Consider the following 56,061-nt stretch of genomic DNA (forward strand, 5'->3'; position numbering starts at 1 on the left):
GTGGAACTGCAGCAGGTCGTGCTTAACCTGATCATCAACGCGCTGGAGGCGATGAGCAGTGTCGAGGGGATACGGCACGTGCACATCAGCACGGGCGAGGCAGATGGTGCCTGCGTGCTTGTGAGCGTGCGCGACTCAGGACCGGGTTTTGGCCCGAACGGTGCCGAGCATGCATTCGACGCGTTCTATACCACGAAGCCCACGGGCCTGGGCATGGGGCTTTCCATTTGTCGCTCGATCATCGACGCGCATGGCGGCCGGCTGTGGGCGAGTGAATGCTCGCCGTGCGGCGCGGTCGTTCAGTTCACGGTTCCCCCAGCATTTTGCCGTTGAGCCGTGATGTCGGGCTTGGTAACTCGTCCACTCACCGCCTGACCAAAAAGCGATGGCTGAGGCCTCCGACGACCCTCGCATCGGGCTCATTCCATACTTTCCGCTGGCAGCGGGAGAGCTGACGCGCGCCGGCCCGGTGCTCGGCACTATCGCCGAAACAGTATCGCGCAAGTCTCTCTCAGATCGCGCTTGCCTGCGTCCTCCAGTTGAGCCCAGTGATGCTTCCCATACCGGCTCGTCGTGCAACAGGACTTGCAATCGCTTACGCGACGGGCGTCGCGCTCTTCGGCGGGACGGCCCTTTGATAGCTGCCGCGATAACTCGGTTGACCGGCTCAGGCATCGCGACAGCTTGGTACGTGATGTTCGCAGCTCTCGTTGCGCTTGTCTCACAAGCAAGCTTAGACCGGTCGCCCGACCGTGATGTTCGATGAAACAGAGGACGCAGACGCTATAAGTGGATGTGCGAGAAAGCGTGGCCGTGCGTCACTGATTGTCTGAAACAGGCAGCGTAAACGAAAAGCACGTTCCGACCTGCGGAGTGCTCTCCACCCATATTTTTCCGCCGTGAGATTCAATGATGGAGCGCGCGACGACCAGGCCCATTCCCATCCCGTTTGCCTTGGTCGTAAAGAAGGGCTGAAAAAGCGACTCCAGTATGTGTGCATCCATACCGACCCCGGTGTCTTTCACCTCAAAGAGCACCTCGCCGGTATCTACCCGCTTTGCTGAGATTGACAGATTACGTTGAGCGCCGTCGTTTGAGTCAATCGCATAGATACCGTTGAGCAGCATATTGGCCAACACCTGTTGAATCTGCACAGGATCGGCGAAGACGGACAGACCTGTGTCGACGTTCCTTTCAATATTGATTCCCCTGGAGCTGGCTTCTGGTGAAATCAGGAACAGCGCTGAATCGATCGTATCTTCAGCGGACGTCAGGACCGAATGGACAGGCACCTTTCCAAGGAAACCGCGCATCCTCCTGCAAATTTCTGTAGCGTCTCGTGCCCAACGAGCTGCGTCGCGCACGGATTCGACTGCTTCATCAATCTTTGGAACGTCATTTTCCAGACATCGTAGGGCTGCGTCCGCTGAAATGCGCGTGGCCGATAGGGGCTGGCTGATCTCGTGGAGAATTGAAGCAGCCACTTCGCCGAATAGCGAGACACGCGCAGAACGAGCCATTTCTGCGCGCATGGTCTGCATGCGGTCGTTGTATTCCCTTTGCTCGGTCACATCAAACGCATAAAAGCAAAGATGGCGATATCCATCCACGTAATCGGGTAGAGCGCATCGCCAGACGATTGGGACCTTCTTTCCAGAGAAGGTCACAAGAGTCCGCTCGCTTTGACACGCATTGTGGCCCTCGAGCATCGCACGATAAACCGCAACGTTACTGGTCCGATCGGCGGGCAAGAGTTGCCGGGCTCGATCAAAAAATGCCGCCTTTGTCCCTGCCTCGAAGAGTTCGATCACCGCATCGTTTGCGTCCACGAATGAGTGAAGCGCCCGAAGCTCTTCGATTGCGTCTGGATGAGCATCAAGCCACGCATCAATATCGATGACGCCACTCTTTCGAAGATCCAATATCGATGAATAGACGCGCGACCAGTCCTCGATCATGATCGGGATGGGTGCTGATAGAAAAAGCTGATTTTTAGAAAGGCCCACCGGAGCCAAAAGAGATCGGGATTGAGCCTCTGCAGGCTCGTGTCCAATTGGGACGAACGCTGAACTCATTTCTGATATCCGGCAACGGTTATTCTCCGTCCTTTGGGCTCGGTGGGCCTTTTGGCAACCCTCCACAATTCTATTATTGCGGACGTATTAATTATTTGACTTGATAGTAAGCAGATCATTGCCGACTACTTGGCCATCGGACCTCTGGCACGACGGGCGCCGGAATTCCAAGCGTCTCTGTTTTCCTTACAAGATCGGCAAGGGAGGACGCACTCATCTTTTTCATGGCGGCCGCGCGATGCAACTTCACAGTTATCACGCTGACTCCCAGCCACGCCGCGATCTGCTTGTTCAGCGCTCCACTTACGACGAATGCAAGTACCTCGCGTTCGCGACGCGTCAATTGCTCATATGCACTGGTAAGCACCGTCTGGTTCTGGATCCGCTCACGCCGCCTTTGATCAATGAGAAGAGCGCCATTCACCGCATCGATGACATCCTGGTCGGAAAATGGTTTCAGCAGAAAATCGACGGCGCCTCCTTTCATTGCCCGTTTGCAGATATCAACATCAGCAAAGCCGGTCATGAAAACAATAGGAATATCCGGTCGATCGGTAACTTGTTGTTGAAATGCGAGGCCATTCTCTCCCCGCAGCCTTATATCCAGCAAAAGACAGCATGGGGCATCGGCCAATGGGGCCGCGCGGAACTCCGCTGTGCTCGCGAATGACTGCACACTGAGGCCGACAGAGGGCATCAGATGTGAAAGCGAGCGTCGGATACGCTCGTCATCGTCGACGATATAGACGATCGAGACGTGTTCCAACACCGCGGGACCGGTTGCCATTGCACAACTCCACAGACGCATTCTTTGAATATCGCGGAACGCCGGCGCGAGACATTACGCAAGGATTAATGTGTTCCTGCGAAAACGCTTGAAACGTGCCAGCTCCACGGCCAGTCGATGGTACACGAATCATCATGTAGTCGGACTGTAGTCCAGGCGCGATTGCAGGACGAAAAGCGTCATGTTTCCGGTCGAGATTCGCACCGGCTGTCGTGAGCGGCATCCGATCCCAGCCCACGGGCTTACGTCGAACGTCGGACAAAGGAAGGGATGTCGTAATTCGATACACTGACTTCTCTCAAAAATTGACTTCGCTCGCGAGTATCATTTGATCCCAGTTCGCGGGCAAAGAATCCCCGCTTACCCGCGGGCGAAATACCTCATCGCCCTTGAAAATGGGTGCGCCAGTCAGCACACAGAATGCATCCCGCTTTGCGTAAACAAGGCGCCATGTCTGGTGACCGTAGTGCCCGGAGCATGCGTCACTCCATAGCACCGTCAGCGCTCGAGCAGAGGGTCTATCGAGCACAGCGACACGGCGCGGAGGCGACTGGGCTGGCGTGGCGGCGACCTGCCGTGAATCAACGTCGCGCCGCCGCAGACGTGTCTTGAGTTCACGGTTGTCGGCCTCGTTGGATGCCGTAACGACGACGGGCAATAACAGGCTCACCAATGCGCGCTGTACTATGTGTTCTTGAGGATCTTGCACCTTGTGCTCCTTAAAAGAGGCGACAACGTGGCGATGTTTGTGTCAGGCTACGATTTCACATTGAAGCCGCGAAGCGAGAGGATAGTGGGGGTGGTCAACTGATGCGATGTGACCCGCCTGCGGTTGAGATTCGTCACGACCGACCCGACACGATGCGATATTGCGAAGGTGCGTGTGGGACTTCAGACTCGCTGCCACCCAGTCCATAAAGGCGTACTGTGCCATCGACACGTGTCGCTGGTTCGCGTAGAGACACGAAATGGGCGATGCCATTGGACGACGATGCACGAGCACTTCGTCAAGAAGCCCTGAGCGCAAGTGCGGCAGCGCAATTGACTCGCAAAGCTGTGCCAGTCCTGCGCCGCTAAGCACACATTGCAAGACGGCCGCAGCATCGTTTAGGCAGAGTCTTTCAGGCGTTTTGACGGTCACATCGCCGCCACTATCCCCAGCAAACCTGAGATGCCTCGGATTGCCGAAGCGTCGGGGCGAGTAATGCACGATGACGTGATCTTTAAGCGCCTCTGGACTGGATGGGATGGAATGCTTTGCGAGGTAAGTTGGGCTGGCGACGGTCACTGTTCGCATCACGCCAAGGTGGCGACATTTGAACGATGAGTCGGAAAGGTTGCCTACGACGATTGCACAGTCGATTCCGTTGCTAATCAGTCCATCGGGTTCTCCTGCAACCGCGATCTTCAACTCAACATCGGGGTAAGCCGCGCTGAATTCGGATATCTTGGGAAGCAGGACGCAAGCTACTTCTTGATCGATATCGACACAAAGGCTCCCCTGCGCGACGTGGCGGGTGCTCCTCAGCGCATTAGTCATGTCGTCAATCTCGGCGAGGACCCTGATGCAATGTTCGTAATACTGCGCACCTTCCGTCGTTAGGCGCATCGCACGAGTTGAGCGGTGCAGTAACGCGACGTTGAGATAAGATTCGAGCTGACGGACGGTTGTGCTTGCTGACCCAGTGGCAATATCAAGCGCTTCCGCCGCGGAAGTGAAGCTGCCTAAGCGGGCGACATGCACGAAAACTGACATTGCGTGTAGGAAGCGATCCATTTTTAGCTCCGCCGAGGGTCAACGTAAATTTGGTTTGCTAATTCTATTGGGCGCATCTTTTGAATTCCATCGGACCGGAGGCAATGCCTGCATAAACTTTGGTATAGATGCTTGCCAATCAACAGGGCGTAATGAAACTGTAGCAACCACCTATACTTCTTACGCTGACCTGTAGCCCGCTGACGATAACCGTTCCGTCTCGCGCCTGCGAAGCAGCGCCAGCCAAGAGATCGAGCTCAGGTCGGGGTGATACATACCTCTGGACGCAAGGCCGTTGGCATCGTCTTGCCGCGGTGCATTTGGCCTTGCGCCCGTGCGGGAAAACACTATCCCAAGGTATAGTGATGGCAGTGTTCTGGTGCGGGTTATGATATTGCCCTTACTGGTATTTAATGGTGTCCAATTCAATCCGTTCCATCGCCGGATATTTTCTTAGTGGACGCCGAAAATGAATATTCCTCTCGCCCCCGATGATGAGCGTTTTGGGGAACACAGATCATCACAACCCGATCTATCCATCCACCAGCTTTTCGTCTCAGCACCCATTCCGATTATGGTTGAAGACTGGTCGCGTGTTTATAGGGCGATCATGGACCTGCGCCGGAATGGCATAACGAACCTCGATGCGTGGTTCGATTCGCATCCACAGGTTGTGGCCGAATTCAGATCACTGCGGTCTTTGGTTGAGGCCAATGACGCAGTCGTGGAATTATTCGAAGCAGGAACAAGAACGGCCTTTTTCGAACGCGTGAAGCAACTGCTTCCGGTTGACCAGGCGAGTAATACCGTCGTTTATCGAGCGATGTTAGAAGGGCGCGATGCGTGTCAAGGCGAGCGTACTCTGGTGACGTTTTCTGGCAAGCGGGTGCCAATCGTGTGGCGATGCTCGTTACCTAAGCATGAAGACGGCTATCGCCGGCTCTGCTTCTTTGGGTTTGACGTGACCGCACAAGAAGAGAATAACGATCGCCTCCAGACCATGCGGGCGGAAACGGCGCGCTCAGCGCGAGTCTCGCTTTTCGGCGAAGTAGCGGCCTCAATACTACATGAGATCAGCCAACCGCTTTCGGCGACACGCACGTCTGCCGACGCTGCGCTGCGATGGCTCAGAAAAGACATCCCAAATATCGGACAGGCCACCGAATCCATCCGGGATGCGGCACTTTGGGCGCGAGATGCGACCGAAATCTGCAAGAAGATCCGTGGCTTCCTAAGAAGGGTTCCGGTGCATCCAGTCCTGTCACAGGCGAGTCGCTCCATTGATGCCGCTTTTTTTCTGATTTCGCCAGAGGCGAATTCGAAAGCGGTCGTCATGGATAGACGCCTGGACGGGGACCTTTCGATCTTCGCCGATCCTCTCCAGATTCAGCAGGTTCTTGCGAATTTGCTGTTGAATGGAATTCATGCGATCGACGCCGCTGAAGGCGACGAACGCAGACTAACAGTCTTTGTTAGCAGAACCGGTTCTGACGAGGCGTTGTTTGAGGTGCGGGATTCGGGTGTCGGCATGACGGAGGAAACGCTTTCGTCGCTGTTCCAGCCGTTCTTTACGACGAAGGCGTCCGGCACGGGGATGGGGCTTGTCGTTGCGCGTTCCATCGTGGAAGCCCATGGGGGCCGTATTTGGGCAGAAAGCAAACCTGGATTCGGAACTAGTTTCTTCTTCACACTCCCCACATCCGAAATGCCAGGCACGACTGGTTAGCCGTTTGCCAACGCGTGCTTGCGATGTGTCTGGAACGCCGCTTTCTTCTATCGCGTCACGTGGTCGGAGTCCATCCTGGACAGCGTTGCGCGATCAGCGCAAGGATAGATCGGGATCTCACGTACCAGGTGGGTTCTGGGGCAAAGTTCGTTGCATGCACGATAGCTGCCGCGACTAAGGGTGTTGTTGCGCCGAACACTGCGATGCTGGTCGCTCACGAGAAGGCGAGACCTGTCGCCCTTTGTGTCTGGGTTACTTGCGATGGATGTACGCGAGGGCGGTGCCACCGCCGAGTGCCGACAAAGCCGGGACAGCTGAAATTGCGATCGCACGGATTCGAGGTAGAAGTTTTTAGATACCTGCAGGGCGCGGTTTCCCTTTCATGCTTCGGCTTCTCTCTGGATTTTTCGACGTCGTTCGAGTTTTCAAGGATCCTGAATTCTCTTTATGCTCGCGGCCCGTTGATCAGCGCCGTCATGGGCCAATACACTTCGACGTACCAGATAACAACGATATGCAGACACTGCGTCTTGCGTGCGCGGAGTTCGAACCCCGGCTCCTATGTAACGCATTTAAACCATCATGGGAAAAAAGTAATGACACAAGCACATCCAGGTACCGCGCTGATCACGGGCGCATCGTCGGGCATCGGCGCAGTTTATGCGGAACGTCTCGCGCGGCGCGGGTACGACCTGATCCTCGTGGCACGCAACAGCGACAAGCTCGATCTCCTCGCACAGCGCATCGGCAATGAAACAGGGCGGAAGATTCAGAAAATCGTGGCAGACCTCGTCGATCGCAACGCACTGGCGCTCATCGAGACAACGCTTCAAGAAGACGCGAACATCAACCTGCTCGTGAACAATGCTGGCGTTGGCACGCATAAGTCGCTGCTCGACAGCGACGTCGATGCCATGACGAAGATGATCGAGTTGAATGTGACCGCATTGACGCGTCTCACTTACGCCGCCGCTCCGCAGTTTGTGGCTCGTGGCACCGGCGCGATTATCAACATCGCATCGATTGCCGCCATCACCCCCGAACTGCTCAATGGCGTCTACGGCGGTAGCAAGGCGTTTGTGCTGGCACTCAGCCAGTCGCTGCATCACGAACTGGCCGGCAAAGGGATACGGGTTCAAGCAGTGTTGCCCGGTGCAACAGCAACGGAATTTTGGGAGATCGGCGGCCTTCCGTTGGAAAACCTTCCGAAGGAAATTGTCATGTCTGCATCCGATATGGTGGACGCGGCATTGAGGGGCTTCGATCTCGGCGAGGTTGTGACGATTCCCTCGCTGCATGCGATCGATGCGTGGGACCAATTCGAAGCATCTCGCGGCGCACTGGTCGCGCAATTTTCCAATAATACGCCTGCTCCACGATATGCGGTCGGGCAGTAATTCTCCGTGGCCTTGTTCCGGCGATCAGTTGTTACCGCCGGGGCGGCTGTGCAAGACCGAATTGAACTGAATGGCACGCGCGGCGCGAATGGCTGACACGATGCTCGCTTGCGAAAGAACAGTCTAGGTGCGCTCACCAAGCAGCTGTGCAGAGTAGACACGAGCGTCTAGAGTCGTGACCATCGTAGGCCTGGCTGATTGGGAAAGTCCCGAAGCGGTCATGTGCGGCAGCTCGTTCCCGAAGGAGATTGGGCGACGTGAGTCAAAATGAGTTCGTTGGGAACAGTATTTCGCGAGCGTTGCTCGAAGAGCTGACGCGGCATTTCATGGCGGTGAAGCGAAAGGCGCCCGGAAGACTCTCTCCGGACGTTGACACCTCCACGCTTAAGGTCCGCGCGCCCCTGGATTGGCTGGACGGACCTGAGGTCGAAGTTCGAGTTCATCGGCGCGGCAAGGGCAAACCGGCGCTTTCTCAGCGTTCTTGCTGCCTGTAATCCGGTCAATCTCAACAACGAATCCTATGCACAGACTCATCAGCGTTGCGTCATGTGGAATGCGAAGAACAATATAGACAACCTGAAGGGCAACGAGCGATTTTCCGTGGTAGTGTTTATGGTGTATCGCCTCGGGGTAGTGCAACAATATGGCATCAAGAAATGTCGTCTTGCCCATTCCGGTGATACCGAAGATACCGTAGCCCTTTGCCGACGACTTCCAGTTTGCCGGAAAGGGCACTCCGTCGTCACCCGCCGCAATTGCGTGTCGACGCTGCATGTCGACAGTAGTAACCGGATTCCGCGCGACATAGGATTCCCGAATCATGGTCGTTATTGCGAGAGCCGCCTTCGCGTAGTCGGTAAATGGATAGACCACATCACCTATCGTGCTGAGTTCCATCAGACGGACGATTTCAGGTGAGTTGCGGGTGGCACGTGTCGGTTTCGGTGGGTTGTTTTCCAACTTGGCGAGAAGGGCGTTGCGATCCGGGTCAAGGGGCGGGAGCGCCTCGATAAACGGATTGCCATCAAAGCGAACGACTCCCGTTTTGTGATACTTTGCGTCTACAATAACGGGCGGCCTGTCTCGGTCAGAGAGGAACTGGAATTTGTCTTCTGCGCGAACGGTCATTTGCGCCTCCTGCGCTCTTGAACCTTGGACAATAAAGCTTCCTTTTCCTGCTGCTCAATCTTTTTCCAGGCAGAATCCTTGCTTGTACTTGCGTGAATCGAAGCACCGGCATTTTGGGAGTATCGGCGCGTGAGCCGCCTCTTGACATCAGCGGAATCACTGGCGGCCGCCTGGCCGCCTTTCGCAGGTCTCCCGCCACGCTTCCTGCTCATCTGTTCGGCGACCGCGGCACCCACGCGTGATCGAGTTGCTTCATGCTCGGAAGATGCCCAAAGTTCTGACTCAATGCGCGACAGCGCCTCCTCCTCATCCAGTGCCAAACCACGTATTTCGTTTGCCGCACTAATTTTTATTCTGAATTTGGCCCATGGCTCCCGGCTCGAAGGAACAAACACCTCTCGAGGAAAGGTTTTGTCAACGCGAACAGAGACGGACTTGCCGCGTTTGGTTGAATTAAGAGCTATGACCTTTGCAGCAGTGTTGACAGGCTGATAGGACCTGTTTCGGTAACGGAGTTTTCGCTCCGTGATCGTGGCGGTATCGGTGCCGAGAAGGAGCCGCTGATAGTCCGCGTCGGGCAGGGGCGGAACCCGCATGCCCGTGATGTTTTCAAGCCCCCATAGATAGGCGGCCTGCGGCGTGGGCACGACGCCTGCTTGCGTGAGGTCCTTGTTGCGTCTCAGCGAGCGATGTGGTCTGTTATTGTGCTCGACTACAAGCTCAATCAGGATCCGGTAAGCATCCGACAGAGTGTAGATTGCAGCAGTTTCTGCCTTAAGCGCCGCAGCTTTGGTCTCTCGATCTATTGGTCGATTGGCGTAGGCCCCCTGGTTGCTGGCCATCCTTTTTTTGAGTGTCCTGATAAGGCGCTCAACGATGGCTTTTCCGTCTGGGCACCGCGGTGGAAGAATCTGCAGTTCGATCCGGAGGTCATCTGCAATCGCCTGCTTGGCGGAGGCGCAGACCTGGTCGGGTCCTCGATCTTCGCAGATACACGCGCTCATTCGTCCGCGAGGCCAGCGTCGCTCGTCGACGTCGACATCAAGATCCGAAAAGCGCGATTCCCTGTCAGTGAACATAATAAGCAACAGGTAGCGCAACTCTTCATAGGAAGGGGGGCGTAGCGAAAGATAAACTGCGGGTATGTATCGGCTCCATCTGTCGATTGCCAGATAGATTGTCGGTTTACCGACGCAAACAGTTGGGGACTTTCTTGAGACAAGATGAATCCGTCCGCGCGTTGAGTCGATTTCGGTTATTTCGCCAGGACCGATCGCGACCAGTCCGCTCTCATAATTCCGCCCGTCCTCAACTGAGCCAGCCGCGAGATCACGTATAAACTGAAACGCCTCGTCTGTGTAATAGCGGAGTTGCCTGAGGGTCACTGGTACCTGTCTCAATTTTTCAACATATTCCGCCATGATATGCGGGTTTCGGGCACGGAACTCATTTGCAAGGTAATCGACGTGAATCTTGGAGAGGCTATGCCCATCCCGATTTTTTTCCAGCGCGAACCTGTGGAGCATGTCCGCAATATCGTCACTGGATACTACGAAGTCGTTTACGCCAAGGGTCGACGTGTTCGCCGATTTTCTGCCTCTCCTGGCCGGTTTTTTTGCGAGGGACGAGGTGGTAGCGGCGTTGTCGGACTGCCTTTCATAGAGCGGCGATGGTCCATACGGTAAGGGGAGCAGTGCAGATTTGATGCTGCCAAAATAATAGTAGCGAAGCAGGAGTTTTCTGAGCGTTACTTCGCTCATTTGTATCAGCTCTGCACGACGGCTGATGTGTCGAGTGAAAAAGTACCTGTTAAGGTTCTTTTCCTGTTTGAAGGCGCAAACCAAGGGCTCGATAATGGCCCAAGAGTGCTCCAGTTCACGGTCCTTTTCGGAGTCTTTCGCGGGAGTGTCGCTGAGTGCGGCAGGTAGAGCGACACGTCCCCAGCAGGAGTTGGCTTCGCCGGCAAGTTTCTCGATATCGGCACGGTCGACTCGCCGCGGTCGACGCGCGGTCCGGACCTCTACAGGCTCGCCGATGCGCATCACGTAAACGCAAGTCCGGAATACATGAGTGACTCGGAGGTACTGAAATTCAGGTGCAGTCCCGCTACGCAACACAAGTCCAGCGGCAAGCGCCGGATTCCGTTCGACTTTGAAGTCAATCATGAGCTCTCTGTCGCAGTACGAGTGGGAGATTGCGAGCCATGCGGTGCGTTAGGGAAACCGGAATTTGGTCTGCCCACGCGCAGTACCGGAAAGTGTCAAGCCTTGCTTCCGGGCGCAGTCCCAGCGCTCGACCTGTTTTTTCGACCAGGTCTTCAAGCAGGACGTTCGTGGCGTACTCCTTTAGAAAGCGTTCAGAAAAACGCTTCGCGATCGCAGCATTCGGTGTGTAGCGGTGGACGTACCATGTTCGTACGAATCGAAGTGTATCGACGACGGTTTGTGAGATTGCGGAGCTGTCGACCAATGCCCACACAACTCCTCTTTCGTTGCACCACGCCTGTCTGATCATCAGCAGGCTCTGCTCTCGTACGTCGAGGCTCTTCTCAGCGTGCAATAGGTTGACCGCTTTGTATGCCTTCTCAGAACGCTGTTCCGTTATCAGGAAGTCGAAAGTGAGTGGTTCAGGTACACCGCGTCGGCATGGGTGAGCGACGCCGAACTGATACGCGAGCTGCAGCGTCCGGCTGAGATCGAGAATCGGCCACCGCTCCCTGATGTCTTTGATGGTTCGCTGGCGCTCTAGCAGATAGAAAAGTGTGACTGATGCAGCGTCAGTCAATTCATAGTTGCGGCTGACACGAATCCCATGCACTACCCTTCCCGTGCCACTTGTCGGCAAGTCTTGAAGCTCACGCCACGCCCTGTAGTTCGCGCCTTCCCCAATGCCCATCCCCTTGCGAATGCAGGAACGGATATAAGGCGGATATAGGGCCGGGTCATTCGGCCAGTCCATAATGCATACAGCATAGTTGTTTTGACGAAAATATCCACGACTTTAGGAAACCAGCGCCCGCGCCGCGCCTCGGCTGGACGACCGTGCTGCCCGCCGCGAGCGAATGCCTGATCAACGTCGCGCTCGGGGTTTATCAAGCGTTTCCGAAGCCCGCGGCCAATCCATACCTGACTCGATCCGCGTGATGAACAACGCGCCCAAAGGACTATCGATGAATCTTCGTTCTATCGTTTCCACGGTTGCGGCCGTCGCGCTGCTGTCCGCCTGCGGCGCATGGCAATCCATGTCGGACGCGTCGTCGAGCGCGTATCACGCGGTGTTTTTCAAGCGGATCAAGGTGCTCGACGTCGATCTGTCCGCGCGCGAAGCGCTGAACCCCGACGACGCCGGCCGCGCGACATCGGTCGCGGTGCGCGTGTATCAGTTGAAGGACCGCAAGGTGTTCGATGGCGCGTCGTACGAGGATCTGCTGAAGAACGACCGCACGCTGCTCGCGCAGGATTTGCAGGCGAGCATGGCATCGGTGCTGAATCCAGGGGCGTCGGCGAGCCTGTCGCAACCGATGCAGGCCGATACGAATTATGTGGCGATCGTCGCGTTTTATCGCAATCCCGGTAGCGGGGATGGCTGGAAGTATGTGATCGAGAAGAAAAAGCTCGACGCGGACAAGCCGTTGAAGATCTCGTTGATGGATCAGTTTCTGGTGACGGCGGGCAATGTGGCCCACGATTGAGTGAGCCACCGGCTCAATCCTTTCGACCGAGATAGCCCGGCAGTCCCAGTGCCCGGTCGCTCTTTGCCAGCTTCAAGGCTTCCTTGAGCAAAGCCGAGAACTTTTCGTCGTTATCGGGCCGCGGCAACATCGCGCGAAAGAAGTCGGACCAGCGAAATTCTTCCAACGGGACATTGGTTTTTTCATAGCCGCCGGCATCGCGGACCGCCGCCGCGAGGCTTCGGTATTCATCGTCCTTCATCTCCCACACGTGCTTGGCCAATTCGGCAAACGGCCGGCGCACCCCTTGCGCGTCGTACGGAAAGGTCCATCGCTCGTTTTCCATGCTGAGCCAGAACGATGCCCACGTGTACGAGGAAAGATCCCGCACCAGCACGACCGGAACCGACCGCACGCCAACCTGCCACAGCGCCGCCGCCACATGGTGATGATCGATCGCGAACGGTATGCCGTTCGGTCCGCAGACGACCGGTATCGGCTTTTCGGCAATGGCCATTTGCAGGTCATGGGCGCTCAGCGATCGGTATTGGCGGGCCTTTTCTCTGACCTCGCGCGCGCCGTGGGTTATCTGCGTCGGACGCAGATCTTCGATTTGCCGCGTGTCCATGTCGGTCTCCGTGTCGGGATGCGATCACGCGGATTCCGCAAAATTCATGCCGCCGCACGAAGCGTCGCTCGCGTTCCGCCAGACTTCTACGGCGCATCGTCCACGCACAGCACCGGATCGCTGACCAGACAATCCGCATCGGTCGTCTATCTCGCGTTCGATCCGCACCTCGAAAGACCTGTGGCGCTGAACGCCGTGCGCCGCGAACCGGCCATCGGAAATCGTCTCCGCGCTGCCCCTTGCGATCGACGCGATGCTCGCCAAGGCACTTGCGAGGCGGCCAGAAGACCGCTTCGGTTCGGCCGCGGAATGGCTCGCGAGCTTGATGTCGTTGGCCGTCTCACCCGCCGCGGCCGACGATGACCGGACTATCGTGACGCCCTCCGCGGATTGGTCCGCGTCCGCTTCCTCGCCTGCGCGTGCGACGGGCGGCGGCAACCCGCCGATGCCTGTGCCTTCGGCGCCGCGCAACTGGCCGCCTGAGATGCTCGCGCGCATCGAACGCCAACTCGCGATCCACATGGGCCCGTTCGCGAGCCTGCTGGTGCGACGCGCGGCCACCCGGGCGAACGACCTGCCAGCGCTCGGCGCGCAACTGGCGGCGGTGTTGCCCGACACGGCGCGGCTCGAATTCGGGCAGGCCTTCGCGCGGCTGACGGCGGGTTCGCCCGATATGTCGATGGTCGCGTCGTCATCGCCGGGCTCAGGCGTCGCGGTGGCTGCGGCGAAGGTATCGGCTGGATCGCCCGCGAGCGCCGCAGGCACGTCACCGGGCAGTGCGATCGAGCAGGCCAGCATCGATGCCGTCGCCATTAAGCTGGCCGCCTATGTGGGGCCGATCGCAAAGATGATCGCCAGTCGCGAGGCGCGGCATGCCGCAAGTTTCGACGAATTCGTTCAACGGGTCGAAGCTTGCATCGGCGACGCCGCGCAGCGGCGCCGGTTCCGGTACGATCTCGATTCATCGGGTTAGCTTCACGAATCGAACGCTGCTACATCGAATTCAAAAGGGGGATGAAGTTGAACCACAGTCTGCAGATGTTCGACCTGAGCGGGCGTCGCGCGCTCGTCACCGGATCGAGTACCGGTATCGGTTATGCGTTGGCACAAGGGCTGGCAGGCGCTGGTGCGGAAGTCGTGCTGAACGGCCGCAATGAAGCGAGGCTGGCGGAAGCGGTCAGCCGCCTGCGCGACGCAGGCGCGATCGTGCATGGGCGATGTTTCGACGTGACTGCTCCGGAAGCGGTGGAAGCGGCGGTGGCGCAGATCGAAAGCGAGATCGGCGCGATCGATATTCTCGTGAACAACGCCGGCATGCAGCGGCGGGCGCCGCTCGAGCAGTTCTCGCACGCGCAATGGGAACAGCTGATGAAGACCAATGTGGACAGCGTGTTTTTGGTCGGGCAGGCGGTCGCGCGCTACATGATCGCGCGCAAGCGCGGCAAGATCATCAACATCTGCTCGGTGCAAAGCGAACTCGGCCGGCCCAATATCGCCGCCTATACCGCGAGCAAAGGCGCCGTGAAAATGTTGACGAAAGGCATGGCGATCGATTGGGGCCAGTATGGCATTCAGGTCAATGGCCTCGGCCCCGGCTACATCAGGACGGAACTGACCGACGCGCTCGTCAACGATGAAGCGTTCAGCAACTGGCTGGTCAATCGCACGCCTTCGCGACGTTGGGGCGAGGTGCAGGATCTGGTCGGCGCGGCGATCTTTCTCGCGAGCGGCGCGTCGGACTTCGTCAACGGTCATGTTCTTTATGTCGATGGTGGGGTGACGGCGACGCTTTGACTGGCTCTCAGGCCGCCGCCGCAGGGGCCTGCAAGCCTCCCCGGCACCGCCTTCACTGCATGCAGGTCGGATAGGTGGTGTCGGGCGATGTCGCGCGCAACGCGTGATGGGGCGATGATGCGGCGAATCGAATCGGGAATAAGCACCGCATCTTGGTGGTCTTGCAGGTAAGACTGACATCGGATGGGTGATCAAATGAACCTGATCGACGAGGCGGCGTTTGCCCCGCACTTGACATACGACCTCAACGGGACGTTCGCATGACGTTGCGGATGCAAGCCGCTCTGCGACGATTGCAACTCGGCTCCGGCGTGGTGTTGCTGGTCTATCTCTTTCTCCATCTGCTCAATCACGCGCTCGGAATCTGGTCGCTCGAACTCGCCGGACGCGGGCTGGTTCTGGCGCTGCGGCTCTGGCGCAGCGCACCTGGAACGATCGCGTTATATGGAGCGGCTGCGCTGCACTTCGTGCTGGCGATGCGAACGATTTATGCGCGCCGTCACTGGGCGTTGCCTCCGGCGGAGTGGGTGCGTCTGTGGGCAGGACTCAGCCTGCCGCTGCTTTTGATCCGTCATGCGGTGACGACCCGGCTCGCATCCACGCTCTATGGCTTCGAACCGGACTATGAGCGTGTCGTGATCCAGTTGCTGACGACCGGTACGCAGGGTTTGCAGCTTGCGCTGCTCGCGCCCGGATGGATACACGGGTGCCTTGGATTATGGTTTCGCTTGCGTCACATGCGATGGGCGCTTCGCATGAAGCCCGTGCTGTTGACATGGGTCATCGCGCTGCCACTGTTGTCCGCGGCAGGCTTTGTCAGGATGATGCGAGCCGTCGAAGCGAAGCGGGCAATCCTTCCAACTCCCGATCCAAAGCTGATTGCGCATCAGCTTGCATTGAACGCATGGCGTCACGATCTCGTGGCCTTGTATCTGTCTCTGATCGTCGGCGCGTTCGTCGCAGGTCAATTGCGCAATGGGATCGAACGTCGAAGATTGCGTGGTAGTTCTATTTAGAAAAGACCGGGAATATCCAACGAGAAAACTCCGTCTACCGGATGTGCATCGCGTAACACTCACGATCTGAGGAGACGGTCCGAAGTGAATGCAGATGCGCGAATACATTCTCAGGTCAAAAGGAGCACATCATGAAATCGGAGTCGTTGAGTCAATACGCCGTTTGCTCGCTACTGAGCTGCGTGTTCGCCGGTGTGATGTTGATGGCGGGCTGCACAAGTGCGGATGCGCAAACTGTATCGGAGCCCGAGCCTCATCAACTCACGCGCGCGGAGGTCATGCACGAACTCGAGGAGCTGGAAGCGGCGGGATACAACCCGTCGATGGGCGATGATGATTCGTATCCCGCCGATATTCAGGCCGCGGAAGCGAAGGTGGCCGCGATGCATCGAGCGGATAGAGCCGCGGCGATGAACGCGGGACAGAGCGGTCAGATGGTGCGCACGCATTGAGGGGAAAGACTGGAACGTTGATCCACCCCAGTCGGCATAATGTAACATTAAAATTTTCAATGACCCTATTGCGTTCATTGCATTGCCAGCATGAGGTAGGAATCGTATCTTCGTCTCCAAATCACGGAGACATCTATGAAGATCGCATTCCTGGGAGCCGGCGCGTTGGGTTGCGCGATCGGCTCCGCGCTGACTGAAGGCGGCCATCAGACGTGGCTGGTCGACCGCTTCGCGGCGCACGTCGAGGCTATGCGCCGCGACGGCCTGCTAGTCGACGATGCCAACGGCTCACGCCGCGTAAAAGTCCACGCGACGATGAACCCCGCCGAAGTCGGGCCGGTGGACCTCGTCATCGTGCTGGTCAAGTCCTTCCACACCGATTCGGCAATGCGCGGCGCGCTCGATCTCGTCGGACCCGACACGCTCGTGTTGTCGCTCCAAAACGGCCTCGGCCATGAAGACGTGCTCGGCGAAATCGTCGGCCGGGAGCGCGTGCTGGCGGGCAAGACCTATGTGGGCGGCGTGCTGAAGGCGCCCGGGCACATCCAGTCGGGCGTAAACGGAAAGCTGACCATCGTCGGCGAGCTCGATGGCCGGGTCACCGACCGGGCCCGCGCCATCGCCGACGCGTTCAACAGTGTGGGTCTGACGACCACGATCAGCGACAACATCCTCGGCACCATGTGGGACAAGTTGCTGATCAACGTCGCGACGGGCGCGATCACCGGCATCACCGGTCTGACGTATGGGCAACTGTACGAAGAGCCCGTTCTGAAAGCCACCGCGTTGGCGGCGATCGAAGAGGCGATGGCAGCCGCGAAGGCCGCCGGCATCCGTCTTTCGATGACGAAAGCGGAACAAGCCTGGACGCTCGCGGCCGAAGGACTTTCCCCCGCGTTCAAGACCTCGATGCTGCAGAGCCTCGAAAAAGGCTCGGTCACGGAAATCGACTTCATCAACGGAGCGGTCGTGCGGTGGGGCGAGCGCCTCGGCGTGCCGACGCCGGTCAATTCGACGCTGGTCGCGTGCATCAAGGGCATCGAGCGCGCGATGACCGACCGTCAGCGAGAAGGAGCGACGGCATGAGCGGCGCGAAAGCCTATCTGGAGCACGTCGCCATCTGGGTGACGGACATCCACTGGCATATCCGCTTCTTCGAACGAGTCTTCGGCATGACCATGCGCGAGGTGGATGGCACGCGCGACGAGCCGCGTCAGTACTGGACGCTCGGCGGACTGCAGTTCATCAGTGATCCGCGCTATGAAGGTCCCGAGGGCCGGCTCGCGCATCTCGGCGTGATGTGCGAGGACCTCGAGGCTTCGCTCGCCGCGGCGCAAGCGTTCGGCGTCAGTGAAATGCCGCAAGGGCGCAACTGGCTGCGCCTGCCGGATGGACTCGCGGTCGAACTGATTCAGGCCAAACCCGCCACCTGCGTTGCGCAGGCGCTGGCGATCAATCCACGCGCGGAGGCGTAAAGCATGAGCACGATCATCGAAAAGTACTGGGACGACGCGAACGAAGGCGACGAGTGCGTGAGCCCGACCTATACCGTCACCAAAGAACGCATTCTCGCTTACGCCGATCTGACCGGCGATCACACGCCCGTGCATGTCGACGAGGAATATGCGAACGCGAGCCACTTCGGTTCGATCGTCGCGCACGGGCTGTTCGGCCTGTCGATCGCCGATGGCCTGAAGACGCAGAGCGACTATCGCTTCCTGCACGGCATGTCGCTCGGCTGGACGTGGGATTTCCTGCTGCCGATCAAGGTCAACGACGTGCTTCACGTCAAGTTCCGCGTCGGCAACATGCGCGCGAGCAACAGCCGTCCGGACTGGGGCATCGTCGTGCTGCCGTCCGAGCTGATCAATCAGGACGGCCAGGTCGTCCAGCGCGGCGAACATCGGCTGATGGTGCCGCGCCGTCCGGGAGCGAACTGATGCAAGCCCGCCCCCTCGAAGGTATTCGCGTCGTCGACTACAGCCACTTTCTTGCCGGTCCGTACGTGGGCCGCTGCCTCGCGGCGCTCGGCGCCGAAGTGATCAAGGTGGAGCGTCCCGGCAGCGGCGATGCCGGCCGGCAGCACGCGACCATCCTCGACGACCAGCAAAGCGCCTACTTCCTGCAATTGAACATGGGCAAGCGCGGCGTCAGCGTCGACATGAAAGACCCGCGCGGCAAGGAGTTCATGCGGCGTCTGTGCGATTCGGCCGATGTGTTCATCGAAAACTATCGGCCGGGTGCGCTCGACAAGCTGGGCCTCGGCTATGCCGCGTTGTCCGAACGCAATCCGGGTCTCGTGTACTGCTCGATTTCGGCGTACGGCCACACCGGGCCCGACGCGCATCGCGCGGGCTTCGGTCTGATCGCCGAGGCGAAGAGCGGCATCATGCAGATGGTCGGCAATCCCGGCGAACCGCCACCGCTGATGCGCATTTCGCTCGGCGATATGTACACGGGCATTCACGCGGTCGCCGCGATCAACGCCGCCTTGCTCGGCCGCGTGAAGAGCGGTCGCGGCCAGCATATCGACATGGCGTTGTACGACACGCTGGTGTCGATGCACGAATACGCGGTGCAGTGCTACACGATGCAAGGCGTGCTGCCCGAGCAGACGGGGCACGACATGCCGACGTCGACGCTGTACGGCGTGTTCCGCGCGGCCGACGGCGATCTCGTGATCGCCGCGCAGGTCGACGATGCGTGGAAGCGGTTTGCTTCGCTCGTCGAACAGCACGGCGGTCCGGCCGGCTTCGGCACCGATGCGAGGTTCCACAGCCTGAACGGACGCAACTCGCATCGCGACGAAATCCTCGCGGTCGTGAAGCCGTGGGTTGCGGCGCGGCCGGTCGCCGGCGTGCTGGCGCTGCTCGATGGCGTCGACGTGCCTTGCGCAAAAGTGCAGCGCATCGATGAAGTGGTCAACGATCCGCAGATCGTCGCGCGTGGCATGGTGATCGAGCAGGACCATCCGCGCTTCGGAAAGCTGCGCCTGCCTAACCTGCCGTTCCGCTTCTCTGACTGCGACACGTCGATCCGCGAAGTCGGCCCGGATCTCGGTCAGCACAACGCGGAAGTCGCGCAGTCGTTGGGCTTCAGCGCCGCAGAAATCGACGCGATGCAGACCCAGGGCGTGCTGTTTTCGAAGAGGAGTGCGTGATGAGCGACCAATACGCGGTGATCGGCAATCCGATCGGCCACACGAAATCTCCGCTGATTCACGGTCTGTTTGCGCAGGCGACCGGACAGGACATCAGCTACTCGGCGATCCAGGGTCCGATCGAGCCCGCCGATGCTTTCGCCGAGACCGTCAAGACGTTCATCGCCGCGGGCGGCAGAGGCATGAACGTCACCGCGCCGTTCAAGATGCAGGCTTTCGCGATTGCCGACGAGCGCAGCGAACGGGCCACGCTCGCCGGCGCCGTGAACGCGCTGAAGTTCGAAAACGGCCGGATCGTTGCCGAGAACTTCGACGGCGTCGGTCTCGTGCGCGATATCGAAGTGAACCTCGCTCAGCCGATGGCGGGCAAGCGCGTGCTCGTGCTGGGTGCGGGCGGAGCGGTGCGCGGCGCGCTGCTGCCGTTCATCGCGGCGCGTCCGGCGCAACTGGTCGTCGTGAATCGGGATGTGCGCAAGGCCGAGGCGTTGGTCGCGCAAGTCGCGAGCAGCTGCCCATTGATCGCATGCGGCTACCGGGAACTCGACGGGATGGGGCAGTTCGACCTCGTCGTGAACGCGACATCGGCGAGCCTGACCGGTCAGTTGCCTGCGGTTCCCCCGGACGTGTTCAGCCGAGCAGGAACCGCGTACGAACTCGCGTATGGAAAGGGGCTCACGCCGTTCCTGCGGCTCGCGCGAAATGCGGGCGTGAAGGGCATCGCCGACGGCGTCGGCATGCTCGTCGAGCAGGCTGCCGAAGCGTTCGAGTGGTGGCGCGGCGTTCGACCGCAGACGCAAGCGATCATCGACCGGCTGAGCGTTCCGCTCATTTGACGCATGCGGTGGGGCGAGGAGGCTCAGGTTACGGACGCCCGTTCATGGGCCTAGCGCAATGGATACAATGTCGATATTGCAAATGACAATACCGCCATGAGTACCACTGAGCTTCCGGACCTCAAGCTGCTTCAGCTTTTCGACCTGCTTTACGACGTGCGAAGTGTCACGCGCGCCGCTGAGCAACTCGGGCAAAGTCAGCCGACGGTCAGCATCTGGTTGGGTCGCTTGCGCGAGCATTTGCAGGACCCGTTATTCGTTCGCACGCCGGGCGGTATGACGCCCACTCCGCAGGCTGACGCGTTGATCGGACCGTGCAGGGAAATTCTCGAGTCGCTGCGCCGGTTCGCTGCGTGGGAGATATCGTTCGATCCCGCCACGGCCAAACGACGGTTTCGAATCTGCATGACGGACGCGAGCCACATTACGCTGCTGCCGCGAATGTTGGCGCATTTGCGGGCGCAGGCGCCAGGCGTTCGGCTCGAAGCGGCAAGGATCGACGGCAATACGGAGCGGGCGCTCGAATCCGGCGAGGCGGATCTTGCGATCGGGCACGTGCCCTGGCTGGGGGGCGGTATGTACCAGCAACAGCTTTATATGCAGGACTGGGTATGCCTTGCCAACCGCAATCATCCTCGCGTGGGTGCGCGGTTGAGTCTGAAGCAATACCGCAGCGAGGGGCATGTCGTCATTGCGGCTGGCACGGGCGGGCAACTGCTCGAACAGGCGTTATTGCGCGAGAACATCGAACGCGACGTCGTGCTCGAATTGCCCGGCTTCCTCGGACTAGGATCGATCATCAAGTCGACCGATCTGATTGCTACCTTGCCCCGACACATTGGCGAGACGCTGGCGCGGGCGAATGAGGTCGTGGTCCATTCGTGTCCTTTCCCGGTGGACAGGTTCGCGGTGCGCCAGCACTGGCACGCGAAATACCATCACGAAGCCGGCAACCGCTGGCTGCGCTCGGTCGTCGCGGATCTGTTTCTCAGTGGGAGCAGAAGCTAGGGTCTGTTGATAATCTCAAACCAGCATATGAACGAGGCGGCCACTGCGACGAATGCGGCGAAGCGTTCGGACAGCTTGTCGTATCGAGTGGCGATGCGACGGAACTGTTTGATGCGGGCAAAGAACCGTTCGACCAGATTGCGCGACCGATAAAGCCGCTTATCCAGCGGGCGCTGTTCACGCTGATTTGCACGGCTTGGAATGACCGCCTGCACGTCAAGCGCACGCAGGTGTGCAATGATCGCGTCCGTATCGTAGGCCTTGTCGGCCGCGACGCTGCCTGGCCTTAGTTCGCCCAGCAACGGCAATGCCTCAGGACTGTCGCCGGCTTGCCCGCCCGTGAGGCCGAATTTAGCCAGCATGCCCAGCCCGTCAACCAGTGCGTGAATCTTCGTGCTCAAGCCACCGCGAGACCGACCCAGCGATTGGTCACCTTTTTTGGGACCGCCAGCAGCGCGCTGGTGCGCCCGGACAATGGTGCTATCGATGAAAACTTCCTCGAAATCCGCATCGCCTGCCAGCGCGACAAACACGCCGTGCCATATGCCGGCCTGGGACCATCGTGCGAACCGCTTGTACACGCTGTTCCAGCACCCGAATTCCTCCGGAAGGTCGCGCCATGGAGTGCCAGTGCGAGCAATCCAAAGAACGGCTTCGACAAACTCACGGTATTCCGGCAACGTCAACGCTTCTTCCCAATCGGGCGTTGATCCGATGCGAGGCTTGTCTTCGGTGCAAAGCACGAGGCACCCGTTCGTTCAATTCCTGAGGCTCATCCGCTCATGTCCAGAAAATCGATACTCACGGTGTCAATCATCGCTGTGGTCGGCCTTTCGGCCTGCGTCGCTCAACCAGCGAACCATTACGCTGGCGCAGACCGGCAACACGCTCCGGTGGCCGTGCAAGCCCCATCCGATATCGAAGCGAAGCCGTTCGCACATCCTGGGCTGCTGCACAGCGAGCGGGACTTCGAGCGCATGCGAGTCAACGTGGCGGAGGGCAAACAGCCTTGGCTACAAGGGTGGCAACGCTTGATCGCCAACCGCCATGCGTCGCTGGACTGGACGCCACGCCCGCAGGATGCCATCTATCGCGGCAAGAACCCTGAGCATGCCGAAAACTATTCGCTGCTGTTCAACGACGCGGCAGCGGCCTATGCGCTCGCACTGCGCTGGAAAGTCTCTGGTGACGACGCCTACGCCGGCAAGGCCATCGACATCCTGAACGCGTGGTCGGCCAATCTGAAGATGATCGATGGGAGTTCGGACAAGTTCCTCGCCTCGGGCATCTACGGCTACGAACTGGCGAATGCGGCGGAAATCCTGCGCACGTCGCCGCAATGGAAGGCGGCGGATTTCCGGCGCTTCCAGTCGATGATGCTCACCGTGTTCTACACGATGAATCACGACTTCCTGACCCGGCACAACGGCACTAAGGTTGATCACTACTGGGCAAACTGGGATCTCGCCAACATGGCGTCGATGCTGGCGATTGGCGTGCTGACCGACCGTCGGGACATTTATGCGGAAGCGGTCGAGTATTTCAAGCACGGCGCGGGCAATGGCTCGATCGAACACCTCGTCTGGAAGCTGTATCCGAACGGGCTCGGTCAAGTCCAGGAAAGCGGCCGCGACCAAGGGCACACCATGCTCGACTTCGCGCTGGCGGGTGCGTTTTGCCAGATGGCCTGGAATCAGGGAGACGACCTGTTCGGATACGACGACAACCGTCTGCTCAAGGGTGCCGAATACGCCGCGCAATACAACCTCGGCCACGACGTGCCCTACACCTTGTATTCCGATAGCCTCGCGACGCAGCCGAGTATTTCGCCGGGATCGAGAGGCGATATGCGGCCAATCTGGGAATTGCTCTACAACCACTACGTCGTGCTGAAGAAACTCAAGGCGCCGGGCGCGACCGCATATGCCCAGCGTGTGCGCCCCGAAGGTGGCGGCGGTGATTATGGACCGAATAGCGGCGGCTTCGACCAACTTGGGTATGACACGTTGACGTACACCCTCAAGTAACGGATCCGCTTGGGTGCGAGACTTGTCGTCGGTAGAGGTGATCGAAGATGGTCGGGGCAGAAGGGGGCGTATCTGTCCCGGCCAATAGGCGAGGAACAGTGCGCCTCGCATTGGATGGTCCTGCGTTGACCATACCGCGACAGGAAATAGGAAAGAAACTGCTGGTTGCGGCCTGACCAGCCATTCACGTGTGCGTCGCTATCGACCCGGGACTCAATCGGGTTGGGTTTTGTAGGGCACGAGGCCGCTTTGAATCTCACGCTGTTCTCCGACTACCGGGTTGAGCGACGGCTCGAACGCTGCGAGCCGCCTCACTTTTACGATTTCGGTAGATCTTCGCGAATCTTTAATGCGGGAAAACCAGCGGGAGCCGCGGATCGCATCGGATCGAGGCGAGTTGCGCACCTGTCAGTCTTCGCGAGGCTGGACCCGCGCGAATTGACGAATGTGCTCGGCAAGAGCGGGTATGCCCGAGTCGCGAGCGACATAGTGCGCGACCTGCCGGGTGGCCAGATCGATGGTCACCTGATCGTCGGGGGTTTTCGTGTTGGGTCCGTCGACCGCGGGATGGTATTCGATGCGCAACTGCCTCGCGTTGGCGACGAGCCGCAAATAGCCGAAGTTGCGGTCGTCGTAGCTCTCGAGGACGACCGCATCGGTGTCTTTCGACGCGGCCTGGATCAGCTGCGGCGCGCGAAGGGGCGGCTGTCCGTTGGTGGTGAGCTGCTGCACCGCGTGACCGCCGTTGCCACAAACGATGTAAGGGATGTGGGTGCCATCGGAACGGGTTCGTGTAAAGCGCTGATAGTTGTGCGCGTGTCCCGCGAGGTCCGCATGCGGCCAGATACCGACCTCATCGCAAACCGTGTCGATCTGCTGTTGCATTTCCACGCTCCAGCCGTGACGCCCGCGCGCCACATACGGCGGATGGTGATGCGCGAACAGCAGCGCGCCTCGATAGTTCTCTTTCTTCACCCGCAATAACGCCGCTTTCAGGAACTTCAGCTGACTGTTGCCGATGTCACGGTCCGCGATCACACCGGGGTCCTCGAGCGTATTGCTGTACAACGCGATGATGCGCACGAACGGCGCCTCGAACGTGAAGAAAACGCCTGGCTGAATTTGCGCGGTCCGTGAAAGGTGGCCCGCGTCGGGAGAGACCTGGAAGCAGTCGGAGCAGAAGTTCCTCAGAAACGCCTGCAGGCTTTTCTCATGCTTCAACGGCGAAACCATTCCGTCGTGGTTGCCGGCAGCGGCGAGAATCGGCGCATGGTAGTTGCGGTACGGTTCATAGAACTGATCGTAGTAGTACTGCGCCTCGCCAAAGCTGTAGACGATGTCGCCCAGCAGAAAGTTGAATTGCGGCACCTCGGCGGGATCGGCTTCGTCGAAGTCGCTGACCATCTTGTCCGCGACTTCGTTCTGGGTGGCCGGACCCTTCGTACTGCCGCAATCGCCGGTGGCGTGAAAGACGATCTGTCCACTCTGGCTAATCGTATCGATGAGCTGCTGGTTGTTGTTCACCACCTCCGCAAACGTCAGCCGGGGCTCGGTGCCGCCACGCGGCGGCGGAAACGGCAGCGCCTTCAGCTTGTGCTCGCGGTTCAGTTCGTCGATGACCTTGTAGGCCGCGGTATCGGATGCGTGCCTGACCACGAAGGTTTGCGGGTCCGGCGTGGGCTGCGGCTGCGAGAAAACCGGCGCGGCGAGAATCCTGCCACTGCGGTTGCCGCGCGAGGGCGACGATTCGTCTGAACGCTTCTTCGGCATGTGCAATCCTCCTTGGTCGTCGATCGGGAGCGGCCACGCGGTTGTCGGCAAACCGTCAGCATGTGACGGCACTGTCGATGGCCAGATGCACCGTTCAGACGAACGTATAACCAGGAAGTTCAGATGCGGTTGCCCTTGCGCAACCCGTACGGCGCGAATTGCTAAGCATGGTTTTCCCGTACGAAAGCCGGGTTCGTGGTGAACACGCGTCTGGTTACGACGGCACGAACACGCCAACCGCCGCCAGCGCCATCGCGAGCGTTGCGAGCCATCCTCCCCACGCCAGCACGCCCTTGACGGCGAACTGTCCCATCACCCGGCGACTTCGCGCCATCAGCATCATGACGACCATGATCGGCACCGCGGTAACGCCATTGATGACCGCGCTCCAGTACAGCGCGCGGATCGGGTCGAAATGCATGAAGGTGATAGCCACACCGCCGACGATGGCCAGTGCGATCACCGCATAAAATTCGCGCGCGAGCGTCAGATGCAACCCCAGACTGCTGCGCCAGCGAAAGCTGCCCGCGGCGGCGTAGGCGGCCGAGCCGGCGAGAACCGGCAGTGCGAGCAGCCCGGTGCCGATGATGCCGAGCGCAAACAGGACGTAAGCAAAACGCCCGGCAAACGGCTCGAGCGCTCGCGCGGCATCGGCCGAGGTTTTTACTTCGATGTGGTGCAGATGCAGGGTAGCCGCCGCAGTCAACATGATGAAAAATGCAACGAAGTTCGACACCCCCATGCCGACCCACGTATCGAAGCGGATTCTTCGCAACTGCGCCGGCGCCTGGTGCGGCACGCGGCGCAGCGGCGCCTGTTCAGGTGCCGAGCGCATTTCTTCGACTTCCTGCGACGCCTGCCAGAAGAATAGATACGGACTGATCGTCGTACCCAGCACCGCGACGATCATGGTCAGATAGTCCGACGTCAGCGAGATGCGCGGCAACACAATCGCGCGCGCGACTTCGCCCCAAGGGATCGGCACGATGAGAGCGACCGCGACGTACGCAAGAAGCGATACGGCGGTCCACTTCAGAATCCGCGCATAGCTCTCGTATGGGACAAAAATCTGCAGGATGACCGAGAACGCCCCGAGGCCGACGACGTAAAGGTGCTGCGGACCTGGCAGCAGTAGCCCGGCCGCGGCGCCCATCGCCGACAGGTCAGCGGCGATGTTGATCACGTTTGCCACGACGAGCAGGGCGACCGCGCCGTACAGCAGCCACGCCGGATAATGCGCGCGGATGTTCGACGCGAGGCCCTTGCCGGTCACCCGGCCAATCTGCGCGCTCACCAGCTGGATCGCGGTCATCAGCGGATACGTGATCAGGATCACCCACAGAAGGTTGAACCCGAACTGCGCGCCGGCCTGCGAATAAGTGCCGATGCCGGATGGATCGTCGTCGGCCGCGCCGGTGATCAGGCCGGGGCCCAGGCGTCTGATCCAGGATCGCTCGACGGGATCGCGTACGGCGGATTCCGGCTCGATCAATTTATCGTCGTTCATATATATGTCACCTCGCCGCCACATTTAGCAAATTGCGGGCCCGGGGTGTTCGGGGCGGCGTTGCGCGGCTTCGGCGAGCAGAAGCGAAGCGCGGCTTCGGTGCAAATAGGCGGAAATAGGGGCTTCTGGAGGGGAGGAACGAACTTTGGGCCGTGCCGGCGGACGCCTGTCACCCGTGATGCGCTGGAGCCTTCGTCTGCAACTGGATCAAGTCGATTGCATAAAGCAATTCTTCGAGCACGATGGGCTTGGCAACGACGGCATCGACCTTGCCAGCGAAACTGGCCGCGTCTTCGGGCCGCGCCAGCGCGATGATGCGCGGTTTATCGATGCATGTATCGAAGCTCTCCACGAACCACAACGCTGTCGTAATCGAATTGACGGGAACGTCGAGAATGATCAATTGGCGCGACGGCTCGAGCCATATTTCATGCCAATGGTCGAAACCGAGCGCTTTGGAGCGCCCATATCCCTTTACATTGAGCAGAACCCGCAGAGAATCCCGGACCGCCTTGTCGTGCCCAACGATGACGACCGCGCCGATGCATTGTGATGGTCTCTTCACTGCGTGGGCCGTCGCGGCCCGCAGTTGCCACTGACAGCGCTGCCATTGCACCCGGGACAATTCGTAGTCGCGCTGCGCTTTCGACAGCGCATTCAGCGATGTTGCCGGGTTGCTTCTCAACTGTTGCAGATCGCGAGTCGCCTGGTCCAGTGCGGTGCAGGCGACGCAGAAGGCGAGCTTGTCTTCTGCGGTCGGTCCCGGATTCGAAGATGACACGCCGCGTTTCTCCCGAGCCGGTATGCACGTTTTGTGCCGTAGACCTTGCTCATTCCCGCAGCATAGGGCGGCAGGGCGCAAAATGCCAGGCGCGGCTCAGTCCATTCGCGGCTTGAACGCATACTGCTCGATCTCGCCGCCGCGTGCGACCACCGCCGTGCTCTCGGGAATTTCCTCCCAGATGCCCGGCAAGTCCGAGAGCGGCTCGGACAGCACGAGGAACGCATTCTCGCCGGCCGCCCTGATGCGCTCGTCGTCGGGATACAACTCGCGCAGATGGCGGAACGACGTGCTGTGAAACAGCGAGCGCGACTGGCCTTCGCTCGAATAACGGACCGCGATGATCTGCTCGCCGTCGGTCGCGCACACGGTCATGTTCAGCGGTTCATCGACGCCATGCCGGCGGCCGGCGGCTTCGACGAAGCCGACCATCCGCTCGAGCGCGGTGACGGGCGTGAGCTCCAGCCCGAAAGTCAGCGCCAGAAAAAACAGCACCTCGGAATCCGTCGAGCCCTCGATGGACGGGAACAGATCGGGGTCGATCTGCACCATCAGATCACGGCGCACCTTCGGGTAGTTGCGCACCAGCCCGTTGTGCGCGAACAGCCAGCGGCCGTGGCGGAACGGATGACAGTTGGTTTCCTGCGACGGCGTGTCGGTCGCCGCGCGTATATGAGCAACGAATAGCGGCGAATGGATCGCCCGGGCGGCCTCGCGTAGATTGCGGTCGCTCCATGCGGGCTGAATGCAGCGGTAGCGAAACGGAATGTCGGTGGGATGGCCATACCAGCCGATCCCGAAGCCGTCGCCATTGGTGGTGGTGGCGCCGAGCCGCGAATGCATGCTCTGATCGATCAGCGAATGCCGGGCGTTGAACAGCACGGTTTCGAGCTGAAGCGGATTGCCGGTATAAGCGAGCCAGCGGCACATGATTGGTCTCCTGTCGGTTGCGCATGACAAACCTACACCACCGCACGGGCGGCGTTTGTAGGACCAAAGTCCGATTGAGGGAGGCTTGATGCATGTCACCATAGACAAAGACGTTGCGCGCTAAGGTGCGTCCGTGCCGGGCATCAAGGCAGCCCTCCATGCACGAAGCGGACGTCATCCGCAGTTTGTCCGTTTCAAATCCCTTTCGCGACCTCGCGCCGACCTAATCCGATAGAGGCAGGACGCACATGAGCCATTTCCTGGACAGGTTACGTTACTTTACGGCCCCCCGTCCGCAGTTTTCGGATGGTCACGGTGCAGTCACAGATGAAGACCCGGCAATGGGATGACGCTTACCGCAAACGCTGGCAGCACGACAAGATAGTTCGTTCCACTCATGGAGTGAACTGCACGGGGTCCTGCTCATGGAAGATCTATGTGAAGGGCGGCATCGTCACGTGGGAAACGCAGCAGACGGACTATCCGCGCACCGCCAACGCGCAGCACTGAGATTCGCGCAGGCTGCAGGCTCTGCCAGCCAGCCTGCTTTTTTGCTGATGGAGGTGCCCGATGAAACGCCGTGAACTGTTGGTTGCGCTGGCCGCAGGCGCGCTCGCCGAGGGTTCTACCAGCCTGGCGCAGGGCGCCCAGGCGAAATTCACCGATCAGATCGAGTTGCCCAAGCCCAACCTCACAGGCACGGTGTCCCTCGAGGAAGCCATCGCGAAGCGCAGGTCCGTGCGCCGATTCGCGTCGAAGCCGCTGCCCGTCGAAGTTATCGGCCAATTGATGTGGGCGGGGCAGGGCATCACCAGCTCGGACGGTAAGCGCGCGGCTCCGGCGGCCGGCGCTTTGTATGCGCTCGAACTTTACGTGGTGACCGCCACGGAGGTGATGCACTATCTGCCGGAAGGCCATCGGGCCGAGAAGCGCGCCAGCCACGACCTGCGCCCCGAACTGCGAGCGCTTGCGGTCAACCAGGCGTCGGTCGAGGCGGCCCCGGCCTTGCTCGTGGTGGCCGCCGACCCCAGCAGGCTCACCGCGAGATATGGCGGGAGAGCCAATCTGTATGCCGATCTCGAGGTCGGGCATTCGACCCAGAACATGCTGCTGCAGATCGTCACGCTGGGGCTAGTCGCCGTGCCCGTGGGCGCCGTCGACGGGGCTCCGGCGGCGCGCAAGCTCGGGCTGCCTCACGGCCAGACCGTCCTCTATCTGATCCCGGTAGGCTATCCGGCCTGAGTCGTTCGGAGAGGCACGATCAGTTCGATCAAACCTTCGCGAGTTTTACGGTCTCCAGCGTCGGGCGCTAATCGGCCAACGCCTGGGGCTGCACTCGCTTTGTTGCACGACCGGCAGTAGCGTATCGACACAGTCCAGCGCGTCCGTCAATCGCCCGAGCACGATCAGCGAGCGCGCCGCATCGAGACGACCGTGAAACATCGCGTCGCGCGGTCCAGCCCGTTCCACCATGTCGATGAGCTGCCCCATCTCGGCCTTGACGCGCGCGCGGTCGATAGGCCAGTGGCGGTCAATCCAGTTCCGAAGTGCGCGAACCAGCACCACGCAATCGTCGTACTCACACTGCAAGCTATCCATTGCCACCCTCAGCCGTATCCCGGGTCGGCCTGATCGAGCCGTTCATTGGGGGAACAAACCCTCCCCATCTCGCCCGCATCTAAATATCAAGCAAGCGGCGCGCCACGTGTCGCCGGTGCTGTGCATCGTTGCTAGAGCGGGGCTCGGCCATGTTCTCGCAATTCGGGCTCGAAGAATATCCATCGAGCGGTTGGAAAGCGCTCCTTCAATTCGTGCTCGATGCGGTCGATCGTGCGCACCATCTCGTTTGCATTGTCGTGCGGTTCGAGTTCGGCCTGAATCGCAATCACCAGATCCTCCGACCACTTCAAGGCAATCAGACTGACGATGCGACGGACTTCGCGGCGCTCGCTGAGCCACGCGCGCATCTCCTGGCGTATGCGCTGGTGCGCCGATTCACCCACGAGAAGCGATTGGATCTCGCGCATCGAGAACAGCGCCGTGGCCATGAGCACGATGCCGACGCCGACACTGCCGAGCGCATCGTAAAGCGGATTGCCGGTGAGAACCGTAATGCCGATCGCGATGAGGGAGACGAGCACGCCCGTCACCGCGGCGGCATCCTCGCTGACCGAGAGCATCACGGACGGCCTGCCGCTTTCCCTGAACCAGTTCAGTAGCCCGCCGGCGCGATGCCGGGGCTCGATCGTGCGAATGGAGGCTCTGAGAGCGACTGCCTCGATCACGCCGGACACGCACAACACGCCGATCGCGAGCAAGGGCTGTTCGAGCCGTGAGTGATGGATTGCTCGAAAGCCGCCGATCACCATCGACACAACGCCGCCGAAGATGAAAAGCTGCATCGCCACCAGCATTGCGTAGACATAGGTCGCGCGACCGAAGCCGAGTGGATGTTGCTCGTCGGGCTCGGCTCGCGCGGCGCGGTGACCGACGAGCAGCGCAATCTGGTTCAGACAGTCGGCGCTGGAGTGTACGGCTTCGGCGAGTGCGGACCCCGAGTTGGTGTAGAACGCGACGGCGAACTTGCACACGGCGACGGCGATATTCGATGCGAGGGCGTAGTAGACCGCCCGTGGCGCAGATATGTGCCGCCCGGACCTGGCCCTCATGACCCTATCTCCTTGTTCAAATCGAACACGGGCGATTCCCGAGCTTGGAGATTGAACAGCAAAAAGCAGACCTCGAGACGCGAGACGCCTGTCGACTACAGCAGAGTCCAACCGATCTGGCGTCCGTTGCAGTGTGCGAGCTGGAACATTCTCATCGGCCCTCTGTCACCTCTGTCGAGGAACCATACGAATGGAGACACAACATGACTTCCCACGCGACGACTGCCGGCGATCAACCGAACCGGCCGACACTGAGTGCCGACGAATCAGCAACACGGCAGGCAAGCGACGCGGTCGCCCGCTTGGTCGAGGAACTCCAGGCCGGCTGGGACCAGCATGACGCGGACCTGTCGAACCGCCACTTTGCCGCGGACATCATCTGGGGCAGCCCGTTCGGTGCATCTGTTCGTGGCTACGCGGAACTGCATCCGATCCATGCGCGATTGAAGCGATCGGGAAAGGGTGGCAATGCTTCCCGCTTCGAGATCGTCGGTGTTCTTGCGCCGGCTCCGGACGTGGCGGTCGCGCAAGTTCGGCGCGTAGCGCTCCGCCCGGACGGAGAGGTGGCGGAACCGTCCCATGACCTCGCGGCGCCGTTCTCCGAGATGGCCCTTTACGTACTGGTGCGCCGGGACGGAGTGTGGTGGGTCGCGGCGGGGCAGAACACGCCCATTCGGCCCGCTCCATAGCGTGACGACGGGCCGCTTGCGGGCTTCATATCGGCCTTCCGGTGGCTTTGTCGCCTTACATTCCCCTTTTCCTGGATGCAGGTTTTGTCCTGCTAAATAGAGGGTCTGTCCGTTGAGCATGTGACAATTTGGCCCTAGAGTGCGTCTACTAAAAACAGCCTGACCGTTCGGTTCAGCACACGGAGCGCACTATGGTCTATCAGATCACCCTCAATTTTGAAGACGGCGTAACTCGGCTTATCGACTGCGAAGACGGCGAGCGCATTACCGACGCCGCGATTCGCGCCAAACTCAATATTCCCCTCGATTGCCGTGACGGCGTGTGCGGTACCTGCAAGGCCGTATGCGAATCCGGCGAATACACGACGGGTGACTGCACGGATGAAGCCATCAGCGCGGAAGAGCTGGCCCAGCGCAAAGTCCTGACCTGCCAGATGAGCCCGAAGTCGGACTGCGTGATCCAGATCGCGTCGAGCTCGACGGGCAAGAGCGCTCGCATGCACCAAGGCCGTCTGACGTCGATCGAGCGCGTTTCGGAAAGCACCATTGCATTCGCCGCCAAACTCGAAGACCGTGTTGGTCTCGAATTCAAGGCCGGTCAATACGTGAACGTGACGGTTCCAGGCACGGATCAGACGCGCAGCTACTCATTCTCCTCGGGGACCCAAGACCGTGACGTCTCGTTCCTGGTGCGCAATGTGCCGCAAGGCCTGATGTCCACGTGGCTGGCCGAGAAGGCGAAGGTCGGTGCTGCGATCGAGTTCAAGGGTCCCTACGGCGGTTTCTATCTGCGTGAAATCGGGCGTCCGGTTCTGATGCTGGCCGGTGGCACGGGGCTCGCACCATTCCTGTCGATGCTTGACGAGGTCCTGAAGAGCGGCGGCAGTAAGTATCCGATTCACCTGATTCTGGGCGTGAATACGGACAACGATCTGGTGTGCGTTGATCAACTCGAAAGATACGCGAAGCTGATCCCCGGTTTCACGTACGCAACGGTTATCGCGGACAAGACGAGTGCTCACCCGCGTAAGGGTTGGGTCACCGATCACATCGAGGCCGCTCACCTCAATGACGGCGAAGTTGACATCTACCTGTGCGGGCCGCCCGCGATGGTCGATGCAGTAAGCAAGTATCTCAAGGACCAGAACGTGAATCCGACGAGTTTCCATTATGAAAAATTCGCTACGGCGGCGCCTGCACAAGCTGCTGCTCCGGCTGCGGCTTCTGTAGTCGTATCGCAAGTGGTGGATGCGCCCGTTTCGGCCTCGGACGCGGCCAGGGCTCTCGAACTGGGCTTGCTGCTCGGTCGCCTGAACGCAGATCAGATCCAGAAGTTCGGGGCCTTCGCTGCGGCACGGAAGGCGCTGGTTCAAGCAACGGGCGATGATCAACTGGTCAAGCTGTACGCAGAATTCGCACAAGACGATTTCGTGATGAAGGCGCTGGCCAAACACGTGAAGCATGATTCCGGGGCTATGTCGGCTCTGGCCGAAGAAGCCAAGGCCGGTGGTTGCCCGTTCCACGCGATGATCGACCAGGCGCCGGCGACCGCGCTCCCCCCATACTCGCATGAATTGAAGTGGCCCGAGGGTATGGAGCCGTTCAAGGTCGTCGACGACGGTTCGCAGGGCGACCCCTACGCTCACTACGAGTGGATGCGTGAAAACGCACCGGTTCTGCGCTGCCAGTCCACGACGTCCGACGTCTGGTTCCTGTCGCGTTACGAAGACGTGTTCAAGGCAGTCCGTAACACGAAGCTGTTCTCGTCGGAAGTGGTGAAGCCGGTGCCGCTCACGTTCCTCACGCTGTTTGACGGTGAAGCACACTCGCGTCTGCGCACGATTCTGCAACCGTCGTTTACGCCGCTGGCAATCGATCCGTTTGTTGAAGCGGTGACCGCACGTGCCAACGAACTGCTGGATGCGATGATCGCCAAGGGCGGTGGCGACGTGGTTCAGGACTTCTCGATTCCGCTGTCGATTCGCACGATTTCGGCCATGCTGGAAATTCCGGCAGAAGACGAAGAGAAGATGAAGTTCTGGTCGGACGAAACCTTCTCGTACTTCGGACGTATTGCACGTAACGCGCTGGGCACCGGTACCGATGAGCAGAGTGCTAACGATTTTTGGGAATACCTTCGCGTCCAAATGCTGAAGCTCATGAACACGGACAGCCAGTCGATTGGCGCGCACATCGCACGCATGTGGAAGGACGGGCTGCTCAGCGAGAAAGAGGCAAAGGAGCTGTGCTCGTTCGTGTTCATCGCCGGTCACGACACGACGACTATCCTGGTGGCCAACGCGTTCCGTATGATGGCCGAGCAGCCGCACCACCTCGAACGACTGCGCGCCAACATGGACGACTGCGAGAAGTTCGTGGAAGAGACGGCACGCTATCGTGGCACCGTCCAACGCGTGTCCCGCGTGACGACGGCTGATACGACAGTCGCCGGCGTTCACATCCCGAAGGGTTCGATCATCCGACTGCTGCTGTCCTCGGCCAACCGTGACTCGCGCAAGTTCCCGGACGGTGAGACGTTCAACATCGACCGCGATAACGAAGCACACATGGGCTTCGGAAATGGGATGCACAAATGCTTGGGTATGCCGCTGGCGAAGCTGGAGACGCTGCTGTCGGTGCGTGCGCTGGCACAGAAAGTGGGTTCGATCTCGCTCGATGCCACGAAGGAAATCAAGTACGTGCGTGGCAACAACTTGACGAACTCGGGACCGGAGCAGTTGTTTGTCAAGCTCACGGGCGCTAACCCAGCAGGAATCGCTCTTGGGCAGTAGAACGATACTCGGTTGGCCGTTCTCCCACTTGTTTGCGGAAGAAACGGCCGAAGTAGGCTTCATCCTGGAATCCTAGTTCGTTGGCGATTTGCTTCACGCTCATCGTTGAATAGCCGAGTAGTCGTTTTGCTTCATGGATAGAACGTGCGTCGATAGCCTCGATCGCTGAAGTACCAAATGCAGCATGGCAGATTCGGGAAAGTTGGCCGGTGGTTACGCCCATGTCTTTGGCGTACTCACCGACTGCCCGACGTTCCCGACAGTGCTTGTCGAGTAGGGCGCGGAATTTTTCAATTCTATCGGCCAGTGTTCGTTGCTCGGGATTCGCAGCCAGTTTCGCACTTTCGCTAAGACGTCCAACCTTAACTAATAAAGCGATCATCCGTGCAGCACCCGCAGCGAGTTGCCAACGCGCGTCTACCAGCGTCTCTTGTCGGATCGATTGAAAAACGGTCTCTAGCGGGGTCCCCTTGTCAAGGTTGAGTATTCCCGACAGAACTGCCGGAGTTCGAACGAATTCCAGTAGATCTGGGGCCAAGGCCATGATCACGGATTCGAGTGCTGGCTGAGCCGCCGTAACAACGTGTCCGTCAATGTCGTTCGCGAAGTGGAAGTTATGCACTGATTGTGCAGGGACCGTGATGAGGCAGGGGGCCTGAAATGTCCAGGTCCTGCCGTCAATCGAGGTCTCTCCACCACCGTGGGTGATGTATAGAACCTGGATGAGGGCACGGTGGACGTGAGGCTTGATTTCGAAGTCGAAAAGACTGGCACGTAGTGAGATAGGCTCGTAATGAACCATATCGTCATGAGGGGCATTGCTCTCCGCTCCGTAGAGCACGAAGTTCGAAATCGCATTTTGCTCCTGTTTCACGGTTTGTCCTGTTATTTGAGTGGTTTGTCCATTGTCACATAGTTGGCCTGCGTGTCAAATGGCGGAGCGATTCTCTATAGAAGTAACCTTTCCAAATAGTTGGGTATCCATATGAGTCAAGAAATCCAGAATCCGGTGCAGCCTGGGCTGCACCTGAATGGCAAGATTGTTGTCGTGACGGGCGCAGGCTCGGGTATCGGTGCCGGCATCGCACAGGCGTTCGCGCGCGTGGGGGCCCACGTTGCTCTCGTGGATAAAAACTTCGAAGGTGCGAAGGCCGTAGCCTCGTCGTTGCGTGATGAGGGTCTGCTTGCATTGCCGTTCGCTTGCGACGTATCGGATGAGAAGTCGGTAGCCGCTGCCGCTGACGATGTGCGTGCCACGATGGGTCCGGTCAACGCCCTGATCAACAATGCGGGCTTGCTCCGCGCAGGTTCGCTGGAAACGGTTTCCATCGAGGACTGGAATCTCTCACTGTCCGTGAACCTGACGGGCTACCTGCTGTGCGCTCGTTCGTTCGGCAAGGATATGCTGACCGCAGGCAAGGGCAGCATCGTTCACGTGGCTTCGATCGCAGCACTCAATCCGCAAACGAATAGCGGCTCCTATTCGCCGGGTAAGGCAGGTGTGCTCCTGCTCTCGCGTCAACTGGCAGCAGAGTGGGGCCCCCGTGGTGTGCGCTCGAACTGCGTGCTCCCGGGCATGATCCGTACCGCACTGTCGGCCAAGTTCTATGAAGAGCCGGGTTTCGAAGAGCGTCGTGCGCAAGTCGTGGCCTCGCGTCGTATCGGTGAACCGGAAGATCTGGCAGGACCCGCACTGTTCCTGGCCTCGGACCTCGCGGCCTACGTCAACGGCGCAGAGATTCTCACCGATGGCGGTCTGAACTGCATGCTCATGGACCAGGTTCCACGTCCTGGTTTCAACGCAGTGCCTGCAAAGTAATCAACAACAACAAGGAAGTCAGACATGACGAAGATAACTTGCGATTTGGTGGTCGTTGGTTCCGGTGCAGCCGGACTTGCTACGGCAATCACTGCAAAGAAGCGCGGCCTCAATGTTGTGGTCGTGGAAAAGGAAGCAGTGTTCGGTGGCACAACCGCGCTGTCAGGCGGCGTTCTCTGGATTCCGCTCTCCCACTATGGCCGTAAGCAGAATCGGGCAGACTCGGTAGAGAAGGTCAAGCAGTACCTGCAGGAAGAAGCGGGCAAGAATTACGACGACGCTGCTGTCTCGTGCTTTATCGAGAACGGCGCGAAGATGGTGGACTTCTTCGAGAAGGAAACCGAAACGAAGTTCGTACCCACGATGTATCCCGATTACAACCCGCATAAGCCAGGTGGACAGGATATCGGCCGCTCGATTTTGGCCGCACCGTACGACATTCGTGGCCTCGGCAAGGACATGAATCGTCTGAAGCCGCCGCTCGAAACGATCACGTTCATCGGCATGATGTTCAATTCGAGCAATGCCGACCTCAAGCATTTCTTTCAGGCAACGAAGAGCTTCAAGTCATTCTGCTACGTGGCAAAGCGTCTGGCCACACACGTCAAGGAACTGACGCTCTATCGTCGCGGCATCAACGTCACGAGTGGTAATGCGCTGGCCGCACGGCTCGCGGCCTCGGCGCTGAAGCTCGGTATTCCGATCATGACCTCGACGCCGGTTCGTGGTTTGCTGACCGAAAATGGCAAGGTCACGGGCGTGCGCGCTGTGGGCCCGGACGGTGAAGTCCAGATCGTGGCGAAGCACGGTGTCGTGCTCGCAGCAGGCGGCTTCCCTCACGACCTCAAGCGACTGGCCCAAGTCTACCCGCACGTCAAGAATGGGGGCACCCACTTGAGCCCGACGCCGGAAAGCAATACCGGTGACGGCGTCAACATGGCCGAGAAGGCTGGTGCAGCACTGGGTATGGGCTATGCCGACGCCAGCGCATGGATGCCGGTGTCGAAGGTGCCGCTCAGTGGTGGTCGTACCGGCGTGTTCCCGCACCTGCTGGACCGCTATAAGCCTGGCATTATCGGTGTGCTGTCCAATGGCAAGCGCTTCACCAACGAATCAAATTCGTACCACGACGTTGGTGCAGCACTGATGCGTGTATGCGAAGGCAAGCGTGAAACCGCGATGTGGCTCATCTGCGACAAGGATGCGCTGGCGAAATACGGTCTGGGCTACGTCAAGCCTGCACCGATGCCGACCGGTGGTCTGATCAAGAAGGGCTACCTGATCAAGGGCAAGACCCTGCGTGATCTGGCGAAACAGTGTGGTATCACCGCGGACACGCTGGAAAAGACGGTCGCTGAATACAACAAGGGCGCGGTCGTCGGCCAGGATATGCAATACGGTCGCGGCACGACGGCGTTCAACCGCTATCTTGCTGACCCGGAAAACAAGCCGAATCCGTGTGTCGCACCGGTCCAAAACGGTCCGTTCTACGCGGTCAAGGTGCTGATGGGCGACCTCGGTACGTTCGACGGTATCGAAACTGCGGTCACGGGCGAAGTGCTGCGTAAGGATGGTTCGCAGATCGAAGGTCTGTACGCAGTGGGTAACGACCGCAAATCAATGATGGGCGGTGCTTATCCGGGCGCTGGTATTACCCACGGTCCGAACATGACGTTTGGCTACGTCACGGGCAACACGATTGCAGACAAGGTGAATGGGAAGGGCGCATGGTAAATCTCGCAAAGCCGCTGGTCGATCACCGGACGTACACGATCGCACTTCGCAAGATGCCGGAGTTTCTGGAGGTGTTCAATCGATTGGCCATGCCGATTCTGCTCGAAACGCTGGGCCATCCTTTGGGTTTCTGGACCTCGATGGTTGGGCCACAGAATCAGTTCACCCATTTGTGGGGCTATGAGGATCTGGCCGACTACGAGCGCCGTTGTCGAGCCCGTGACACACACCCGGACTTCCCCAAGTATCTGGCGGCGTCGGGCCATCTGATTACCGCGCAAACGACCCAGCTTATTCGCGCTGCATCGATGCCCGGCGTCGCGAAATAACAGCATTGCAGCTGGGGCCTGGTGAAGCAATAAGGTATACGACTTATTAATGGACGAGTCCAGGCTGGGCCCCGGTATAACTTAGGTGAAGTGCAGGTTCCACTGACCGTGATTGACAGAAAACGCTGCCTTATACGAGTGCCATAAAACGCCGGAGAAGACTCGTCGGTAAGCAGTTGACCTTCGAAGTGTTCGGCGGTGCCAACAGGTGCAAAGCGCGTGGTTTGCACGTTCGATCTGCGGTCGCATAGCGGTGAACATCCGTACAGGTCGGGTGATCGTACACGGAGACGGCAAGCACTGTCCTGTCCGCAATTGCACACTGGGCGAAAGGGGCGGTTACCTGCTTTGAGAAAAACGGCCGGGACACTATCAACTCAGCCCTGATCGACAGCTTGCTCGACGGTGGGCAATGGACGGGTAGCGATCTTTTCCGGCTCCGCGCGCTTCACTCCGAGCGTTTGCAGCAACATTGGGCCGTGCGCTCGGGAAAATGCTCGCCGCTACAGCCCAGTTCTGTCAGCACGCCCGCCGCGCTCGCGCCCGGCACGACGAAGTTGAGCTCGGCGGCGATGGCACACAAACCGTGCCGCCCACTGCGAGAAATCCGATAAAGGGTCCGCCACCACGAACCGCTTCGCCGCAATCCCGTTGCCGATGTCGCGCAGCACTCGCTGATCGAGTCCGCGGCTCATTGCGCGTGCAGAAAACCCTTCAAGTATCAGAAAACGTCCCCACACGGGATCATGCGCGCTCGAAGGACCGTATGGCGCACCTAGACGGCGACTACTTCTGCGGGGTCGGAAACGCCGCCTGTAAGGCGAGCCGAAGCCCACGCCGGCGGCCTTCGTGATTTCGTTGATCGCCACGCCCTCCATGCCCTTTTCAGCCATCAGCCTGAGAGCAGCGTCGAGCAGGCGGGCTCGCGTCTCACGCTTGCGGCGCGCACCCCGCGGCTCCCGTTCTTCGGCAACGGGAGCGGTGGCGACGGACGCCGCAACGGTGGAACGCTTGCCTGCCCGGCGATTTGTCGTGTTGGTCATCGTGATTCCCGATCTGGACATACCGCGCAGTAGATTCGAATCTCTATATTGACAAAAACATCACCGATGAGTTTAATGTCATCAACGGCTTCGATCAACCGATTCGACAGAACCGATGGAGTGACCATGGAGACAGCAGCCAAAAACGGCGGGATCGCGCGCGCCCCGCATTGTCCTGCCCGCCCGCCGATGCGGGCATGCCGCCAGTAAGGCGTCTTTCGAAGCCGAATCGGCCATCGCGACCCCCTGTTCAGATTCCGACATGAAACTGACTACTGCACAGCCCGCTCGTCATCCCCATCCAACTGCAAAAGCGACCGCATTGGCCTATCTGGTATTCGAGCGACCGGACCTCGAACAAGCGGAGCGTTTTCTCAACGACTTTGGGCTTCGAACGGTATCGCGGGACGAGGCACTGCTCCTTCTGCGCGGGACAGACACTTCGCATTTTTGTTATGTAGTGCGTAGGGCGTCGAAAGCGCGGTTTGTGGGGTTCGGCCTGCAAGTTGGCAGCCGCGAGGAGCTTGATGCGCTGGCGAAGCTGCCGGGCGCGTCCGATGTTGAAAACTCCGCGCTAGCGGCCGGCGGCTACGTGGTGCGGCTGACAGACCCTTCCGGTTTCGCTATCGATGCGATATGGGGCCAGGCACCCGCGTCAGCATTGCCGCACCGCCTTCCGTTGCCATTCAATTCCGTCGATGCCACAGTTCGCGTCAACGATACGCAGCGACCGCCCGAGCGCGCTCCAGAGGTCATCCGGCTAGGGCATGTCGTACTCGAAGTCGCCGACTTTCAGGAAACCTGTGCCTGGTACACGCGGCACTTCGGGTTTATCCCTAGCGACGTGCAGGTGCTTCCCGACGGCTCGCCGGCGGTCGCGTTCATGCGTCTCGATCTTGGCGTCAATCCGGCCGATCATCACACGCTCGCTCTCGCTCAGGGATTCGCCGCGACCTACAGCCATAGCGCTTACGAGCTCATCGACGCGGACGCGGTCGGTATGGGCCAGCGCGTTTTGCGCGACAGTGGCTGGACGCACGCGTGGGGGATCGGCCGACATATCCTGGGCAGCCAGATTTTCGACTACTGGCAGGACCCGTGGGGCGACAAGCACGAACACTATTGCGACGGCGACCTGTTCACGTCAGGAGAGCCGACGGGGATCCATGCCGTGAGTCGGGAGGCAATGGCTCAGTGGGGGCCGACCATGCCGCGCAGCTTCACGAAGCCCAGATTCACGCCGACGAGCGTTGTGGTGCTTTTCAGAAACCTGCGTAACAGCCCTGACCTGACTCTGAGCAAGCTGCGAACGCTGGCAAAGATTTTCGCCTGAATCCAGGCATCCCTACTGATCCGGAGAATTGAACAATGGCACTTCACGTCCTGCATTATCTTCATCACGGCCGTGCCCAGTGGGGCGTGGTCGCGGAGGGCGCCATCACGCCGATTCCAGGCGAGTACGAGTCGACCGCCGCGTTCATCGAGGCCAATCCGGTGGAGCGGCTCATGATACTCAGCGGTCCATCGATTCCCGAATCGGAGGTGCAGTGGCTGTCGCCCATTACCGCCGACCAGCAGTTCATCTGCCAGGGCGCGAATTACCGCCAGCATATGATCGAGTCCGGCATGGACCCAGACGTCAAGAAATTCAACATGATTTTCACGAAGGCACCGAGCTGCATCGTTGCGGCGGACTCGGCCATCGTGAAACCACGCGCGGTGCGATTTCTCGACTATGAGATCGAACTCGGTCTCGTGCTCAAACGCGATATCACCTCGGCTGAAACTGTCACCGAGGAAAACCTGCACGAGTACATCGCGGGCGTTGTGATCGTCAACGATTATTCAGCGCGTGATATCCAGATTCCGCAGATGCAGTTTTACAAGGGCAAAAGCTTTCGGACATTTGGCCCTGTCGGCCCTTATCTTTGCCTGCTCGAGAAGCATGACATTCCGAAACTGAAAGAGCTCGTGCTGACGCTGACGGTCAACGGAACCGTCCGCCAGAACGACACTACTGCTGGCCTTGTCTATGGCCCGGCGGAGACTCTGACTGAGCTTTCCCGTGTGCACGACCTGCGCACAGGTGACCTGCTCGCAACCGGCACACCATCGGGATGTGCGCTGAGCATTCCTTCGCCGGAGAAGCAGCGCGCTGCGGCGCAGTTGCCCGAGGAGGATAAATGGCGGCTTTTCCTGAAGATGCAGGAGGACAGGCCTCAGTATCTTCAGGTGGGAGACGTTGTCGAGGCATGGATTGTCAGCCTCGATCGCTCAATCAACCTGGGCGTGCAGCAAAACGTCGTCGTTGAAGAGGCAGTATGAAAGACGCCGCAAAAGGACAGGATGTACTCGCTATCGAAGCATCGGGACAACTGCCGGAGCTTCCGTCGAGCACCTACGAAATGATCTGCAGGGGCGCTGCCATCAATCCATCGGCGCCCGCGCTTTCCTTCTTTCGAACAGCCGAGGACTATGCCAGCCCGGAGTGCTGGACGTACAGCGACCTGTTGCGTGATATCACGCGCACCGCAAACATGCTTTCGCGGCTGGGCGTGGAAAGGAACACCGTCATCGCCTATATGCTGCCGAATCTGCCAGAGACACACTTCGTGATCTGGGGAGGCGAAGCGGTGGGAATTGTCTGCGCTATCAATCCACTGCTTGAAAGCGAAGCCATCGGCGAATTGCTCAAGGCATCGGGTGCCAGCGTGCTCGTAACGCTCGCGCCGTTCCCCGGGACTGAACTATGGAAAAAAACGCAAGCGGTGTTGCATCATGTTCCCGCCATAAAAGATCTGGTGCTCGTTAATTTGGCCGACCGGATACCGGGGGAAAAAGGATTGGCAGCTCGGATACTGCAACGTGGCGAAACCGCAAGTCTGCATGGTAAAGGCGGCGTGCGCAGCGCGGTTCCCGCGCAGATCCGGATCCATGATTTTGGCACCGCAATAGCGAACGAGTCAGGAATATCGCTCGACGACTCGCCCTCGGCGCGGATCGACGATATCTCGTCCTGCTTCTGCACGGGCGGCACCACGGGACTGCCGAAGATCGCGATGCGCCGGCACCGTAATGAGGTTGCCAATGCGTGGAACGCCGGTCGGTTTCTCGGCGAAAGCATCGGTCCGGGCAAAACGATATTTTGCGGACTGCCTCTCTTTCATGTGAATGCCGTGATGGTGACAGGGCTACTAGCGTTCTCGCGCGGCGCTCATGTCGTTCTCGGCACACCGCAAGGATATCGCGGCGACGGTGTTGTAAAGCGTTTCTGGGAAATCGTTGAACATTACCGCATCAATTTCTTCAGCGGTGTGCCAACGCTCTATGGGTCACTGCTCGAGGTTGCTATTGGCGAGCACGATATCAGCTCGCTCGAGTATGGGCTGTGCGGTGCCGCGCCGATGCCAGTCGAATTGCTTCGCAATTTCGAGCATCGCACGGGGATCCAAATCCTCGAAGGCTACGGACTCACTGAAGGCGCCTGCGTGAGCAGCGTTAATCCGCCGCGTGGTGAACGCAGGGCGGGCTCGATTGGCCTTTGCCTTCCTGGTCAGGCTATGAAGGTCGTAGTGGCCGATGAGGCCGGCCGGTATACACGAGATTGCGCGGCAGACGAAGTCGGCCAGCTGGTGATCTCCGGACCGAATGTGTTCGTTGGATATTCCAGGCCAGAGCAGAACAGTGGGATCTGGATGGACCTCGGCGACGGCGAACGTTGGCTCAATACCGGCGATCTCGGGCGCCGCGATGCCGACGGATACTTCTGGCTCACGGGCCGGAAAAAGGAGCTGATCATTCGGGGCGGTCACAACATCGACCCTGCGGCTATCGAAGAAGCCTTGCATCGTCATCCGGCGGTACAGATCGCCGCCGCGGTGGGCCGGCCCGACGCGCATGCGGGCGAGTTGCCGGTTGCCTATGTCCAGCTCAAACCAGGCGTCACGACAACCGAAGCGGAACTGGCCGCATTCCTGCGCGCCAGCATCAGCGAGCGGGCTGCGCTTCCGAAAGGAATCCGCGTCATCGATACGATGCCGCTGACAGGCGTCGGCAAGATCTACAAGCCGGCGCTGAAATGGCGAGAAATGGCGGACGCATTGCGATCCGCACTCGTTGAGGCCGGCCTCAACGATGCAGCGGTGAGTATCGTCGAAGACACCGCTCGCGGGCTCTCGGCTCATGTCGAGCTCAACAGCGTCGAGTTCGAAGAGCTGGCGCGCGCGACGCTGGCGCGCTTTCCATTCGGCTTTTCGCTGTCCGTCGCGGCGAGCCCGGGCGGTAACGCGGGTCGCGCCTGAACGCCAGCGGCATTGGTTGTCGAGCAAGAGCAGTGCTTTTGGTTGGAGAGGAAGATGGGTATTGCATCGGAAGCGACGTTGCGATCGCTTGTTGAAAAATGGCTCGGTCCCATTTCCGCAACGCCGCTGCGGATTACCCGATCGGGTCGCGCGCAGTCGAATCAGGGAGTCTTCGTACACATCGAACTGGTTCTGCGGGGGGAAAGGCTCGGCCTGTTCTTCTTCCGGCATTCCGATGGTTCGTGGCGGGTCTTCCCGCCGGAGGCTGCGCGCCCGTCAATGCGCGTTCACTGACATAACCGGTTATCGAGATCGCGTCGGAATCTCACGCCAGGCATAGACCTGTAACCGACGCTGTTTCTGGGGGCACGAAGAAGAAGCGCGGTGGAAGGCATCAGAAGAGACGCGCGAAAGCGCGTAATTTAATTTAGTACGACTGCATAAGAAGCGGGCCTGATGTCGTTCGATGCAATCGAACGAGAGCCATGCCGACACCAGGCGGTCACGGGCGCCCCATGCAGCGCCCTGACCGGTAGGCGAGAAAAAAAGTATTCAGCCAATGAGACAGGAGAAGACACTTGATGAAAGACAGGAGAACGGTTCATTCCGCTGGTTTTGCGGTGTGCCTCTGTGCGGCCGCGCTTGCTGGTAATGCGAACGCGCAGACGGCTGGGAGCTTTACCGTGGCGACCGGATGGCTCCACGTCGCGCCACAGAGTAGTGCAACGCCGCTGACCGTGGAAAGCATGGGTGGAATGACAGTGAATCAGCAACTGCCCGGTACTGGGGCGCACGCGACGTCCACGGACACAATGGGGATCACGACCGAGTACTACGTCACCGACCACATCGGGGTTGCGACGCTCATCGGACTCCCGCTCACGGTGGATCTGGTCGGGGATGGCGCGCTCGCGAAGTATGGCGCTCTGGGCTCGACGCGGCCGATTCCACCCGCGCTTGTCTTTCGATATCACCTGCTTTCCGCCCAGTCAAAGTTCCGTCCTTTCGTCGGGCTGGGTGTGAACTATACGTGGTTCACCCAAGTGCGTACGACTAACAGTCAATTTGTCACTGACAGTCTGGGACCGGGCGGGTCGGCGCACGGATCCCTCAGTTCGTCCTGGAATCCGGTATTCGAGATCGGGGCTTATTACGCGATGACGAACCACTGGTCCGTGGGTGCCAGCGTCGGTTACGTTCCTGTAAAGACTCACCTTACGCTGGACGGCACTACGGCTAAAGGGACGCAAATCGTTTCGACATCGACGATCCGTCTCAATCCCGTAAATGTCTTCCTGAATATCGCCTATACCTTCTAACCCCAAAGGACAGCGTTTCAGGCGCCGGACACGGTGCAACACGTTCAACCAGTTTAGAGGTTCAAATGCACGACAAAGTGAGCAAATGCGGCGCTTCGAAACGCGCTGATGACGCCCCGAAGGCCGTAACGCTGCGGCGTGCGGGTCCGCTCGCGCGCGCGGGAGTAACGGTTGCGCATGCGTTCTGGCCATCTCCTGCTTCAATGTTCCAATTCGGGTGAAACGATGAAGCGACAAGTGCTCAAATCGATTCTGTTCGCGCTGCCCAAAGTACTCGACCTGACGGCGCGCCGCTTTCCCGCCTATCGTCAGCGCCTCAAGGAGCGGGACATCGTCGCCAGGATCGGGCTGATGGACCGGAGCCTCGGCCGCGTCGTCGAAATCAGGAACGGCCGCATCCGATCGCGCGCTTGCACAGGTTGGCAAGCCGACGTGAACATTCTGTTCAAAGACGTCGGCACGGCCCTGAAATTCCTTTCCCCACGGCAGGACCATGCTGAAATTATTCATGCGGCAAAGAACTTCAAGGTGGTGACGGAAGGCGACGATGAACTGCTGGTGTGGTTCATGCAAACGCTCAGTATGATGCAAACCATTGGACTGCCGATGGGCACGCCAATGCGGGACGGCACACGCCGGTACACGACCTGCACGAACGGTGGCCCATTGTTCGTGTACGTGAAGGATGGTCGCATCGTTCGGGTGACGCCCATCGATCTGGACGCCAAGGACGCCGCCAGCTGGGAAATCGAGGTGCGCGGGCGCCGCTTCAGCCCGCCACGGCGAGGCCTCGTTGCACCGCACGCATTGGCGATCAAGTCGCTTGTCTATTCCGACAAACGGATTCTTCATCCGTTGAAGCGCGTTGATTTCGACCCTGACGGCGAGCGCAATCCGCAGAACCGCGGCAAGTCGGGCTACATGCCGATCAGCTGGGACGAGGCGCTGGACATCGTCGCGAAAGAAATCAACCGGCAGAAGCGTGTTCACGGTCCCGGCTCGATTACGTTCCCCATGTCGTCGCATCATCAGTGGGGGAACATCGGCTACTACCTCAGCGCGCTCACCCGCTTTGCCAATCTGATTGGCTTCACTCGGGTTGCCGCGAATCCGGACAGTTGGGAAGGCTGGTACTGGGGCGCGATGCATCACTTCGGCAATTCGATGCGCGTCGGCGTGCCGTCAGGCTATGGCGGCATTGAAGACTGCCTGAAGGAGGCGGAAATGATCGTCTTCTGGTCTTCCGATCCGGAAAGCACTAACGGGGCGTATGCGGGATTCGAGGGTACGCCGCGGCGCCTGTGGGCAAAAGAACTGGGCATCGAGTTCGTTCACATCGACCCACACTGCAATCCGACCGCGCAGTTGCTGGGCGGGCGTTGGATTCCCATTCGACCGCAAACCGATGCCGCTCTCGCGACCGCGATCATGTACGTTTGGGCCGTGGAGGGTTTATACGACGAGGACTACGTTGCCAACCGCACGACCGGCTTCGACGAGTGGCGCGCCTATCTGCTGGGCGATACGGACGGCGTGCCGAAGACGCCCGAATGGCAACAGTCCGAGACCGGCGTGCCCGCGAAGGATGTACGGGCGCTCGCTCGCCTGTGGGGAAAAAAGAAGGTCTATCTCTCTGTCGGCATGACAGGCGCGGGCTTCGGCGGGGCAGGACGCGGCGCGACCGGGGCGCAATGGGCGCGCTGCATGATCATGATGATGGCGATGCAGGGATGGGGTAAGCCGGGCGTCAATTTTGGGTGTCTGCAGTTGGGTGCTCCGCACGACCTCCACTTTTATTTTCCCGGCTACGCGGACGGTGGGATGTCTGGCGACCTCGCGTGGACCGCCAATGCCGTCAACAACTATCAGCGCATGCCGCACATCCTGACGATGAATCCCGTCAAACAGATGGTCCCGCGGCAGCAGCTACCCGATGCCATCATCAACGGCCATGCGACGGGATACCTGTGGGACGGTATGTCTCAGGAAGCGCAGTTCGCGTCGTTCAGCTACCCGATGCCGGGCTATTCACCGATCCACATGATCTATCGCTATGGTGGCTCTTCCTTCAGCACCGTCACGAAGTCTGGACGCTGGGCCGATGCTTATCGACATCCCAGCATCGAGTTCGTGGTGAACCAGTCGATCTGGATGGAAGGGGAGGCGCAGTTCGCCGACATCATTCTGCCGGCCTGCACGTCGCTCGAGCGATGGGACATCGGCGAGTGGTCGAATTCGGGTGGGTACGCGCATCATGGCTTCAACACCGTCAATCATCGTATGGTGACGATGCAGCACAAGTGCATCGAGCCTCTGGGCGAATCCCGCTCGGACTACGATATCTTCGCCGCCATTCTGACCCGTCTTGGTCTTGGCGGCGTCTTCACCGAGGGCTGCGGCGAACTCGATTGGGTCAAGCGAGTATACGAATCGGCGGATCTGCCCGATCACGTTTCTTGGCGCGAATTCTGCCGCAAGGGCTACTTCGTCGTACCGCCCGAAAAGCCGGAATTGCGCCATCCCGTGGACATGCGCTGGTTCGCGGAAGGTCGTCGCAAGGATCTGCAAGAACCGCATCCGATGCCGTCGCAGTATGCCGAAAAATTCGGCATGGGCCTGCAGACGCCGAGCGGCAAGCTCGAGTTCATACCCGAGTTGCTGAAGCGGCACACCGCCGACAACCCCGAGCGGCCCGCACTGAACCGGTATATCCCGTCGTGGGAAGGTCTGCGCTGCGAGCGGGCCGGGCGCTATCCGCTGCAATTAATCGCAACTCACAGCCGCTACAGTTTTCATACCCATTGCGACGGCAAAAATTCGTCAGTCAACAGCGTCGAGGATCATCGGGCGCTGATCGGCGGGCATCGCTTCTGGCTGCTGAGGCTCGGGTTCGCAGACGCGGCCGCGCGGGGCATTGCTCATCGTGACCTCGTCAAGGTCTACAACGACCGCGGCGCCGTAATCTGTGCGGCTGATGTATCTGCTCTGTTGACCCCAGGCGTCGTCAAGTCATACGAGGCGAGCGCGGAATTCCAGATGATCGAAGTAAACGGCGAACGTGTCGAGATCGGCGGCTGCATGAACATGCTCACGCCCGACCGCTCGCAAACGGCAGGCACCAGCAGCATGAGTCCGAACTCATGCCTCGTGCAGGTCGAAAAATGGAAAGGCGCCGATGCGTTCCTGCTCGGTCGTGCAGCGTGAGGAGAAACGCCATGAGCAAGTGGAATCTGGTTATCAAGGTCGGGCGCTGCGAGAACTGCCAGAACTGCGTGATCGCCGCGCGCGACGAGCACGTTGGCAACGAGTTTCCCGGCTACTCGGCACCGGCTTCGGCCGATGCGGAAAGCAGCATTCGCATCATGCGCCGCGTGCAAGGCGATTCGCACATGGTCGAGACGACGTACCTGCCGGTCATGTGCAATCACTGCGACGACGCACCATGCATGCGTGTAGGCGGCGACGCCATCCGCAAGCGCGCCGACGGCATCGTCATCATTGATCCGGACAAGGCGCGGGGCAGAAAGGACATCGTCAAGGCCTGTCCATACAAGGCGATCGTATGGAATGAAGCATTGCAACTGCCGCAGACATGGATCTTCGATGCCCATCTGCTGGATCAAGGTTGGCAGCACCCGCGATGCGAACAGTCCTGCCCAACGGGCGTTTTCGAAACCGTCAGGCTCGATGACGCCGCGATGGCTGAGAAGGCAAGACGGGAAGGACTCAAGGTTCTGGAACCGAGACTGAAAACCAGTCCGCGCGTCTGGTACAGCGGCCTCGATCGTTGGGAAACCTGCTTTATCGGCGGCAGTGTCAGCGCGCAGGTGGGGCAGGTCGTCGAGTGTGTCGCAGATGCGGCCGTTGCGTTGTACTGGTGCAATCGGAAGGTGGCCGAAACCGTCACCGACGCGTTCGGCGACTTCCGGTTCTCGCGGCTCATCAAAGATAGCGGCCATTATCGGATCGAGATTCGTCATGCGCTGGGCAATGCGTCGCGCGAATGCGTGTTGGGCGAGAGCGTGTATGTCGGCGAGATCGGCCTCGTGCAGTCGACGAATGCGGTTGAGGTCGACTGATGCTGGCGCTGTGTATCCATTCATGAAACCGGTACGCCTGACACGCGCATGCAAAAAAGAGCAGACGCGAGAGCGCCTGCTCGACGCAGCGCGCCGTACGTTCATCGAGCGGGGCCTGGCCGCGACGAGTGTGGAACACATCGCCGAGGCGGCCGGTTACACGCGTGGCGCCTTCTATTCAAACTTCAGCAGCCAGCTGGAACTGCTACTCGAATTGCTGCAACGCGATGTAGAAAAGACGTGTGCGGACTGGCAGGCGATCATCGAATTGCCTGGCGCGTCGCACCAGGAAAAGGTTCGCGCACTCGCGCGTCTGAGTTGCGCTGAATTCGACAATGATTGCTTCCCGCTGTGGGTCGAAGCGGGCCTTCTCTCGTCGCGCGATAGCACGGTTCGGGAGCGGGTCACCGGCTTGCGGCAAAGGAAGCTGGCGAAGCTGGCTGCGTGTCTGTGCGCAGGCGCGCGTCCAGGCGACGGCGGCTGGCCTGCTCAACCTGAAGCGCTCGCGGCGGGCATCCTAAGCCTCTGCGACGGCATGCGCCTCTTCGGGTTGTGCAATCCGGAAGAGATGACGAACGAGGCGATTCGGGCCATTTTGACGGCCTTATTTTCCAGCACGTGGTCCGGTCCGGTACTGGAGAAACCTGAGTCGCTGGATGATGCCGGTGCAACAGTCCGCTTCCACTTACGCTCTTAGATCAATACGTTAGGGCGGGTCGTTTTCATTGATCTATCGCAAAGCACTAGCGGGTCTGGCGAGGATACTCGTGAGAATCACAAACTCACTGAGGAGCGACCAATGGCCCAATTCATGAAAGCTGCGGTAGTCCATGCCTTCGGCGAGCCGCTGCGGATAGAAGAAGTGGCGGTTCCTGCGCCCGCTGCGGGTCAGATTCTCGTCAACGTGAAGGCGTCCGGGGTCTGCCACACCGATCTTCATGCCGCCGATGGTGACTGGCCGGTCAAGCCTCGGCTGCCGTTCATCCCTGGTCACGAGGGTGTCGGATATGTCGCGGCGACTGGCGCAGGAGTCACGCACGTGAAGGAAGGCGACCGCGTTGGCGTGCCGTGGCTCTATACCGCATGCGGTCACTGCGAATACTGTCAGACGGGCTGGGAGACGCTTTGCCACGAGCAGCAGAATACCGGCTATTCCGTGAACGGCAGCTACGCCGAATATGTGATCGCCGATCCGGACTACGTAGGTCATCTACCGAACGGGGTCGCGTTCGACGAAATCGCGCCGATCCTCTGCGCCGGTGTCACCGTCTACAAAGGCATTCGGGTCACGGACACCCGGCCCGGTCAGTGGATCGCCATCTCGGGCATCGGCGGCCTCGGTCATGTCGCGGTCCAGTACGCCGTCGCGATGGGCCTGCATGTCGTTGCCGTGGATGTCGCGCCCGACAAGCTGGAACTTGCGCGCAAACTCGGCGCGCAAATCACCATCGACGCCTCGACGTCCGATCCTGCCAGCGAGGTCCAGAAACAGATCGGTGGCGCACATGGCGTTCTCGTGACCGCTGTCTCGCGCGGTGCGTTTGCGCAAGCGCTCGGCATGGTGCGCCGCGGCGGTACCGTCGCGCTGAACGGCCTGCCGCCCGGCGACTTTCCGCTGCCGATCTTTTCCACGGTACTGAATGGCATCACGGTTCGCGGTTCCATCGTGGGCACGCGTCGCGACCTGCAGGAATCGCTCGAATTCGCGGCCGACGGAAAAGTGCGCGCACATATCCACCATGAGCGGCTAGAGAACATTAACGAAGTGTTCACCGCATTGCGCGAAGGCAAGGTCGACGGCCGGATCGTACTCGCTGAACTTTGAATGAGCCACTGCCTGGTGCCGATATCGCGCGCCGTGCTCATCCAGTTGACGGTTCATCGCTGACCAAATGACCGACGGCATTGATCCACGTCAGCTGGGCTCGGTGCTGCACGAGTAGTCTTCACGAGTTGCACGTCAATCGGTGCGCACGTGCGAGTCCTCCCGCGAGACAGCCGGGGCGACTGCGCGCGCCCTCAGCCAATGTCGCGCTGAAATGGGCCGCAGACTGTCCCGGGGCAATGCAAAGCTCGCGAGCAGAGCGACCGCACATGTTCCTACGACGTAGTAGGCTGGTGCTGTCAAGGATCCCGTCGCCCGAACCAGCATGGTGGCGAGCAGCGGTGCAAAGCCGCTGAATACGACCACCGAAATGTTGTACGCAAGGGCGATCCCGCTGAATCGTACCTGGACGGGGAACTGATCGGCGAGGACAGAGGGCCACGTACCGCTTGCCAGTGAAAAGACCGCCGCGGCGAGAACGAATAAAACGACCGGATCGACAGTGTGATTCACAAGCGCCCAATAGAACGGGTAGCTCAGCACAATCAGCAGCGCCGCTGACGTTCGCAGCAGGTATCGGCGCGCAATCTTGTCTCCCAGCCAGCCCGCAGCGAGCAGACCGAACGAGCTGACGACCAGATAGGCATTCTGGGCGATCGCCGCCGTCCGGGGCGCATAGTGCAATTGTTGAACCAGAAAGGCCGGCATGTGACCGTAGAGGATCCCGTTGACGCCGGCCATCACAGCGATAGTGAGCGCTCCCGCTGCGACGGCTTTGCCATGATGTCGCAGCGTCTCGCGAAATGGTTGCCTGGCGACGGCGCCATGCATCTCCTTGAACTCCGGGGACTCGTCCAGGTTGCGGCGCATCCAGTAGGACAGGAGCCCACAGAATCCGCCGAACAGGAAGGCGATCCGCCAGCCATAGGCCGCCGCGTCGGCGCTCGAGAGGTAGTTCTGGATGCCGAGATTGACGAAAGTGGCGAGCAGGACGCCCACGTTGACCGCACAGATGATGATGCCGGCGGCGAGGCCCGCACGGTGCGGTGCCGCTTCCACTGCATAGGTAATGGCGCCGGGCATTTCTCCGCCGACGCAAAAACCTTGCAGCATGCGCAACAGGATGAGCAGGATGGAAGCCGCGATACCCCAGCTCTGGAAATTGGGCAGCAAACCCAGACAGATCGTGGCTGTGGTGACCACGATGATCGAACCCAGGAAGACCGGACGGCGACCATAGCGGTCCCCCCAGCTGCTGAGGACGATACCGCCGAGCGGCCGGATGACGTAGCCGATTGCCAGCACGGAAAACGCGGCCAGCATGCTGATCAACGACGAGGCGTTCGGGAAAAACTGGGCCGCGATGTGATGCGCGAAGAAACCGTAGACGATGAAGTCGTAAAATTCCAGCGAACCGCCAAGGCTCGCAATCAGAATCATCTTCCACTGCGCCCGCGATAATCCGGGCGAATGCGTCTGGCCAGCGACGCTGACCGGGTGACGAGATATTTCCATGACTCCTCCAGGGATTGTTGGCTTCTTCGTCCAATAGGTGTGCGTGGTCGCGCTGTCTCAGCGGTTCAACGTTGTCTGCATGGCGGGCCGGTTACGCGCTGGCCGCCTGCAGTTCGGGAAATGCGTGTTCGACCAGGCGGTGCAAGGATGCGATGTCGTGTGCAATGCCGTAGACGTAGCGGTCAGGTCGAATCAGCACTGCTGCGGCGCCCGTTGACGCTAACCACGCATTCACCGCATCTTCGTCGCTGACGATCTGGATGCCCGCCCATGCAGCGCGACTGGCGATGTCGTCATCACCGGCGAGTAATTCGGGCAACGCAACGAGGACAAATCGATATCCGACGACGTCATCCATCAAACGCCCGTCTGTCAGGCGGGGTTGGGGCGCGATCTGTCCTATCACGGTCGACGAGGATGCGTCGAGACAGGCTCCCGGGCCGAGCTTCGGTTGTGGAGTGACAAAGTTGCGAATCGCTTCGCTCATCTGGCTGTCCCTGCTGGTTGCAGCCTCGGGATTGGTCGTCTGAATGACCGAGCCGAGTTGCACCGCGGTTTCGATGAACTCGCGCACATGAGGCGAACGCTCCGATTCGTAGGTATCGAGCAGCGCATCGGGCGAAGTGCCACGAATGACCGCGCCGAGCTTCCATGCAAGATTCGACGCGTCGCGGATGCCGGCTGCCATCCCCTGGCCCATGAAGGGCGGTGTTTGATGCGCAGCATCTCCAGCAAGCAACAGCCGTCCGCGGCGCCAGCCGTTTGCCACGACCGAGTGGAAGGTGTAAATCGCGGAACGCTCGAGTCGGGCATCCGCCGGGGAAATCCAGCGAGCGAGCTTATCCCACAGCCATTCGGGGGACGCGAGTTGCGTCGCATCGTCGCCCGGCATGACCATGATTTCCCAACGACGGCGATTTCCGGGACCACGCGTATAGGTCGTCGGGCGCGCCGGGTCACAATATTGAATGGAGAAATCGCCGAGGTCGGGTCGCGGTGTGTCCAGCAATACATCGACCACAACCCACCGTTCGTGCGACTTCAGATCCGTTAGCTCGGTGCCCATGAAACGCCGCGCAATCGAGCGCGCGCCATCGCAGCCAACCACGTAGCGGGCGGTAGCACGGCCGAGTTTGCCGCAGCCCGTGTCTTCAAAGCGCAGTTGGACGCCGTCGTTCGTTTCGTCAAGCGCAAACACTTCGTGACGCAGTCGTACATCCACGTTCGCCTGAACGGCCAGACGGTCACGCAATGCGTTCTCGAGGTCGGGTTGATGAAACTTATAACTTGCGCACCAGCCGTGCGGGCCGATGCATGTGGGGCGTACCCAGTCGATGAGGAGCTTGCCCTCGGCGTTCACGAATTTCATGCCGGGACCGACAAACAACTTCGGGAGCAGCGTGTCTGCGAGCCCGATGCTCTGGAACACCCGCATGCATTCGCCGTCAAAATGCACCGCGCGGGGCAGCGCAAAAATGTCCTTGTCTCGCTCCAGCACGAGTACCTGCAAGCCTTCGATCGCCAGCAGGTTCGCCAGCGTCGCACCGGTCGGGCCGAGGCCGATGACGGCGACATCGTAGTCGCATGCGTGCAACGAAATGGTTTTATCTGACATGTCTACATCCGCTTGGTGAGTCGCCGGATGCACGGGGGGCGCGTCCGGCAACGATCTTTATGCTTCGTCGGCAATTGGATTGGAGAGGACGCCAATCCGGTCGACTTCCACTTCGACCCGGTCGCCGGGCTTCATGAACAGCGGCGGATTGCGTTTCGCACCGACGCCGCCGGGCGTGCCGGTGACGATGACGTCGCCCGGAGCGAGCGGCGTGAAGGTCGACAGGTAGGCGATCTGCTTCGCGATGCCGTGAATCAGCATCTGCGTGGTCGCGCGTTGCACTTCCTGCCCATTGAGGCGAGTAACGAGCGTCATGAGGGCGTTCGGTTCGATCTCGTCACTCGTCACCATCCACGGCCCGAACGCGCCGGTGCGATAAAAGTTCTTGCCCGGTCCCCACTGGGTGGTGTGACGCTGCCAGTCGCGCACGGAGCCATCGTTGTAGCAGGCGTACCCGGCGATGTGATTCCAGGCGTCGGCTTCGGCGATGCGCCGTCCGCCACGCCCGATGATCACGGCAATTTCGCCCTCGTAGTCGAATTGGTGGGACTCGGGCGGACGCAGCATCGGCTGCCCATGACCCACTTGCGAAGCCGGGAGCCGCATGAAGATAACCGGCTGCTCGGTGGTTTCGCGATTGGTTTCCTTGACGTGCTCCGCGTAGTTGAGTCCCACGCAGAAGATCTGTTCGGGGTTCGGAATCACCGGCAGAAGCGTCACTTCAGACAGTGGGTAGTCGCCCTTACCAGCCTGGGACGCCTGCGCGGCTTCCCCCAGCGCGTCGGCGGCAATCAGTGCCTTCAGGTCGGCATAACGATTGTCCAGGCGCTTGCCGAGATCAACGACGCTGTCGTCGCGAACGACGCCGAAGGAGGGGCCTTGATGGGTAGAAAAGCTGACGAGTTTCATTGACGCTCCAGGTAGATAAAAATTCGGGAAGATCAACGCTAACGACCGCAATAAAGTCGTGCATTTATCGTATTTTGAGAATAAGCTATGTTTAACGATGAACACAACGTGTTTTTGGTTAGGGTTTATCACTACTGGAGGCGAGCATGGAAGGTACGAAGAGAGCGCGACGCGGGCTGTCGCTGAGCCATATGGGCTTCTATGTGAGCGATATGGCGCGGGTGGAAGACTTCTATTCGCGGGTGCTGGAGTTCACCGTAACGGACCGCGGCATGCTGCGGACGCCGCACGGCGAAGTGCGGCTCGTGTTCTTGAGTCGTGATCCCGCTGTTCATCACCAGATCGTGCTTGCGAGCGGTCGGCCCGAGCACCTGACGTTCAATCCGATCAATCAGATCTCGTTCGAAGCGGATAGTCTCGACACGCTAAGGCAGTTTCACGCGCGCTTTGTCTCGGAGGGTCTGGAAGAAATCAACCCCGTCACGCATGGCAACGCGATTTCGATTTATGCGCGCGACCCCGAGGGCAACCGGCTGGAGATCTTCATCGACACGCCGTGGTACGTCGATCAGCCGATGCGGGTGCCGGTCGACTTTGACTTGCCTGACGCAGACCTTATGGCGGCCGTTGAGCACCACGCGAGCGCGCTGCCAGGATTCAGACCAAGAACCGATTGGCAGGCCGCGATGGCCGTTCGTATGGGGCTTGTCTAACTCGTTGCTTGAGCGGTCGGCTGCGCATCGGGCAACAACAACGTAGCGCCCTGCGTAAAACAGGGGGGCAGCCGCGCACTCAACCGTTTTCCGTGTGTGAGCCGGGAAGGCTGCGGGAGAGCGCGCTGATGGCATAATCCGCTCACATAGAAGGAGCTAGCGCCGCGATGTCGAGCATCACCCGGCTTTTATCCATACTCGAACTTTTTTCGGAGGCAAAGCCGTTCTTGTCCGCCGAAGACGTTGCTGCCGAACTCGATTGTTC

General features: G+C 59.8%; 51 protein-coding genes and 3 pseudogenes (2 of these 54 cut by a window edge). 34 read left to right on the forward strand and 20 right to left on the reverse strand.

Annotated features, from left to right (window positions below; genetic code table 11):
* Positions 1 to 333, forward strand: the 3' portion of a protein-coding gene (locus tag AB4Y34_RS00765; protein ID WP_368714933.1) for an AAA family ATPase. It extends 5,154 nt beyond the left edge of the window; 333 of the gene's 5,487 nt are visible here — the last part of the coding sequence; its start codon lies off the left edge, out of view; it ends in the stop codon at positions 331 to 333.
* A 485-nt stretch (positions 334 to 818) separates the two neighbouring features.
* On the opposite strand, the gene AB4Y34_RS00770 is transcribed toward AB4Y34_RS00765, so the two are convergent.
* The 4 genes from AB4Y34_RS00770 to AB4Y34_RS00785 all read right to left on the reverse strand — a co-directional run bounded on the left by AB4Y34_RS00770 (position 819) and on the right by AB4Y34_RS00785 (position 4,639).
* Entirely contained in the window at positions 819 to 2,075 is a 1,257-nt protein-coding gene (locus AB4Y34_RS00770) for a sensor histidine kinase (RefSeq protein WP_368714934.1), read from the reverse strand.
* Positions 2,076 to 2,190: 115 nt separating this feature from the next.
* On the reverse strand, positions 2,191 to 2,862 hold the full coding sequence (locus tag AB4Y34_RS00775; RefSeq protein WP_368714935.1) for a response regulator transcription factor: 672 nt from the start codon (positions 2,860 to 2,862) through the stop codon (positions 2,191 to 2,193).
* Between the two features lie 298 nt (positions 2,863 to 3,160).
* Complete coding sequence (locus AB4Y34_RS00780; protein ID WP_368714936.1) at positions 3,161 to 3,571, reverse strand: DUF3331 domain-containing protein; 411 nt, start codon at positions 3,569 to 3,571, stop codon at positions 3,161 to 3,163.
* Between the two features lie 42 nt (positions 3,572 to 3,613).
* The gene (locus AB4Y34_RS00785; RefSeq protein ID WP_368714937.1) at positions 3,614 to 4,639 is read right to left on the reverse strand and encodes a LysR family transcriptional regulator; all 1,026 of its coding nucleotides are present in this window, start codon (positions 4,637 to 4,639) and stop codon (positions 3,614 to 3,616) included.
* Between the two features lie 448 nt (positions 4,640 to 5,087).
* Between AB4Y34_RS00785 and AB4Y34_RS00790 the strand changes: the two genes are divergently transcribed.
* Both AB4Y34_RS00790 and AB4Y34_RS00795 read left to right on the forward strand, forming a co-directional pair.
* A complete protein-coding gene (locus AB4Y34_RS00790) occupies positions 5,088 to 6,344 on the forward strand; it encodes a sensor histidine kinase (protein WP_368714938.1) in 1,257 nt (418 codons plus the stop codon).
* A gap of 596 nt (positions 6,345 to 6,940) precedes the next feature.
* A complete protein-coding gene (locus AB4Y34_RS00795) occupies positions 6,941 to 7,741 on the forward strand; it encodes an SDR family NAD(P)-dependent oxidoreductase (protein WP_368714939.1) in 801 nt (266 codons plus the stop codon).
* A 384-nt stretch (positions 7,742 to 8,125) separates the two neighbouring features.
* On the opposite strand, the gene AB4Y34_RS00800 is transcribed toward AB4Y34_RS00795, so the two are convergent.
* Genes AB4Y34_RS00800 through AB4Y34_RS00810 form a run of 3 tightly spaced genes read right to left on the reverse strand, consistent with a single transcriptional unit; the run spans position 8,126 to position 11,827 of the window.
* Positions 8,126 to 8,869 (reverse strand): hypothetical protein, encoded by a 744-nt coding sequence (locus AB4Y34_RS00800; RefSeq protein WP_368714940.1) that lies wholly within the window; start codon positions 8,867 to 8,869, stop codon positions 8,126 to 8,128.
* Entirely contained in the window at positions 8,866 to 11,034 is a 2,169-nt protein-coding gene (locus tag AB4Y34_RS00805) for a hypothetical protein (RefSeq protein WP_368714941.1), read from the reverse strand. The genes AB4Y34_RS00800 and AB4Y34_RS00805 overlap by 4 nt, the downstream gene beginning before the upstream one ends.
* Positions 11,027 to 11,827 (reverse strand): hypothetical protein, encoded by an 801-nt coding sequence (locus tag AB4Y34_RS00810; RefSeq protein WP_368613458.1) that lies wholly within the window; start codon positions 11,825 to 11,827, stop codon positions 11,027 to 11,029. Before AB4Y34_RS00810 ends, AB4Y34_RS00805 begins: the two co-directional genes overlap by 8 nt.
* A 56-nt stretch (positions 11,828 to 11,883) precedes the next feature.
* Here AB4Y34_RS00810 and AB4Y34_RS00815 point away from each other — a divergent pair.
* Together AB4Y34_RS00815 and tssJ are read left to right on the forward strand one after the other, a co-directional pair.
* Positions 11,884 to 12,012, forward strand: a pseudogene (locus AB4Y34_RS00815) (type VI secretion system baseplate subunit TssG); the annotation flags it as partial.
* Positions 12,013 to 12,038: 26 nt separating this feature from the next.
* Positions 12,039 to 12,560 (forward strand): type VI secretion system lipoprotein TssJ, encoded by a 522-nt coding sequence (tssJ, locus tag AB4Y34_RS00820; protein WP_368714942.1) that lies wholly within the window; start codon positions 12,039 to 12,041, stop codon positions 12,558 to 12,560.
* Between the two features lie 13 nt (positions 12,561 to 12,573).
* On the opposite strand, the gene AB4Y34_RS00825 is transcribed toward tssJ, so the two are convergent.
* Entirely contained in the window at positions 12,574 to 13,167 is a 594-nt protein-coding gene (locus AB4Y34_RS00825; RefSeq protein ID WP_368714943.1) for a ParB-like protein, read from the reverse strand.
* A gap of 253 nt (positions 13,168 to 13,420) precedes the next feature.
* Here AB4Y34_RS00825 and AB4Y34_RS00830 point away from each other — a divergent pair, with 253 nt between their 5' ends.
* The 10 genes from AB4Y34_RS00830 (at position 13,421) to AB4Y34_RS00875 (ending at position 21,430) form a co-directional block, all read left to right on the forward strand.
* Positions 13,421 to 14,140, forward strand: coding sequence for a hypothetical protein (locus AB4Y34_RS00830; RefSeq protein WP_368714944.1), 720 nt, complete (start codon positions 13,421 to 13,423; stop codon positions 14,138 to 14,140).
* A gap of 41 nt (positions 14,141 to 14,181) precedes the next feature.
* Positions 14,182 to 14,961 (forward strand): glucose 1-dehydrogenase, encoded by a 780-nt coding sequence (locus AB4Y34_RS00835; protein ID WP_176379444.1) that lies wholly within the window; start codon positions 14,182 to 14,184, stop codon positions 14,959 to 14,961.
* Positions 14,962 to 15,221: 260 nt separating this feature from the next.
* Entirely contained in the window at positions 15,222 to 15,977 is a 756-nt protein-coding gene (locus tag AB4Y34_RS00840) for a hypothetical protein (protein ID WP_368714945.1), read from the forward strand.
* A 131-nt stretch (positions 15,978 to 16,108) separates the two neighbouring features.
* Entirely contained in the window at positions 16,109 to 16,429 is a 321-nt protein-coding gene (locus tag AB4Y34_RS00845; RefSeq protein ID WP_368714946.1) for a DUF4148 domain-containing protein, read from the forward strand.
* 135 nt (positions 16,430 to 16,564) lie between these two features.
* Positions 16,565 to 17,515 carry a ketopantoate reductase family protein gene (locus tag AB4Y34_RS00850; protein ID WP_368714947.1) on the forward strand — a complete coding sequence of 317 codons (951 nt, stop codon included), beginning with the start codon at positions 16,565 to 16,567 and terminating at the stop codon, positions 17,513 to 17,515.
* Positions 17,512 to 17,904, forward strand: coding sequence for a VOC family protein (locus AB4Y34_RS00855; RefSeq protein ID WP_176365901.1), 393 nt, complete (start codon positions 17,512 to 17,514; stop codon positions 17,902 to 17,904). The genes AB4Y34_RS00850 and AB4Y34_RS00855 overlap by 4 nt, the downstream gene beginning before the upstream one ends.
* Before the next feature lie 3 nt (positions 17,905 to 17,907).
* A complete protein-coding gene (locus tag AB4Y34_RS00860) occupies positions 17,908 to 18,369 on the forward strand; it encodes a MaoC family dehydratase (RefSeq protein WP_368714948.1) in 462 nt (153 codons plus the stop codon).
* Positions 18,369 to 19,589, forward strand: coding sequence for a CaiB/BaiF CoA-transferase family protein (locus AB4Y34_RS00865; protein ID WP_176365899.1), 1,221 nt, complete (start codon positions 18,369 to 18,371; stop codon positions 19,587 to 19,589). Before AB4Y34_RS00860 ends, AB4Y34_RS00865 begins: the two co-directional genes overlap by 1 nt.
* A complete protein-coding gene (aroE, locus tag AB4Y34_RS00870) occupies positions 19,589 to 20,422 on the forward strand; it encodes a shikimate dehydrogenase (RefSeq protein WP_368714949.1) in 834 nt (277 codons plus the stop codon). Before AB4Y34_RS00865 ends, aroE begins: the two co-directional genes overlap by 1 nt.
* Positions 20,423 to 20,518: 96 nt before the next feature.
* Positions 20,519 to 21,430: a LysR family transcriptional regulator gene (locus tag AB4Y34_RS00875; protein ID WP_368714950.1), complete on the forward strand. Its 912-nt coding sequence runs from the start codon at positions 20,519 to 20,521 to the stop codon at positions 21,428 to 21,430.
* On the opposite strand, the gene AB4Y34_RS00880 is transcribed toward AB4Y34_RS00875, so the two are convergent.
* Complete coding sequence (locus AB4Y34_RS00880; RefSeq protein ID WP_368714951.1) at positions 21,427 to 22,173, reverse strand: IS5 family transposase; 747 nt, start codon at positions 22,171 to 22,173, stop codon at positions 21,427 to 21,429. The two genes, AB4Y34_RS00875 and AB4Y34_RS00880, sit on opposite strands and share 4 nt — an antisense overlap.
* A gap of 63 nt (positions 22,174 to 22,236) precedes the next feature.
* Here AB4Y34_RS00880 and AB4Y34_RS00885 point away from each other — a divergent pair, with 63 nt between their 5' ends.
* Complete coding sequence (locus AB4Y34_RS00885; protein ID WP_368714952.1) at positions 22,237 to 23,457, forward strand: alginate lyase family protein; 1,221 nt, start codon at positions 22,237 to 22,239, stop codon at positions 23,455 to 23,457.
* 408 nt (positions 23,458 to 23,865) lie between these two features.
* Here the strand turns inward: AB4Y34_RS00885 and AB4Y34_RS00890 are convergent, their stop codons facing one another.
* The 4 genes from AB4Y34_RS00890 to AB4Y34_RS00905 all read right to left on the reverse strand — a co-directional run bounded on the left by AB4Y34_RS00890 (position 23,866) and on the right by AB4Y34_RS00905 (position 28,445).
* Entirely contained in the window at positions 23,866 to 25,227 is a 1,362-nt protein-coding gene (locus AB4Y34_RS00890; RefSeq protein WP_176379452.1) for a metallophosphoesterase, read from the reverse strand.
* A gap of 214 nt (positions 25,228 to 25,441) precedes the next feature.
* Positions 25,442 to 26,734: an NRAMP family divalent metal transporter gene (locus tag AB4Y34_RS00895; RefSeq protein ID WP_368714953.1), complete on the reverse strand. Its 1,293-nt coding sequence runs from the start codon at positions 26,732 to 26,734 to the stop codon at positions 25,442 to 25,444.
* A gap of 169 nt (positions 26,735 to 26,903) precedes the next feature.
* On the reverse strand, positions 26,904 to 27,515 hold the full coding sequence (locus AB4Y34_RS00900; RefSeq protein WP_176379568.1) for a response regulator receiver protein: 612 nt from the start codon (positions 27,513 to 27,515) through the stop codon (positions 26,904 to 26,906).
* A gap of 96 nt (positions 27,516 to 27,611) precedes the next feature.
* On the reverse strand, positions 27,612 to 28,445 hold the full coding sequence (locus AB4Y34_RS00905) for a class II glutamine amidotransferase (RefSeq protein ID WP_368714954.1): 834 nt from the start codon (positions 28,443 to 28,445) through the stop codon (positions 27,612 to 27,614).
* Positions 28,446 to 28,693: 248 nt separating this feature from the next.
* Between AB4Y34_RS00905 and AB4Y34_RS00910 the strand changes: the two are divergent.
* Together AB4Y34_RS00910 and AB4Y34_RS00915 are read left to right on the forward strand one after the other, a co-directional pair.
* A pseudogene (locus tag AB4Y34_RS00910) lies at positions 28,694 to 28,937 on the forward strand (nitrate reductase); the annotation flags it as partial.
* 78 nt (positions 28,938 to 29,015) lie between these two features.
* On the forward strand, positions 29,016 to 29,687 hold the full coding sequence (locus tag AB4Y34_RS00915) for a SagB/ThcOx family dehydrogenase (RefSeq protein ID WP_368595929.1): 672 nt from the start codon (positions 29,016 to 29,018) through the stop codon (positions 29,685 to 29,687).
* Between the two features lie 45 nt (positions 29,688 to 29,732).
* Here AB4Y34_RS00915 and AB4Y34_RS00920 read toward each other — a convergent pair whose 3' ends face one another.
* Both AB4Y34_RS00920 and AB4Y34_RS00925 read right to left on the reverse strand, forming a co-directional pair.
* Positions 29,733 to 30,044: a hypothetical protein gene (locus AB4Y34_RS00920; RefSeq protein WP_368714955.1), complete on the reverse strand. Its 312-nt coding sequence runs from the start codon at positions 30,042 to 30,044 to the stop codon at positions 29,733 to 29,735.
* Between the two features lie 131 nt (positions 30,045 to 30,175).
* Positions 30,176 to 31,114 carry a cation diffusion facilitator family transporter gene (locus tag AB4Y34_RS00925; RefSeq protein WP_368714956.1) on the reverse strand — a complete coding sequence of 313 codons (939 nt, stop codon included), beginning with the start codon at positions 31,112 to 31,114 and terminating at the stop codon, positions 30,176 to 30,178.
* Between the two features lie 203 nt (positions 31,115 to 31,317).
* On the opposite strand from AB4Y34_RS00925, the gene AB4Y34_RS00930 reads away from it, so the two are divergent.
* Both AB4Y34_RS00930 and benC read left to right on the forward strand, forming a co-directional pair.
* A complete protein-coding gene (locus AB4Y34_RS00930) occupies positions 31,318 to 31,803 on the forward strand; it encodes an SgcJ/EcaC family oxidoreductase (protein ID WP_368714957.1) in 486 nt (161 codons plus the stop codon).
* A gap of 191 nt (positions 31,804 to 31,994) precedes the next feature.
* A complete protein-coding gene (gene benC, locus AB4Y34_RS00935) occupies positions 31,995 to 34,595 on the forward strand; it encodes a benzoate 1,2-dioxygenase electron transfer component BenC (protein WP_368714958.1) in 2,601 nt (866 codons plus the stop codon).
* Here benC and AB4Y34_RS00940 read toward each other — a convergent pair.
* Entirely contained in the window at positions 34,564 to 35,469 is a 906-nt protein-coding gene (locus AB4Y34_RS00940) for a helix-turn-helix domain-containing protein (RefSeq protein WP_368714959.1), read from the reverse strand. The genes benC and AB4Y34_RS00940 overlap by 32 nt on opposite strands.
* Before the next feature lie 111 nt (positions 35,470 to 35,580).
* On the opposite strand from AB4Y34_RS00940, the gene AB4Y34_RS00945 reads away from it, so the two are divergent.
* The 3 genes from AB4Y34_RS00945 to AB4Y34_RS00955 are packed head-to-tail and all read left to right on the forward strand — an operon-like array spanning position 35,581 to position 38,477.
* Complete coding sequence (locus AB4Y34_RS00945) at positions 35,581 to 36,414, forward strand: SDR family NAD(P)-dependent oxidoreductase (protein WP_176379460.1); 834 nt, start codon at positions 35,581 to 35,583, stop codon at positions 36,412 to 36,414.
* Positions 36,415 to 36,438: 24 nt separating this feature from the next.
* Positions 36,439 to 38,148, forward strand: a complete 1,710-nt coding sequence (locus tag AB4Y34_RS00950; protein ID WP_176379461.1) for an FAD-dependent oxidoreductase — start codon at positions 36,439 to 36,441, stop codon at positions 38,146 to 38,148.
* A complete protein-coding gene (locus AB4Y34_RS00955; RefSeq protein WP_176379462.1) occupies positions 38,142 to 38,477 on the forward strand; it encodes an NIPSNAP family protein in 336 nt (111 codons plus the stop codon). The genes AB4Y34_RS00950 and AB4Y34_RS00955 overlap by 7 nt, the downstream gene beginning before the upstream one ends.
* A 377-nt stretch (positions 38,478 to 38,854) precedes the next feature.
* Here AB4Y34_RS00955 and AB4Y34_RS00960 read toward each other — a convergent pair.
* Positions 38,855 to 39,520 (reverse strand): annotated as a pseudogene (locus AB4Y34_RS00960) (TetR/AcrR family transcriptional regulator).
* Between the two features lie 262 nt (positions 39,521 to 39,782).
* Between AB4Y34_RS00960 and AB4Y34_RS00965 the strand changes: the two are divergent.
* From AB4Y34_RS00965 to adhP, 9 genes are all read left to right on the forward strand, one after another.
* The gene (locus AB4Y34_RS00965; RefSeq protein WP_368714960.1) at positions 39,783 to 40,853 is read left to right on the forward strand and encodes a VOC family protein; all 1,071 of its coding nucleotides are present in this window, start codon (positions 39,783 to 39,785) and stop codon (positions 40,851 to 40,853) included.
* A 35-nt stretch (positions 40,854 to 40,888) separates the two neighbouring features.
* A complete protein-coding gene (locus AB4Y34_RS00970) occupies positions 40,889 to 41,845 on the forward strand; it encodes a fumarylacetoacetate hydrolase family protein (RefSeq protein WP_368714961.1) in 957 nt (318 codons plus the stop codon).
* Positions 41,842 to 43,821 carry an acyl-CoA synthetase gene (locus AB4Y34_RS00975; protein WP_368714962.1) on the forward strand — a complete coding sequence of 660 codons (1,980 nt, stop codon included), beginning with the start codon at positions 41,842 to 41,844 and terminating at the stop codon, positions 43,819 to 43,821. Before AB4Y34_RS00970 ends, AB4Y34_RS00975 begins: the two co-directional genes overlap by 4 nt.
* A gap of 54 nt (positions 43,822 to 43,875) precedes the next feature.
* Entirely contained in the window at positions 43,876 to 44,115 is a 240-nt protein-coding gene (locus tag AB4Y34_RS00980; RefSeq protein ID WP_176379466.1) for a hypothetical protein, read from the forward strand.
* A 287-nt stretch (positions 44,116 to 44,402) separates the two neighbouring features.
* Entirely contained in the window at positions 44,403 to 45,140 is a 738-nt protein-coding gene (locus AB4Y34_RS00985; protein WP_368715160.1) for an OmpW family protein, read from the forward strand.
* A gap of 225 nt (positions 45,141 to 45,365) precedes the next feature.
* Positions 45,366 to 48,344: a molybdopterin-dependent oxidoreductase gene (locus AB4Y34_RS00990; RefSeq protein WP_368714963.1), complete on the forward strand. Its 2,979-nt coding sequence runs from the start codon at positions 45,366 to 45,368 to the stop codon at positions 48,342 to 48,344.
* 11 nt (positions 48,345 to 48,355) lie between these two features.
* Positions 48,356 to 49,219: a 4Fe-4S dicluster domain-containing protein gene (locus tag AB4Y34_RS00995; protein ID WP_368591141.1), complete on the forward strand. Its 864-nt coding sequence runs from the start codon at positions 48,356 to 48,358 to the stop codon at positions 49,217 to 49,219.
* A 22-nt stretch (positions 49,220 to 49,241) separates the two neighbouring features.
* Entirely contained in the window at positions 49,242 to 49,916 is a 675-nt protein-coding gene (locus tag AB4Y34_RS01000) for a TetR/AcrR family transcriptional regulator (RefSeq protein WP_368714964.1), read from the forward strand.
* Positions 49,917 to 50,018: 102 nt separating this feature from the next.
* Complete coding sequence (gene adhP / locus AB4Y34_RS01005; RefSeq protein ID WP_368714965.1) at positions 50,019 to 51,044, forward strand: alcohol dehydrogenase AdhP; 1,026 nt, start codon at positions 50,019 to 50,021, stop codon at positions 51,042 to 51,044.
* Positions 51,045 to 51,179: 135 nt separating this feature from the next.
* Here adhP and AB4Y34_RS01010 read toward each other — a convergent pair whose 3' ends face one another.
* From AB4Y34_RS01010 to AB4Y34_RS01020, 3 genes are all read right to left on the reverse strand, one after another.
* Positions 51,180 to 52,559, reverse strand: coding sequence for an MFS transporter (locus tag AB4Y34_RS01010; RefSeq protein ID WP_368714966.1), 1,380 nt, complete (start codon positions 52,557 to 52,559; stop codon positions 51,180 to 51,182).
* A gap of 91 nt (positions 52,560 to 52,650) precedes the next feature.
* Positions 52,651 to 54,174 carry a bifunctional 3-(3-hydroxy-phenyl)propionate/3-hydroxycinnamic acid hydroxylase gene (locus AB4Y34_RS01015; RefSeq protein ID WP_368714967.1) on the reverse strand — a complete coding sequence of 508 codons (1,524 nt, stop codon included), beginning with the start codon at positions 54,172 to 54,174 and terminating at the stop codon, positions 52,651 to 52,653.
* Positions 54,175 to 54,231: 57 nt separating this feature from the next.
* Positions 54,232 to 55,083 (reverse strand): fumarylacetoacetate hydrolase family protein, encoded by an 852-nt coding sequence (locus AB4Y34_RS01020; RefSeq protein ID WP_368714968.1) that lies wholly within the window; start codon positions 55,081 to 55,083, stop codon positions 54,232 to 54,234.
* Positions 55,084 to 55,274: 191 nt separating this feature from the next.
* On the opposite strand from AB4Y34_RS01020, the gene AB4Y34_RS01025 reads away from it, so the two are divergent.
* Both AB4Y34_RS01025 and AB4Y34_RS01030 read left to right on the forward strand, forming a co-directional pair.
* On the forward strand, positions 55,275 to 55,796 hold the full coding sequence (locus AB4Y34_RS01025) for a VOC family protein (protein ID WP_368714969.1): 522 nt from the start codon (positions 55,275 to 55,277) through the stop codon (positions 55,794 to 55,796).
* Between the two features lie 167 nt (positions 55,797 to 55,963).
* Positions 55,964 to 56,061, forward strand: partial view of an IclR family transcriptional regulator gene (locus AB4Y34_RS01030; protein WP_368714970.1) — the start only. It continues 715 nt past the right edge of the window; the window shows 98 of its 813 coding nt (coding positions 1-98); its start codon is at positions 55,964 to 55,966; the stop codon falls past the right edge of the window.

This window comes from Paraburkholderia sp. BR10954 (assembly GCF_040965775.1).
Taxonomy (GTDB): Bacteria; Pseudomonadota; Gammaproteobacteria; order Burkholderiales; family Burkholderiaceae; genus Paraburkholderia; species Paraburkholderia youngii.

What these genes read in the sequence shown, in the direction of transcription:
- AB4Y34_RS00770 (WP_368714934.1), bottom strand. Translation starts at nt 2,075, where the DNA reads ATGAGTTCAGCGTTCGTCCCAATTGGACACGAGCCTGCAGAGGCTCAA.
- AB4Y34_RS00775 (WP_368714935.1), bottom strand. Translation starts at nt 2,862, where the DNA reads ATGGCAACCGGTCCCGCGGTGTTGGAACACGTCTCGATCGTCTATATC.
- AB4Y34_RS00785 (WP_368714937.1), bottom strand. Translation starts at nt 4,639, where the DNA reads ATGGATCGCTTCCTACACGCAATGTCAGTTTTCGTGCATGTCGCCCGC.
- AB4Y34_RS00790 (WP_368714938.1), top strand. Translation starts at nt 5,088, where the DNA reads ATGAATATTCCTCTCGCCCCCGATGATGAGCGTTTTGGGGAACACAGA.
- AB4Y34_RS00795 (WP_368714939.1), top strand. Translation starts at nt 6,941, where the DNA reads ATGACACAAGCACATCCAGGTACCGCGCTGATCACGGGCGCATCGTCG.
- AB4Y34_RS00800 (WP_368714940.1), bottom strand. Translation starts at nt 8,869, where the DNA reads ATGACCGTTCGCGCAGAAGACAAATTCCAGTTCCTCTCTGACCGAGAC.
- AB4Y34_RS00805 (WP_368714941.1), bottom strand. Translation starts at nt 11,034, where the DNA reads ATGATTGACTTCAAAGTCGAACGGAATCCGGCGCTTGCCGCTGGACTT.
- AB4Y34_RS00810 (WP_368613458.1), bottom strand. Translation starts at nt 11,827, where the DNA reads ATGGACTGGCCGAATGACCCGGCCCTATATCCGCCTTATATCCGTTCC.
- tssJ (WP_368714942.1), top strand. Translation starts at nt 12,039, where the DNA reads ATGAATCTTCGTTCTATCGTTTCCACGGTTGCGGCCGTCGCGCTGCTG.
- AB4Y34_RS00825 (WP_368714943.1), bottom strand. Translation starts at nt 13,167, where the DNA reads ATGGACACGCGGCAAATCGAAGATCTGCGTCCGACGCAGATAACCCAC.
- AB4Y34_RS00830 (WP_368714944.1), top strand. Translation starts at nt 13,421, where the DNA reads ATGCTCGCCAAGGCACTTGCGAGGCGGCCAGAAGACCGCTTCGGTTCG.
- AB4Y34_RS00835 (WP_176379444.1), top strand. Translation starts at nt 14,182, where the DNA reads ATGAAGTTGAACCACAGTCTGCAGATGTTCGACCTGAGCGGGCGTCGC.
- AB4Y34_RS00840 (WP_368714945.1), top strand. Translation starts at nt 15,222, where the DNA reads ATGACGTTGCGGATGCAAGCCGCTCTGCGACGATTGCAACTCGGCTCC.
- AB4Y34_RS00845 (WP_368714946.1), top strand. Translation starts at nt 16,109, where the DNA reads ATGAAATCGGAGTCGTTGAGTCAATACGCCGTTTGCTCGCTACTGAGC.
- AB4Y34_RS00850 (WP_368714947.1), top strand. Translation starts at nt 16,565, where the DNA reads ATGAAGATCGCATTCCTGGGAGCCGGCGCGTTGGGTTGCGCGATCGGC.
- AB4Y34_RS00855 (WP_176365901.1), top strand. Translation starts at nt 17,512, where the DNA reads ATGAGCGGCGCGAAAGCCTATCTGGAGCACGTCGCCATCTGGGTGACG.
- AB4Y34_RS00860 (WP_368714948.1), top strand. Translation starts at nt 17,908, where the DNA reads ATGAGCACGATCATCGAAAAGTACTGGGACGACGCGAACGAAGGCGAC.
- AB4Y34_RS00865 (WP_176365899.1), top strand. Translation starts at nt 18,369, where the DNA reads ATGCAAGCCCGCCCCCTCGAAGGTATTCGCGTCGTCGACTACAGCCAC.
- aroE (WP_368714949.1), top strand. Translation starts at nt 19,589, where the DNA reads ATGAGCGACCAATACGCGGTGATCGGCAATCCGATCGGCCACACGAAA.
- AB4Y34_RS00875 (WP_368714950.1), top strand. Translation starts at nt 20,519, where the DNA reads ATGAGTACCACTGAGCTTCCGGACCTCAAGCTGCTTCAGCTTTTCGAC.
- AB4Y34_RS00890 (WP_176379452.1), bottom strand. Translation starts at nt 25,227, where the DNA reads ATGCCGAAGAAGCGTTCAGACGAATCGTCGCCCTCGCGCGGCAACCGC.
- AB4Y34_RS00895 (WP_368714953.1), bottom strand. Translation starts at nt 26,734, where the DNA reads ATGAACGACGATAAATTGATCGAGCCGGAATCCGCCGTACGCGATCCC.
- AB4Y34_RS00905 (WP_368714954.1), bottom strand. Translation starts at nt 28,445, where the DNA reads ATGTGCCGCTGGCTCGCTTATACCGGCAATCCGCTTCAGCTCGAAACC.
- AB4Y34_RS00915 (WP_368595929.1), top strand. Translation starts at nt 29,016, where the DNA reads ATGAAACGCCGTGAACTGTTGGTTGCGCTGGCCGCAGGCGCGCTCGCC.
- AB4Y34_RS00920 (WP_368714955.1), bottom strand. Translation starts at nt 30,044, where the DNA reads ATGGATAGCTTGCAGTGTGAGTACGACGATTGCGTGGTGCTGGTTCGC.
- AB4Y34_RS00925 (WP_368714956.1), bottom strand. Translation starts at nt 31,114, where the DNA reads ATGAGGGCCAGGTCCGGGCGGCACATATCTGCGCCACGGGCGGTCTAC.
- AB4Y34_RS00930 (WP_368714957.1), top strand. Translation starts at nt 31,318, where the DNA reads ATGACTTCCCACGCGACGACTGCCGGCGATCAACCGAACCGGCCGACA.
- benC (WP_368714958.1), top strand. Translation starts at nt 31,995, where the DNA reads ATGGTCTATCAGATCACCCTCAATTTTGAAGACGGCGTAACTCGGCTT.
- AB4Y34_RS00945 (WP_176379460.1), top strand. Translation starts at nt 35,581, where the DNA reads ATGAGTCAAGAAATCCAGAATCCGGTGCAGCCTGGGCTGCACCTGAAT.
- AB4Y34_RS00950 (WP_176379461.1), top strand. Translation starts at nt 36,439, where the DNA reads ATGACGAAGATAACTTGCGATTTGGTGGTCGTTGGTTCCGGTGCAGCC.
- AB4Y34_RS00955 (WP_176379462.1), top strand. Translation starts at nt 38,142, where the DNA reads ATGGTAAATCTCGCAAAGCCGCTGGTCGATCACCGGACGTACACGATC.
- AB4Y34_RS00965 (WP_368714960.1), top strand. Translation starts at nt 39,783, where the DNA reads ATGAAACTGACTACTGCACAGCCCGCTCGTCATCCCCATCCAACTGCA.
- AB4Y34_RS00970 (WP_368714961.1), top strand. Translation starts at nt 40,889, where the DNA reads ATGGCACTTCACGTCCTGCATTATCTTCATCACGGCCGTGCCCAGTGG.
- AB4Y34_RS00975 (WP_368714962.1), top strand. Translation starts at nt 41,842, where the DNA reads ATGAAAGACGCCGCAAAAGGACAGGATGTACTCGCTATCGAAGCATCG.
- AB4Y34_RS00980 (WP_176379466.1), top strand. Translation starts at nt 43,876, where the DNA reads ATGGGTATTGCATCGGAAGCGACGTTGCGATCGCTTGTTGAAAAATGG.
- AB4Y34_RS00985 (WP_368715160.1), top strand. Translation starts at nt 44,403, where the DNA reads ATGAAAGACAGGAGAACGGTTCATTCCGCTGGTTTTGCGGTGTGCCTC.
- AB4Y34_RS00990 (WP_368714963.1), top strand. Translation starts at nt 45,366, where the DNA reads ATGAAGCGACAAGTGCTCAAATCGATTCTGTTCGCGCTGCCCAAAGTA.
- AB4Y34_RS00995 (WP_368591141.1), top strand. Translation starts at nt 48,356, where the DNA reads ATGAGCAAGTGGAATCTGGTTATCAAGGTCGGGCGCTGCGAGAACTGC.
- AB4Y34_RS01000 (WP_368714964.1), top strand. Translation starts at nt 49,242, where the DNA reads ATGAAACCGGTACGCCTGACACGCGCATGCAAAAAAGAGCAGACGCGA.
- adhP (WP_368714965.1), top strand. Translation starts at nt 50,019, where the DNA reads ATGGCCCAATTCATGAAAGCTGCGGTAGTCCATGCCTTCGGCGAGCCG.
- AB4Y34_RS01010 (WP_368714966.1), bottom strand. Translation starts at nt 52,559, where the DNA reads ATGGAAATATCTCGTCACCCGGTCAGCGTCGCTGGCCAGACGCATTCG.
- AB4Y34_RS01015 (WP_368714967.1), bottom strand. Translation starts at nt 54,174, where the DNA reads ATGTCAGATAAAACCATTTCGTTGCACGCATGCGACTACGATGTCGCC.
- AB4Y34_RS01020 (WP_368714968.1), bottom strand. Translation starts at nt 55,083, where the DNA reads ATGAAACTCGTCAGCTTTTCTACCCATCAAGGCCCCTCCTTCGGCGTC.
- AB4Y34_RS01025 (WP_368714969.1), top strand. Translation starts at nt 55,275, where the DNA reads ATGGGCTTCTATGTGAGCGATATGGCGCGGGTGGAAGACTTCTATTCG.